Annotated in this window: 32 protein-coding genes; 19 read left to right on the top strand and 13 right to left on the bottom strand. The window is 59.0% G+C overall.

Features of this window, described 5'->3' with window-relative positions; all coding sequences use genetic code 11:
• Positions 1 to 82 precede the first annotated feature (82 nt).
• Both pdxT and pdxS read right to left on the bottom strand, forming a co-directional pair.
• Entirely contained in the window at positions 83 to 721 is a 639-nt protein-coding gene (gene pdxT, locus HMPREF3055_RS03270; protein WP_049346512.1) for a pyridoxal 5'-phosphate synthase glutaminase subunit PdxT, read from the bottom strand.
• Between the two features lie 107 nt (positions 722 to 828).
• Positions 829 to 1,734: a pyridoxal 5'-phosphate synthase lyase subunit PdxS gene (gene pdxS / locus HMPREF3055_RS03265; RefSeq protein WP_005507298.1), complete on the bottom strand. Its 906-nt coding sequence runs from the start codon at positions 1,732 to 1,734 to the stop codon at positions 829 to 831.
• Between the two features lie 435 nt (positions 1,735 to 2,169).
• Here pdxS and HMPREF3055_RS03260 point away from each other — a divergent pair, with 435 nt between their 5' ends.
• Positions 2,170 to 3,810, top strand: coding sequence for a Na+/H+ antiporter (locus HMPREF3055_RS03260; RefSeq protein ID WP_070737932.1), 1,641 nt, complete (start codon positions 2,170 to 2,172; stop codon positions 3,808 to 3,810).
• Positions 3,811 to 4,010: 200 nt separating this feature from the next.
• Positions 4,011 to 5,519 carry an MATE family efflux transporter gene (locus HMPREF3055_RS03255; protein ID WP_070737930.1) on the top strand — a complete coding sequence of 503 codons (1,509 nt, stop codon included), beginning with the start codon at positions 4,011 to 4,013 and terminating at the stop codon, positions 5,517 to 5,519.
• A gap of 103 nt (positions 5,520 to 5,622) precedes the next feature.
• Here HMPREF3055_RS03255 and nadE read toward each other — a convergent pair whose 3' ends face one another.
• The 6 genes from nadE to HMPREF3055_RS03230 all read right to left on the bottom strand — a co-directional run bounded on the left by nadE (position 5,623) and on the right by HMPREF3055_RS03230 (position 20,120).
• Positions 5,623 to 6,456 carry an ammonia-dependent NAD(+) synthetase gene (gene nadE, locus HMPREF3055_RS03250; protein ID WP_070737927.1) on the bottom strand — a complete coding sequence of 278 codons (834 nt, stop codon included), beginning with the start codon at positions 6,454 to 6,456 and terminating at the stop codon, positions 5,623 to 5,625.
• A 292-nt stretch (positions 6,457 to 6,748) separates the two neighbouring features.
• The gene (locus HMPREF3055_RS03245; protein WP_246826884.1) at positions 6,749 to 7,000 is read right to left on the bottom strand and encodes a recombinase; all 252 of its coding nucleotides are present in this window, start codon (positions 6,998 to 7,000) and stop codon (positions 6,749 to 6,751) included.
• A gap of 285 nt (positions 7,001 to 7,285) precedes the next feature.
• Positions 7,286 to 7,426, bottom strand: a complete 141-nt coding sequence (locus HMPREF3055_RS09265; RefSeq protein WP_168165832.1) for a hypothetical protein — start codon at positions 7,424 to 7,426, stop codon at positions 7,286 to 7,288.
• Positions 7,427 to 7,521: 95 nt separating this feature from the next.
• The gene (locus HMPREF3055_RS03240) at positions 7,522 to 11,562 is read right to left on the bottom strand and encodes a S8 family serine peptidase (RefSeq protein ID WP_070737924.1); all 4,041 of its coding nucleotides are present in this window, start codon (positions 11,560 to 11,562) and stop codon (positions 7,522 to 7,524) included.
• Between the two features lie 361 nt (positions 11,563 to 11,923).
• Complete coding sequence (locus HMPREF3055_RS03235) at positions 11,924 to 15,910, bottom strand: S8 family serine peptidase (protein WP_070737921.1); 3,987 nt, start codon at positions 15,908 to 15,910, stop codon at positions 11,924 to 11,926.
• Between the two features lie 262 nt (positions 15,911 to 16,172).
• A complete protein-coding gene (locus HMPREF3055_RS03230; protein ID WP_246826883.1) occupies positions 16,173 to 20,120 on the bottom strand; it encodes a S8 family serine peptidase in 3,948 nt (1,315 codons plus the stop codon).
• Positions 20,121 to 20,484: 364 nt separating this feature from the next.
• Here HMPREF3055_RS03230 and HMPREF3055_RS03225 point away from each other — a divergent pair, with 364 nt between their 5' ends.
• The 7 genes from HMPREF3055_RS03225 to HMPREF3055_RS09085 all read left to right on the top strand — a co-directional run bounded on the left by HMPREF3055_RS03225 (position 20,485) and on the right by HMPREF3055_RS09085 (position 28,529).
• Positions 20,485 to 21,192 carry a hypothetical protein gene (locus HMPREF3055_RS03225; RefSeq protein ID WP_152692146.1) on the top strand — a complete coding sequence of 236 codons (708 nt, stop codon included), beginning with the start codon at positions 20,485 to 20,487 and terminating at the stop codon, positions 21,190 to 21,192.
• Positions 21,189 to 21,839, top strand: a complete 651-nt coding sequence (locus tag HMPREF3055_RS03220; protein ID WP_070737914.1) for a hypothetical protein — start codon at positions 21,189 to 21,191, stop codon at positions 21,837 to 21,839. Before HMPREF3055_RS03225 ends, HMPREF3055_RS03220 begins: the two co-directional genes overlap by 4 nt.
• 99 nt (positions 21,840 to 21,938) lie before the next feature.
• The gene (locus HMPREF3055_RS03215) at positions 21,939 to 22,910 is read left to right on the top strand and encodes a hypothetical protein (RefSeq protein ID WP_070737911.1); all 972 of its coding nucleotides are present in this window, start codon (positions 21,939 to 21,941) and stop codon (positions 22,908 to 22,910) included.
• Positions 22,911 to 23,093: 183 nt separating this feature from the next.
• A complete protein-coding gene (locus tag HMPREF3055_RS03210) occupies positions 23,094 to 24,278 on the top strand; it encodes a pyruvate ferredoxin oxidoreductase (protein WP_070737908.1) in 1,185 nt (394 codons plus the stop codon).
• 276 nt (positions 24,279 to 24,554) lie between these two features.
• The gene (locus HMPREF3055_RS03205) at positions 24,555 to 25,025 is read left to right on the top strand and encodes a DUF4870 domain-containing protein (protein WP_070634260.1); all 471 of its coding nucleotides are present in this window, start codon (positions 24,555 to 24,557) and stop codon (positions 25,023 to 25,025) included.
• Between the two features lie 235 nt (positions 25,026 to 25,260).
• Entirely contained in the window at positions 25,261 to 26,553 is a 1,293-nt protein-coding gene (locus HMPREF3055_RS03200) for an adenylosuccinate synthase (protein ID WP_049338292.1), read from the top strand.
• Between the two features lie 374 nt (positions 26,554 to 26,927).
• Positions 26,928 to 28,529 carry a pectate lyase family protein gene (locus tag HMPREF3055_RS09085; protein WP_080973386.1) on the top strand — a complete coding sequence of 534 codons (1,602 nt, stop codon included), beginning with the start codon at positions 26,928 to 26,930 and terminating at the stop codon, positions 28,527 to 28,529.
• Positions 28,530 to 28,585: 56 nt separating this feature from the next.
• On the opposite strand, the gene HMPREF3055_RS03190 is transcribed toward HMPREF3055_RS09085, so the two are convergent.
• Positions 28,586 to 29,290 carry an S-layer homology domain-containing protein gene (locus HMPREF3055_RS03190; RefSeq protein ID WP_070675301.1) on the bottom strand — a complete coding sequence of 235 codons (705 nt, stop codon included), beginning with the start codon at positions 29,288 to 29,290 and terminating at the stop codon, positions 28,586 to 28,588.
• A gap of 261 nt (positions 29,291 to 29,551) precedes the next feature.
• Between HMPREF3055_RS03190 and HMPREF3055_RS03185 the strand changes: the two genes are divergently transcribed.
• Complete coding sequence (locus HMPREF3055_RS03185) at positions 29,552 to 30,589, top strand: magnesium and cobalt transport protein CorA (RefSeq protein WP_070737902.1); 1,038 nt, start codon at positions 29,552 to 29,554, stop codon at positions 30,587 to 30,589.
• A 37-nt stretch (positions 30,590 to 30,626) separates the two neighbouring features.
• Here the strand turns inward: HMPREF3055_RS03185 and HMPREF3055_RS03180 are convergent, their stop codons facing one another.
• The 3 genes from HMPREF3055_RS03180 to HMPREF3055_RS03170 form a co-directional block, all read right to left on the bottom strand.
• Positions 30,627 to 31,310: a hypothetical protein gene (locus tag HMPREF3055_RS03180; protein ID WP_049350446.1), complete on the bottom strand. Its 684-nt coding sequence runs from the start codon at positions 31,308 to 31,310 to the stop codon at positions 30,627 to 30,629.
• Between the two features lie 294 nt (positions 31,311 to 31,604).
• Positions 31,605 to 32,642 carry a FecCD family ABC transporter permease gene (locus HMPREF3055_RS03175; protein WP_083318006.1) on the bottom strand — a complete coding sequence of 346 codons (1,038 nt, stop codon included), beginning with the start codon at positions 32,640 to 32,642 and terminating at the stop codon, positions 31,605 to 31,607.
• Positions 32,643 to 32,667: 25 nt separating this feature from the next.
• Positions 32,668 to 33,957 (bottom strand): FecCD family ABC transporter permease, encoded by a 1,290-nt coding sequence (locus HMPREF3055_RS03170; RefSeq protein ID WP_070737900.1) that lies wholly within the window; start codon positions 33,955 to 33,957, stop codon positions 32,668 to 32,670.
• Between the two features lie 123 nt (positions 33,958 to 34,080).
• On the opposite strand from HMPREF3055_RS03170, the gene HMPREF3055_RS03165 reads away from it, so the two are divergent.
• The 3 genes from HMPREF3055_RS03165 (at position 34,081) to HMPREF3055_RS03155 (ending at position 37,243) form a co-directional block, all read left to right on the top strand.
• On the top strand, positions 34,081 to 35,100 hold the full coding sequence (locus tag HMPREF3055_RS03165; RefSeq protein ID WP_070737935.1) for an ABC transporter substrate-binding protein: 1,020 nt from the start codon (positions 34,081 to 34,083) through the stop codon (positions 35,098 to 35,100).
• A gap of 269 nt (positions 35,101 to 35,369) precedes the next feature.
• Positions 35,370 to 36,281 carry a YwqG family protein gene (locus HMPREF3055_RS03160; RefSeq protein WP_070737896.1) on the top strand — a complete coding sequence of 304 codons (912 nt, stop codon included), beginning with the start codon at positions 35,370 to 35,372 and terminating at the stop codon, positions 36,279 to 36,281.
• A 41-nt stretch (positions 36,282 to 36,322) separates the two neighbouring features.
• Positions 36,323 to 37,243 carry a YwqG family protein gene (locus HMPREF3055_RS03155; protein WP_070737893.1) on the top strand — a complete coding sequence of 307 codons (921 nt, stop codon included), beginning with the start codon at positions 36,323 to 36,325 and terminating at the stop codon, positions 37,241 to 37,243.
• Positions 37,244 to 37,334: 91 nt separating this feature from the next.
• On the opposite strand, the gene HMPREF3055_RS03150 is transcribed toward HMPREF3055_RS03155, so the two are convergent.
• Entirely contained in the window at positions 37,335 to 38,939 is a 1,605-nt protein-coding gene (locus HMPREF3055_RS03150) for an ATP-binding protein (protein ID WP_070615444.1), read from the bottom strand.
• Positions 38,940 to 39,357: 418 nt separating this feature from the next.
• On the opposite strand from HMPREF3055_RS03150, the gene HMPREF3055_RS03145 reads away from it, so the two are divergent.
• The 6 genes from HMPREF3055_RS03145 to HMPREF3055_RS03120 all read left to right on the top strand — a co-directional run.
• Positions 39,358 to 40,818 carry an O-acetylhomoserine aminocarboxypropyltransferase/cysteine synthase family protein gene (locus HMPREF3055_RS03145; protein ID WP_070634267.1) on the top strand — a complete coding sequence of 487 codons (1,461 nt, stop codon included), beginning with the start codon at positions 39,358 to 39,360 and terminating at the stop codon, positions 40,816 to 40,818.
• A complete protein-coding gene (locus HMPREF3055_RS03140) occupies positions 40,818 to 41,324 on the top strand; it encodes a CoA-binding protein (protein WP_005509183.1) in 507 nt (168 codons plus the stop codon). The genes HMPREF3055_RS03145 and HMPREF3055_RS03140 overlap by 1 nt, the downstream gene beginning before the upstream one ends.
• Before the next feature lie 296 nt (positions 41,325 to 41,620).
• Entirely contained in the window at positions 41,621 to 42,625 is a 1,005-nt protein-coding gene (locus HMPREF3055_RS03135) for an Abi family protein (RefSeq protein ID WP_070737890.1), read from the top strand.
• A gap of 483 nt (positions 42,626 to 43,108) precedes the next feature.
• Positions 43,109 to 44,260: a trans-sulfuration enzyme family protein gene (locus HMPREF3055_RS03130; RefSeq protein ID WP_049346545.1), complete on the top strand. Its 1,152-nt coding sequence runs from the start codon at positions 43,109 to 43,111 to the stop codon at positions 44,258 to 44,260.
• Between the two features lie 311 nt (positions 44,261 to 44,571).
• The gene (locus HMPREF3055_RS03125) at positions 44,572 to 45,732 is read left to right on the top strand and encodes a trans-sulfuration enzyme family protein (RefSeq protein WP_070737887.1); all 1,161 of its coding nucleotides are present in this window, start codon (positions 44,572 to 44,574) and stop codon (positions 45,730 to 45,732) included.
• 98 nt (positions 45,733 to 45,830) lie between these two features.
• Positions 45,831 to 46,499: transporter substrate-binding domain-containing protein (locus HMPREF3055_RS03120; RefSeq protein ID WP_070737884.1), on the top strand; the 669-nt coding region annotated here is incomplete at its 3' end.

Raw genomic sequence — 46,499 nt, 5'->3', positions numbered from 1 at the left:
ACAGTTGTGGCGGTGACCGAACAACGGTCATCGCCACAACTCTTTAAACGGTCATTACCGGGCTTATTTTTTGGGGGAGGGGCTACTTGCCCTTCACCTCGCGTGCCAGAGCCAGTAGCTCCTCATGCACCGTCGTATCGCCCGTAACCTCCGGGTGGAAAGAAATACCAATCAGGTTGCCCGAACGCACACCCACAATCTTCCCCTCATGACGAGCCGTCACCTGCACACCCTCACCAGTGCCAGTCACAATCGGCGCACGAATAAACGCCGTATCAATAACCACCTCATCACCGGCAGGGGTCAGCCACGGCAGACGCACCTCCGCAGAATCAACCTGCGAACCAAACGCATTACGACCCACGGAAACATCCAAAACACCCAGCGACTGCTGACCCGGCGCCGGATCATCAATACGCTCCGACAACATAATCAGGCCAGCACAGGTACCCAGAGTCGGCAGACCCGAAGAAATCGCCTCAATCAGCGGCTCACGCACACCAAAAATACGGGTCAAACGGTCAATCGTCGACGACTCACCACCCGGCAAAACCAACGCATCCAGACCCTCAAGCTGCTCACCAGTACGCACCCAACGCACCTGAGCGCCCAAAGACTCCAGCATCTCCGCATGCTCACTCACGCCGCCCTGCAACGCCAAAACACCAACCGTCAAACCCTCACCCGGCAAAACACCGGTAGGCTGAACCTTCTCAACCATCACCGCTCCCTTCACAAAAACAACAAAACAAGAAGGGGTGGGACCCGCCTCAGCGAACCCCACCCCCTCATCAAACACTCACCCCACAGACGGGGTGCGCGCACGAATTACCAGCCGCGCTCCGCCAGGCGGTGCGGTGCCGGAATGTCAGCAACGTTAATGCCGACCATAGCCTCACCCAGGCCGCGAGAAGCCTCAGCAACCTTCTCCGGGTCGTTGTAGAACGCGGTAGCCTTCACGATAGCCTTCGCACGAGCAACCGGGTCGCCCGACTTGAAAATACCGGAGCCAACGAACACGCCGTCAGCACCCAGCTGCATCATCATCGCAGCGTCAGCGGGGGTAGCCACACCACCAGCGGTGAACATCACCACGGGCAGCTTACCGGTCTGAGCAACCTCACGAACCAGCTCGTACGGTGCAGCCAGTTCCTTAGCCTTCACGTACAGCTCATCGGGCATGGTGTTGTACAGGCCCTGCAGCTCAGCAATCTGACGCTTAATGGTGCGGATGTGCTTGGTCGCCTCAGAGACGTCACCGGTGCCAGCCTCGCCCTTCGAACGGATCATAGCGGCACCCTCGGTGATACGGCGCAGAGCCTCACCCAGGTTGGTAGCACCGCACACGAAAGGCACCTTGAACTGGTGCTTATCAATGTGGTTCACGTAGTCAGCGGGGGAGAGAACCTCGGACTCGTCAATGTAGTCGACCTTCAGGGTCTCCAGGATCTGAGCTTCAACGAAGTGGCCGATGCGTGCCTTCGCCATGACCGGGATCGAAACAGCATCAATGATGCCCTCAATCATGTCCGGGTCAGACATACGAGCCACGCCGCCCTGCGCACGAATATCCGCGGGCACGCGCTCGAGAGCCATGACGGCAACAGCGCCAGCATCTTCAGCGATCTTAGCCTGTTCGGGGGTGACGACGTCCATGATGACGCCGCCCTTGAGCATGTCGGCCAGGCCGCGCTTAACAAGCGGGCTGCCGGTTACGGTGTTGTTATCAGTCATGACCTTATCTTCTCACGTTCTGAGTGTTCGCGCGCACTCACGGGGTCGGATTTTCTGTTCTCTGACACAGTACGACCCCAAGTTCACGTCAGAACGACACAAAACGTCATGAAAAGCGGTTAGAGTAGGGCGGTTCATGGGCTGAGCAGGCCCGGCTGAGCAGACCCGCCGGATGCACGCAGGTCGCCTCCCATAAACTCACATCCCGAGCGGCCATAAGGCAAGGTTTTGCTCAGGGTAAACATCCACCCACCCGCACTGAACAACGGTAAAATACAGAAGCTACGCCCGCACTCGTCCCCACGCGGAAGCCTCACGGCCCAGGGAACGAGCAAAACATTTTGGGCACCCTGGCACCCGCACACTCGCGGACATCAGCCGTCTATCAGACGCACACCATGAACCAGCCGCCACATCCAAAAGGAACACACCAAATTGCTTGAAGTCATCATTGCCCTATCGCTGGCGATTCTTCTGGGTAATATCCTCGCCCATAAAATACGGATAACCCCCGCCATTGTGCTGATATTCATTGGCCTGGCTATCGGCATTATGCCCGCCCACGAACTGCACGAAGTTCAGAGTATCGGCCTGCCGCCGCACGTCATCCTCGAAATCTTCCTGCCCATCATGCTCTTCTGGGAAGCCCGCAACACCTCATGGCGTGAAGCGCGCGCTCGTCTGCGCGGCATTCTGCTCTCGGGCACGGTGCTCGTAATTTTCACGGCGTTCGTTATCGCCTGGGTGCTTCACACATTTATGGGCGTCTACCTGTGGCATGTGGCGCTGATTATCGGTGTGGCGCTCGCCCCCACCGATGCTGTGGCCGTGGCAACGCTCAACGGCAAACTCCCCAAATCTTCCATCACCACCCTTAAAGCGGAAGCACTCATTAACGACGGCACCACCCTAGTTCTTTTCGCACTCGCCCTGCAGCTTGCGGGTGGTCATGAACTTACCCTGGGGACTGCATCCGGAATGTTCTTCTTCTCGTTCCTGATTGGAACTCTCGTTGGCCTGGCCGTCGGATGGGGTGTAGATAAGCTGCGTGCGCACATCGGCAACCCCATGAACTTCAGCGTGTTCATGTTTACCGTGCCGTTTATTGCTTTCTTCCTGGCTGAAGAGATCGAGCCTTTTGAGGGCATGAAAGGTTCCGGAGTGGTGGCTGTGGTGGTCGCCGCTTTCTACCTGACCTATCGCGGACCGGATACCATCAAACCCCAAAACCGTTTCTACGGTCTGCCCATCTGGTCGTTTGTCTCCTATGTCATGAACGGTGCGCTCTTCGTGCTCGTGGGTGTTCAGCTGCCCAGCGCCACAGCGCCTGTGGATGATGTTCTTCGTGAATACAACTATGCGTGGGCTTTGACGTTCGCCGTGATTGTGGTGGCATGGCTCGTTTCCATTGCGGTGCGTTTTATCTTCCTGCACATCTCGATTGGTATTATTCGTGCCCTTGACCGTTCAGAAAAGCAGAGGCAGCTGCGCACAACTTTCCGTGGTCGTGTAGTGAACACTTTTGCGGGACTGCGCGGCGGTGTTTCCCTCGCGGTGGCTCTCTCCGTGCCGACTGATGTTCCCGCGCGTGACTTTATTATCTTTGTTGTTGCGGGCGTGGTTCTGCTGTCGATGGTGGTTCAGGGGATGCTCCTGCCGCTCGTTATTAGGTGGGCGAAAATTCCGGTTGATACCACCGAAGAAGATGAGATTAATGAAGCAATCCGCACGATCATTGCCGAGTCCTTCGACTCTGTGGCTGAGATCGGCCAGGAAATTGGTGCACCACAGTGGATTATCGACCGCATTGCCGACGAACAGATGTACAACGCGAGTATACACCGCAACCTGCACACTGTTCGTAAAGACGGTGCGAATGCGCCGGAAGAAGCCCGCCGCATTATTGAAGCGGGCGACCTTGAGAAAGAGCTGCGCCTGCGGCATTTGGAGAAGCAACGCAGCGTGCTCAAGCGCCTGCGTAATGAGCGCATAATCGACACGAATGTGCTCCACGCGATTCAGGAAATCCTGGATATTGAGGAGGTTCGCGTGCTTGGTCCGGTTGAGCTCGAATAGCTCACACTCCTACATGCGATACGTATGAGGCGAGGCGCCCCTACCCCGAACAGCGGGGGAGGGGCGCCTCGTTACTTTTATGTCCAAACCTCTAGACCCACCCCTACGTGTAGACGGTACAATACACTAGCCCGTTTTTTGTGCGGACCACGCTTCTTACCGCGCACCGGACACAACACAGACTAGAACCACAGGAATCTATGGCACCTCAGCAGACTGAAAACAACGCGCCCAAAAACGGCGCACCCGCAGGACACGGCCCGCACGGTCCCCACGGCGCAAGCGAAGACCCCCAGAACATCTACCTGCTCAAAGACGCCCCCATCCTCAAGGCGCTCCTCTCCCTCGGCGTGCCCATGGCGCTCGGCCTCGCCATCACCAGCATCTACAACGTGGTGAACTCCTACTTCGTCGGCCACTACGGCGGCACCGAAGACCTCGCCGCCACCAGCTACGGCGTGCCCGTCTTCGGCGTCATCATGGCGATCGCAGGCCTGTTCGGCCTGGGTTCCTCAACCCTCGCCTCCCGCAAGCTCGGTGAAGGCCAGCCCGCCCACGAAATTCACCGCGTCACCTCCTTCGCCCTCTACTCGGCGCTCGGTGCCGGTATCGTCGCGGCGGCTATCGGCTTCATCCTCGCCGACCCGATTACCAGCATCATGGGTGCATCCGGCGGCTCCTACGAACCGACCCGCATCTACGTGCACCTCATGTTCCTCGGCGCGCCCCTCGCTATCGGTATGTTCACCCTCGAACAGCTCGTCCGATCCGAAGGCTACGCCAAGCAGTCCATGTACGGCATCATCGTCGGCACCGTCGTCACCTGCATCTTCGACGTGCTGTTCATCGCCATCATGGGCATGGGCGTCGCCGGTGCCGGTTGGGCGATGCTGCTGGCGAACGGCGCATCCATGCTGTACTACCTGCTGTTCCTGATGCGTCAGAGCGAGAACTTCTCCGCGAATATCCGCGACTTCTCCCTCGACCCCGCCATTATCAAGCCCGTGGTCGCGGTCGGTGCCGCTGAGCTCATTCAGAGCCTCAACCTGATCTTCGCCGCCCTGCTGCTGAACAACCTCGCCGCCTCCTACGGTGACGACACCGTCGCGGCGTTCGGCCTGGCAATGCGCCTGAACATGGTGCCCGAAATGCTGTGCATGGGCCTGTGTATGGGCGGTATCCCGCTGTACGCCTACGCGTACGGTGCCCGCAACGGCGCCCGCGTGAAGGAGGCGCTGCGCACCGCAACGATCCTGTCCGTGGCGACCTCCGCGATCATCACCATTCCGGTGCTGATTTTCCGCCGTGAACTGCTCGCCGTGGTTGGCGATGCAAGCCTCATCGACACCGGCGAAGAGGTCATGATCGCGCTCATGCTCGCCGCCGTGTTCAACGCGGTCAGCATCGTGTTTGTGTCTTGGTTCCAGGCGTCCGGTAAGGGCGGCCCGGCAATGCTGATGACCATCGGTATTGCGTTGCTGTTCTTCCCCGCCGTGTACTTCGGCAACATGTGGTTCGGCTTTAAGGGCCTGACCTGGGCGTTCCCCTTCACCCAGGTGCTCGCCTGCGCGCTGGGCCTGGTGCTGTTCCTTGCTACGGGCGGCTCGAAGGTACCGCCCGCTGAGCCTGAGGTAGAAGCTGAAGGTTCTGAGGAGTCTGACGCTCAGGCTGCCCAGATTTCTGGCGCACAGCCCGAGCAGAAGGCGTAGTCCTCGGTCTGCGAAAGCATAGTAAAAGCCCCGGACTCCCACCAAGGGAGTTCAGGGCTTTTACGTTAGTTCTTACGCCGGTTGAGGCGCTAGTGTTTTGACGCTAGTTCTTCCACCAGGAATCAAAAATCGTCACCGGAGTAGTGCGCTTATGGCGGCTACGCAGGTAAATCTGCTCCAGCTTCGCAGCTGCCGCCTCGTCGATTTCCTTACCCTCCAGGTAATCATCAATCTGCGGGTACGTCAGGCCCAGCTCATCCTCATCGGTACGGCCGGGCACGCCGTCCAGCAGGTCAGCCGTCGGCGGCTTAGCCCACAGACGCTCAGACGCACCCAAAACACGCAGTAGCAGCTGGTTCTGGCGCTTATTCAGGCCAGCCAGCGGCAGCAGGTCCGCGCCGCCGTCACCGAACTTCGTGAAGAAACCCGTAATGGACTCCGCCGCATGGTCGGTACCCACCACCAGGTAGCCGGGGCCGCCAGCAATCGCGTACTGGGCGATCATGCGGGCGCGCGCCTTCACATTACCCTTGTTGAAGTCGCTCATCTGTTCGCCGGTTGCGTCAGTGTAGGCGGTGTCGAAACCGTCGACAGCCTCCGCAATGTTGAAGGTCAGAGAGCGGGTGGGCTGGATGAAACGCAGCGCCTCCTGCGCGTCCTCTTCGTCGTGCTGCACACGGTAGGGCAGGCGCACCGCCACGAACTCGGTGGTGCGGCCACGCTCGTTGAGGCGGTCCACCGCCAGCTGGCAGAGGCGACCCGCCAGGGTGGAGTCGATACCGCCGCTGATGCCCAGTACCAGGCCGCGGCTTCCGGTGGCTTCCAGGTAGTCGCAGATGAACTGGATGCGGCGCTCCACTTCTTCGCGTGCCTGCTCTTCGGTCATGTTGGGCTTGACGCCCATTTCACGGATGATCTGTGCCTGTAATTCACGCATGACTTAAGTGTACGCTCCACCTTATAGCCCGTGCGGTGAACCGCCGAGGGAGGCGAGGTAGTGTTCCACACGGTGCGTTCAGACCCGCCCGCGCTAACTAGCCCACCTCGGGCAGGGTGAGGCAAGCAAATACCCCCGGCAGACGCGTACAGCATCCGCCGGGGGTATTTAGCTAGAATGAGAATGGCGTCAAAAAATAAATTACATCCCTAATAGTATTAAATCATTTTAGGTGTATTAATTTTTTCGACGATCTTCCTTGCGGGAGATTTTTTCGATTGACGCCTCTATATTATTTTTTTTTATAGTTAAGCCACCAAAGGCTAAACATCCCGCTAATAGTATTTTTGCCAATATCGACAATACTTGGAAGTCCTTGGTCTTTGAGGGATTTTTCAATCTCTTCATGTGAATAACCCTGTTCTTTCATGATTTCAACAAGGCTACTAGCTTCGGCGTGAGGCCCAGAAATCATTGGGTGGTGATCAATCTTGTTCTGTATGTCAACAAGCTCGTCGTAGAGGGCTTCTTTATTTTTTGCCATGAGTATCAACGCCCCAACGAAGATTGGAAAAAATATTAGACATAATTTCCTCCTAATAATAAATCGAAAAATTAACGGTGTGTTGTGTTTCATAGATTAGCAGATTTGGAGTGGATTAATCCAGGAAAAATACTGTTGAAAATATCACATATTGCACTACATTGAAATATGTTTGATTTTGTGCTTTTCTATGGTTTTCATAAAATATTTTCATAAAAATTTCTTGGGTTTATGTGGGTTTAAGGGCTTGTGGTGTTTACCGGGGGTATTTCTTTCGAAGGAATATCAGCGGCTTAGATGTTCAAAGACGCTCTCATAGCGATCAACGAAGTCCACCGCCGCGTTCAGAAGCTCCTCCTGGTCGAGGACATCCCGAGTAGCTGACAGCGTCTCATCCTCGCCGTTCTGAACCTGTAACTCACGCATAAGTTAAGTCTACGCCGCAGACATAACAGCCCACAGAAAAGGCCGTGCCGGGGCAGAAAACTCCACTCCGACACGGCCCTCACATCCGCATCCGACTAGCGGTTATTCAGTACACGCACGTTATAGCGGTGCAAGAACGCCGCCATCGCGCCACGCTCAATCGGCTGAACCGGACGGAACGAACCATCAGCCCAACCAGTCGTAATACGCTGCTCAGCCAACCACGAAATCTCACGATAGAACTGGCTACCGGCCGACACGTCACTAAACGGCGACGCCACCGGAGCAGAATACGCCGGTGAACCCGCAAAACGGTAGAAGAACGCCGCCATAGCATCACGATTCACCGCAGCATTCGGACGGAACGTACCATCCGACCAGCCGGTCGTAATACCGCGGGCACGCATCCACTCAATCTCCTTGAAGAACGGGTGATCACGCGGCACATCCTTAAAGCTCGGGGTGCTCGGCGCAGTGAACTGCGGCGAACCCGCCATACGGTAGAAGAACGCCGCCATCGCGCCGCGCTCCACCGAACCGTTCGGGCGGAACGTGCCGTCCGGGTAGCCGGTCGTAATACGACGCTGAGCCAGCCAGTTAATGTCGTTTGCAAACGGATAGTCCGCCGGAACATCCGTAAAGTGCGCGCTCGCGGCGGTAGCCTCAGAGTTCGACGAGACACGCAGAACCTGCGCACGCTCACCCGCAGCACCGTTCGTACCGGACAGGTCGCCGGTTGCATTGTGCATGTGCAGGAACAGTGCAGAAACGTTCTTCGCGTCGCCGTTACGGTGCGCCACCAGCTGAGCCTCCGGCGCGTCCACGAACAGGTTCGGCACGCCCGCCTCTTCGCCGCTGAACCACAGCTTCGGCGCCGCATAGTTGAACACCACCGAATCAGTCGTATCAACCACGGTCGTTGCGGAGAACGCGCTCGAAGTGGTCACCGAGTACGAAATCTCGGTGGATTCGGCGTTCGGGTCCAGGCCCAGAACGCTCAGCGGAACAGTCATCACCAGGGTGTTCGAATCCATGATGTTGGTGTCCGTATCACCCCAGGTGCCGTTCAGCGGGTACAGGGCGTTCTCAATTGCCTGCCACTTGCCGTTGCTGCGCTTAGAAACCTTCACCAGCGGGTAGTCCAGGCCCTTCTCACGCACCGTCTGCAGGCGGTAGTCGCTCGTGCCGTCCTTGTCGGTGTCAACGAACACGTAGTAGGTGCCGCGCGGGGTCACCTCCTGCCAGTTACCCCAGGTGGAAATACCGAAGGACAGGTGCGCCTGCGAGGTGTCCGCACCGGCAGCCTTCAACGCCGCCACGTTCGAGGTGGCACCCACATACTGCAGGTCCATGCGGGAATCCGAACCCACACCCAGCTTCGCGGTCGGGATGCGCGGGCTCGAAGCGCCCAGCTCAAAGGCACCCAGCAGGGAGCGGTAACCGCCCTGATCCACTGCGGTACCCTGCAGGGTCAGGGTCTGCTCGGTCGCGCCGGAACCCTCCGCATCGAAGGCGATATCGGAGCCAGCCACACGCATCGCGGAGACAGGCTTCGGTGCCACATGCAGCGGCATGCGCAGGGTCTTCACCGCAACCGAAGAGTCAGCATCGGTCAGGATCAGGCGGCCCGAAGCGCTCGCAATGTACTGGCGGGCACCCGAAATAGTGACCGCACCGGTCGAGTAGTTCACCGAATCCTGGGTCGGGTACATGGACGGGTCGCGAGTCTTCTCCAGCTTCGACGGGTCAATGCGCACCGTCACGGTGAACGTTGCGGTCTGACCGGCACCCACAGACACGGACTGCGGGTAGGAGAACTCCACACCCGGGATGCTCGTGCTGCCCTCATAGTTCAGGGTGTAGGTGTGCGCCACCGAGTCGGTGTTCTCAACGCTCACGCGGTGCTGCAGGGTCTGCACACCGGCGTTCGGGGTGTACTCGAGCACGCCGAAAGTGTCCGAAACCTGTTCGGGGCGTGCCGCGTTGAACAGCAGCACCTTGCCGGCTACAGCAGCCGGGGTGTTGATGCGGCCGGTACCCACACGGTCCACCGCGTAGGGGTTGCCCCAGGCGTCCTGCATGTGGTGGTCGGCGGTGTTCATGATGACGGTCTTCAGCATGCGCGGACCGTACTCCGGGTGCGCCTGCATGATCAGCGCCGCAACACCGGCAACAAAGGGCGTGGACATGGACGTACCGGTCTTCACGCTCGAACCGGTGCCGCTACCAACCTCGATAGAGGAAATGTTCGTGCCCGGTGCCGCAACGTCCGGCTTGGTGATGCCGTGCGAACCGTGCAGGCCACGCGCGGTGGAGGTGTTCGCCTGATCCAGCTTGCCGTTGGGCACGCGGATCGAGTCGCGCAGGTTCTCGCCGAGCTGCAGGGTCAGCTCACCCGAATCAATCTGCGCGGAAAGGCGCTCCACCTGGCTCTTTGCCAGGCGCACGCCCGGAATGGAGGAGTTACCGCCGATAGCGGTGTCACCGACCTCAGTGTTCGAGGTGAGCACCACGCCGGTCGCGCCCGCCGCCTGCAGGTTGTCGAAGCGTACCTTCGAACCGCAGGGGGCGGTGCCGTCAGCGTCCGCCCAGTCGATGAGAGCCCACTTGCCCTTCAGTGCTGCGGCTTCCTCTTCGGTGAACGCCTCGCAGGCGTAACGGTTGCGGGAGGCGGCACGCACCACGGTGCCGCGCAGCTGCTCCTCGGTCGCCTTCGAATAGTCGAAGCTCACCGAGTAGTCGCCGTAGGTGTCCGCCTCGTTCGCGGGGGCGAGAATCTTCACGCGGTCCACCAGCTGGGTCGAGCCGATGGAGTTCGCCACGGTCAGGCCGTAGGCGCTGGTGCCGGGGCCGCCCGAGTTGGAGTAGGTGTCGCCCACGGCGTTGTAGTTGTTGGCGTTACCCGCCGCAACCACGGAGAGGATGCCCTCGCGGTAGAGGGAGCCGACCGCGTAGTTCACGGTCTCATCGAACACGCCGAACTCGTTGCCGAGCGACAGGTTCGCGATGTCGGCGCGGTCCGAGAAGTCGCCGTCGTCGTTGGGGTCGAGCACACGGTCCAGGCCCTTGGGGACGAACGCGGTGGTACCCTTACAACCGAAAATGCGCAGGCCAATCAGCTGGGCGTCCGGCGCGGAGCCGGGGCCAATCTTCATGTTGTTGAGCTGCTCTTCGGTGAGCTTGGAGTAGTCGCCGTGGAAGGTGCTGCCGTCCGCGTTCACGCCGTAACCAGCCGCGGTGCCCGCCACGTGGCTACCGTGGCCGCCGCAGTCGAGCGGGTTGTTATCCGGGTGGGGCGTGGAGGTTTCCTTCTTACCGGAGTTGTAGTCGTCGCCGACCAGGTCGTAGCCGCCGAGGAACTTCTTCGGATCGTAGGAGCCCTCGGGAATCGTGTCGGAAGCCTTCGCCTTCTCGAAGGCTTCCTGCGTGCCGGGGCCACCCAAATCGGCGTGTGTGTAGTCGATACCGGTATCGAGCACGACAATCTTCACGCCCTTGCCGGTGTAGCCGGTGGAAGCGGGGTTCGCCGGGCTCTTCGCCCACACGGAGAGCGTGTCCGTATCAATGAGGGTGCCGCTGTTCTGCGGTGCCATGTCCTCAATGATGCTGATGCGTTCCACATCGTCGCGGTTCGCGAGCGCACGAATCTGCTCGACGTTACCGTAGAGCGCCACGCCGCGCATCGTGTTGTGGGTGGTGTACAGGACCTGCGCGCCGGATTCCTTCGCCGCGGAGGCGCCCTGCTGCTGCACGCTGGCGCGGATTGCCTGCACCTGTGCTTGCGCGTTGACGGGCGCCTGCGCGCGGGAGCGGACCGCGTCCGGCTGGGTCTGGGCGTACGCACCCTGACCCTTGAATCGGACGAACACGGCGCGTTCGCCGGTGGCGCCGTCCAGGCTGGGGGAGAGAACTTCGTTGTTGTTCTCGCCGGTGCCGGTGTTCTGGTGGGGTGCGTCCCGGTCTGTGCCGCGTACTACGCCCGGTGCCGCGTAGGCAGCGGTACCGAACGGCAGGGCGGTCAGCCCGAGGGTGAGCCCCAGGGTGAGTGCGCCGCAGCCGCGTGCCAGCTGCTTGAGGCGACCCGGCTGTGTGTGCCGGGTGGCTCGCGCGGGGGTAGCTTCAGGGAAGGTTGCCACTGAATGCTCCTTATTTAGTGATGGTGCGTTTCTTAGCGGTTTCTGCACCGAGGTTCTGCGCGGAGAGTTCTACGCCGAGGGGGTTCTGCACCGAGAGTGCTACGGTGCGTCTGCACTGTGTTTCCAGTGCGCCTCCAGTGTGTCCATGCGGCGTGAACGTCAAGGTTCATGCCGATGGTGAAGAAACCTTCACTTATTGTCTCAACGATTCTTTATATAACCTAGTCAGACTCGTATTACGGAACATTACGCGTAAATAACAAAGCACCCAACCACAGAAAAAGGGAGCCGCACCGCCGCAGATAAACTGCAACGGTACGGCTCCCTCGGTAGAACCTATAGGTTCTTAGATTCCGGAACCCTAAATTTCAGGGCTTTCCTTCAGCACACCCGTGCTGTAGCGGTACACGAACGCCGCCATAGCGTCGCGGTGCACCGGCTCCACGGGGCGGAACGAACCATCGGGCCAGCCGGTGGTCACGCCCTGCTCAGCCAGCCACGAAATCTCGCGGTAGAACTGCTTGTCGGTCGGAACGTCCGTGAAACGAGCCTGCGCGGGGGCAGTGTACTCGGGCGAACCCGCGTAACGGTAGAAGAACGCAGCCATCGCGTCACGGTTCACCGAACCCTCCGGACGGTAGGTACCATCGGGCCAGCCGGTCGTGATGCCCTGAGCCTTCATCCACTCAATCTCCTTGTAGTAGGGGTGGTTGAGCGGAACATCCGAGAAGCTCGGGGTGGACGGTGCGGTGTACTGCGGCGAGCCGCTCATACGGTAGAAGTACGCAGCCATGGTTGCGCGGTCCATGTTGTTCAGCGGGCGGAAGGTGCCGTCCTGGTAGCCGCGGTCAATCTGACGGGCAGCAATCCACGTGATTTCACGGTAGAACTGGTTATCCGCCGGAACGTCGGTGAAACGTGCATCGTGGATGGTACGCGCCACCTTCACGATCTGCGCACGGTCGCCAGCGGCAACACCGTTAGCGGTCTTACGGCCGCTCAGGTCACCGGTCGCGTTGTGCATGTGCAGGAACAGAGCCTGACGCTCCTTGTTGTTGTTCTTGCGGTGAACGGTCAGCTGACCGCCGTCACGGTCCACGAACAGGCCGGGCACGCCCGACTCCTCACCGGTGAACCAAACACCGGGGTTGAAGGGGGAGTACTCGATAGCCGAGGTGGTGTCCACGTAGGGGTTGCCATCGTTGTACCAGGTGTCGGTCTGCACCGTGTACTTGATGCTCTGAGCCTTCTCAGCGGTCAGGCCCAGGTCCTTCAGCGGTACACCCAGAATCATGGTGTTGGTGTCCATGATGTTGGTGTCGGTGTCGCCCCAGGCGCTGTTCAGCGGGTAGCGAGCCACCACGGTGGATGCGTTACCGGAGATGGACCAGACCTTCACCAGCGGGTAGTCCAGACCCTTCTCGCGGGTCACCTCCAGAACGTAATCTGCGGCGGAGTCGTTATTCGTATCAATCTGCACCTGTACCTGACGGCCCCAGTGCATGCTATCCCAGGTGCCCCAGGTCGAAATACCGAAGAACAGAGAACCATCGTTCGGGTTCTTGCCGGCAGCCTTCAACGCCGGAGCATCCGAGGATGCACCCACATACTGCAGGTCAACAGCCTGGTTCGACGGCAGCTTCAGCTGACCGGACGGAATACGGTCACTGACCGCACCCAGCTCAAACGCACCCAGCAGCGAACGGTAACCGCCCTGGTTCAGGGTCGTACCGCGCAGAGTCACCGTGGACTCCTTATCGGAGACGCCCTTGTAATCAATACGGGAGGCATCAACACGCATCTTCGAGACGGGCTTCGGTGCTACGTGAATCGACTGGCGGATTGCCTCGCGACCATTCTCAGAGAAAATCAGGCGACCAGAAGCGCTCGCAATGTACTGGCGCTTACCAGCAGCCAGAGTCTTACCGGTCGTCCAGTCCTGAGCGACCTGGTCGGCGCTCATCGCCGGGTCCATGGTCTTCTCCAGCTTGGACGGGTCAATACGCACGGTCACGGTTACGTTCTTACGCTCACCGGCACCCACGCTCACCTGCTGCGGGTAGGAGTACTCCACACCCGGGATGGTCGTGCTTGCCTCGTAGCTCAGGGTGTAGGTGTGAGCCTGCGAATCGGTGTTGTCCAGCACGATTTCACGCTGGACAGTCTGAATACCCGAATCGGGGGTGTACTCCAGCACGCCAAACGCGGTCGAAACACGCTCGGGGGTCTTCGCATCGTACGCGATAACCTTCGCGTCCACGGCGGCGCGAGCATTCACCATGCCCGTACCCACACGATCCACCGCGTACTGCGCACCCTGCTCATTCTTGATCGGGGTGGACGCGCCGTTCATCAGCGCAGCCTTAATCATCTGCGGGTTGTAATCCTGATGCGCCTGCATCACCAGAGCGGCAACACCGGCAACATGCGGGGTCGCCATGGAGGTACCGGTGAAGGAAACACCCTTATTACCCGTGCCCACAGCGGCAGAGACAATCTCAGTACCCGGTGCCGCAAGGTCAGGCTTAATGAAGCCATCAGAACCGTGCTGACCGCGAGCACTCGAGGAATTCAAATCAAAAGCGTGCGAGTGAGGACCGCGGCCCGAAGCCTTGTAATCCAGGTTCATCTCAACGGTCACCGGACCGGCAGCCAGAGCCTTCTCCAGGTCCTTCGTCGAAGAAGCAGTCAGACGCAGACCCGGAATGGTCGCATTACCACCAATGCCGATGGTGTAGCGCTCAGCCTTACCGGCCATCACCACGCCAACACCGCCGGCAGCCTGAACGTTATCGAAACGCACCTTCGAACCGCACGGGAACGTCAAATCATCCTGATCCCACTCGAAGTAAACCCACTTACCCTTCAAAGCCTTCGCCTCTTCAGCGGTGAAAGCCTCGCAAGCGTAACGGTTACGCTTCGGTGCGGCAACAACCTCGCCGCGCAGCTGATCAGCGGACGCCTTCGAATAATCGAAGTTCACCGAATAATCACCCTGCAACCACTCCAAACCAGTCTTCGTGGTCGCGCGGACACGGTCAATCGGCTGAGTGGAACCGTAAGCATTCGCCACAGACAGCGCCGCAGCCGCATTCGCGGGGCTACCCGAATCGGAGTAGGTGTCACCCACACCGTTGTAGTTATTGGCGTTACCGGCAGCAGCCACAGTGAACACACCCTGGCGCGCCATCGTATTAATCATGTACGACTCAGGGTCGTCAGCCGGGGCGAACTCGCCACCGAGCGACAGGTTCACAATGTCGGCGCGGTCAGAGAAATCACCGTCACCATTCGGGTCCATCACGGTATCGAGCGCCTTCATCACAACACTCGAATTGCCGTAGCAACCGAACACACGAATCGCCAAAATCTGAGCCTCAGGAGCAGTACCGGGGCCAATGGACATGCCCTTCAGCTGCTCCTCCGTCAGGTTCTTGTAATCGCCACGGTAAGTCGTACCGTTCGCCGTCACACCATAACCGGCGGCAGTACCCGCCACGTGCGTGCCGTGACCGCCAGAACCGAAACCATCCGGGCGGCAATCCAGCGGGTTATTATCCGGCTGCGGAGTCGACTTCTCAGCCACCGACGCATTGTAGTCATCACCGACCAAGTCAATGCCGCCAATGAACTTATTACGATCAATCAGACCCGAATCAGCGGACGGAAGCTCCGTCATCGCCTTAGCCTTCAGGTACGAATCCACCGTACCGGGGCCACCAAAATCAGCGTGCGTATAGTCAACACCAGAGTCAACAACCGCAATCTTCACGCCCTTACCCGTGTACCCCGTATTCTCACGAGTCCACGTGGCAAGAGTCTTCGTATCAATCTCGCTACCGGAGTTCATACGCTCCTTCGCGATAATCGGCGAAATACGCTCCACATCCGGGCGCTCCGCCAACGCACGAATCTGCGCAGCATCACCAGTAATCGCCGCACCACGCATCGCATTATGCGTGGTGTACATCAGCTTCGCGCCAGAAGCAGCCGCCACAGACTGAGCCTGCGACTGCACCTGAGCTGCAATAGCCTGCACCTGCGCCTGACGGTTCGCCGGCGCCTCCTTACGTGCCAGAACAGCCGCGGACTGGGTCTGCTCATACGCGCCCTTGCCCTTGAACTGCACATACACGGTGATTTGGCCTTCAGCCTTCTGCAGGCCCGGGCTGATACGCGAGGCAGCGTCACCGGATGCGCTCGCAGTGCTTCCTTCGACCTGCTGGGGGCTCTGAGCGTGAGCTGCAGAGAAAGTGGCGGGAACGCCGAGAGTAAGGGCAAGAGCCGCACTCAAACCGGTCGCACCGACAGCCTTCATTCTGCGGCGTGGCGCATGAGGCGTGGTCATGGAATCCTCCTTCGGATTTTCTATTTTTCGATAGTGCTGTGTGCTCTGTGGTTGTGTATCGGTGATACGCGGAGGCGGCCCCACCGGCAGACGACGAGTGAGTGCATCCGCCGGTGAAACCGCCACCAAAACTTGAGAGGTTCCGGGATTTTCAGGCCCCGGATCCTGCCGGTTCCGGGTGCCCCTCCCACCTCCATGTAGGGGTAGGAGGGGGCAGGAGGTGGGAGGGGACCCGAACCGTTCGCTACCGGTTAGCTACCGTCTAGCGGCCGGCCTGGTTAGCGACCTTCTCGGTGTAGCGGTAGATGAACGCCGCCATTGCGTCGCGCGCAATGGGGGTCACCGGGCGGTAGGTGCCGTCCGGCCAGCCGGTGCTGATGCCCTTCGAAGCCAGCCACGTGATTTCACGGTAGAACTGGTTATCGGTGGAAACATCGCTGAAGTGGCTGGTCGCGGGCAGATCCACGTGCGGGGAACCCGCTGCACGGTAGAAGAACGCAGCCATGGCGTCACGGTTCACCGGTGCGGAGGGGCGGAACGTGCCGTCCGAGTAGCCGGTGGTGATGCCCTGAGCCTTCATCCACTCAATCTCCTTGTAGAAGGGGTGCGTGGTGGGCACGTCCTTGAAGCTCGGAGTGGAGGGGGCAGTGAACTGCGGGGAACCCTGCATGCGGTAGAAGAACGCCGCCATTGCGCCACGTTCCACGGACTCCAGCGGGCGGTAGGTGCCGTCCGGGTAGCCGGTGGTGATGCCGCGCTGAGCCAACCAAGAGATCTCGGTGTAGAACTGGTCGCCGTTCTTCACATCGGTGAAGCGGGACGGAGTGATGTACTCGGTCTGCTGCTCCTTGATGTTCAGCACCTCGGCGCGGTTGCCCTTGGCGCCGTTGGTGCCGGAGAGGTCGCCGGTGCCGTTGTGCAGGTGCAGCAACAGCGCCTTGGCGGGGGTACCGGATTCGCCGAGCGCGGGGATTGCGTCAGCGGAGCGGTGCGCCGTCAGGGTGGTGCTGGAGGCATCCGGGTGGAGGCCAGCCACGGCGGAGGAGTCGCCGCTGAACCACAGCTTGGGGCTGAAGGGGCGGTACTTGATCCAACCGGTTTCGCTGACGTTACCCCACTCGTACTGGGTGGTTGCGCTGACTCGGTACTGGATGTCCGGGTTGTTTGCGCTGGTCAGGCCCAGGTCCTTGAGGGGTGCACTCATGATGAGGGTGTTGGTGTCCATCATGTTGGTGTCCACATCACCCCAGGCGCCGTTGAGCGGGTAGTAGCCGAGCTCGACGAGGTTGCCGTTCTTGTAGCCGTAGAGGCGAACCAGCGGGTAGTCCAGGCCCTTAGCGCGGTCGGTGACCAGCTTGTAGTCGGCGCGGTTGTTGCCGTCGGTGTCGATTTCTACGGTGAAGGTGTTCTCGTAGGAGACAACATCCCAGTTCGCCCAGGTGGAGATACCGAAGCGCAGGGTGCCGTCATCAGCGTTGCCGCCGGCTGCCTTCAGTGCGGGCGCATCCGAGGAAGCACCGACGTACTGCAGGTTCGCCTTAACGTTGCTGTTCAGCGACAGGGAGGTGGGAGCTACACGGTCCACGCTCGCACCGTACTCGAAAGCGCCAAGCAGGGAGCGGTAGCCGCCCTGGTTGACCTCGGTGCCGCGCAGCGAAATCTGGGACTTGGTCCAGCCGGTGTCTGCCTTCTGAGCCTCGTCGCTGGAGGGCTTCTGGGTGAAGGTGACGGTGTCTTCGGCAGCGTGCATGGTGCTCACGGGCTTGGGGGCTACGTGAACGGGCAGGCGCAGTGCCTTGGTGCCGTCTTCGGTGAGGACGAGTCGGCCGGATGCGCTGGCAATGTACTGACGGTACTGTTCGGGAACGATTTCGTTGCCGGTGTAGTAGTCAGTTGCGTTCTGGGTGGTGTCCATTGCTGCGTCGCGGGTCTTCTCCAGCTTGGACGGGTCGATGCGCACGGTGACTTCGAACTTCTTAGTTTCACCGGGTGCGAGGGTGACCGCGGAGGGGAAGGAGTATTCCACGCCGGGAATATTAGTGCTTTCAGCGTAGGACAGGGCGTAGGTGTGCGCCACGGAGTCGGTGTTCTCGACCGTCACCTCGCGGGTGAGGGTCTGAACGCCAGCATCCGGTGCGTACTCGAGCACGCCGAAGCTCAGGGACACGGTGCCGCTCTTGTCAGCGTTGTAGACGAGGGACTTCGACTGCACGGCAGCGAGGGTGTCGACTCGTCCGGCGCCCACACGGTCCACCGCGTATGCGGCACCGGATTCGGTGCGCACATCGTGGGTTGCGGTGTTCATGAGGGCGGACTTGACCTGTGCGGGGGTGTAGGTCGGGTGGCTCTGCATGACCAGGGCAGCGGAGCCGGTCACGTAGGGTGCCGCCATGGAGGTGCCGCTGAAGGTCACGGAGTTGTTACCGGTTGCCACCGCCGCGGAGGTGATGTACGAGCCGGGTGCCGCAATGTCGGGCTTGGTGTAGCCGTAGCTGCCGTGGAAGCCGCGGGCACTCATGGGGTTCAGCTGATCCAGCTTGTCGGTGTCCACGCGCAGGGAGGACTTCAGCTCGTTGCCGAGGCGCACGGTCAGGGGCTTACCTGCCGCTTCTGCTGCGGTGATCTGTGCACGCAGGTCCTTAGCGGCGGATGCTGCCAGGCGGAAACCGGGCAGGGTGTCGTTACCGGCAATACCCAGGCCGGGTTCTTCGTCGTTGCCTGCAAGCAGCACGCCCTTGGCGCCTGCCGCCTCCAGGTTGTCGAAGCGCACCTTGGAGCCGCAGGCGAGTTCACCGTCATCTTTAGCCCAGTCGATGAGCACCCACTTGCCCTTTACAGCTGCCGCTTCGGTGGCGCTGAGGGCGTTGCAGGCGTAGCGGTTGTTCTCGGAGATTGCGGTGAGTTCACCGGTGAATTCCTTGGTGCCCGCCTGTGCCCAGGGGTAGGAGACGCTGTAGTCGCCGCGTACCTTGCGGGTGGTGCCGGTGGCGGGGTCGGTCAGCTCTGCCGCATCGACGGCGCGGGTGGAGCCGTAGGCGTTCGCTACGGTGATTGCGCTGGCTGCGGTGGCGGGGTGACCGGAGTTGGAGTAGGTGTCGCCGCGCAGGCTGTAGTCGTTGGCGTTACCCGCGGAGATCACGGAGAGCACGCCGGCGCGGGTGAGCGCGTCAACGGCGTAGGCTTCGGGGTCGTCCTGCGGGGAGAATTCGCCGCCGAGGGACATGTTGACCACGTTCACGCGGTCGGAGAAGTCGCCGTCACCGTTGGGGTCAAGAGTGCGGTCGAGCGCCTCGATAACGACGTTGGTGCTACCGCTGCAGCCGAAGACGCGGAAGGCGTAGATTTCAGCGTCGGGGGCGACGCCGGGGCCAATCTTCATGGTCTTGAGCTGCTCTGCGGTGAGCTTGCTGTAGTCGCCGGTGAAGGTGGTGCCATCGGCGTTCACGCCGTAGCCTGCCGCGGTGCCCGCCACGTGGGTGCCGTGGCCGCCGGTGGTGCAGTCGAGCGGGTTGCCGTCGGGAACAGCGGTGTTGCTGCCGTCGTAGGCGTCACCAACGAGGTCGTAGCCGCCAGCAACCTTGGTGCGGTTGATGAGTCCGGAGTCTGCGGAGGGCAGCTCGGTGAGTTTGGATGCCTTCTCGTAGTCTTCGAGCTTGCCGCTACCGCCGAAGTCGGTGTGGGTGTAGTCGATGCCGGAGTCGATGACGGCGATCTTCACGCCCTTGCCGGTGTATCCGCCCGCGCCAGCGGGGTTGGTGGTGCCGGTCCAGGTGGCGAGGGAGCCTGCGTCAATGGCGGCGCCCGCGTTCTGGCGGTACTTGGGCAGGATGGGCGAGATCTTCTCTACGTCGGAGCGGTTGGCGAGTGCCTTGATGGACTCGGCGTCACCGCGCACTGCCACGCCGCGTACTGCGTTGTGGGTGGTGTAGAGGACCTGCGCGCCGGACTGGCTGCTGACCTGCTGTGCCTGGCTCTGCACCTGGGAGGCGATTGCCTGCACCTGCGAGCTGGTGTTGACGGGTGCCTGCGTGCCGGCGCGTACGCCTGCGGGCTGGGTCTGTTCAAAGGCGCCCTTACCCTTGAAGCGGACGAAGGCGGTGACGGTGCCGCTGGCGTTCTTCATGCTTTCGCTGAGTACCTGCTTGACGGCGTCGGGGTCTTCCGCGGCGTGGGCGGTGGTGCCCAGGGCTGCGAGGGGGCTCAGTGCCATGCTGAGGGTGAGTAGCCCGCTGCCGATTCGGCGTCGATGCGACCGGCCGCGGGGGGTTGGGGAGGCGGTGTGTGTCACGGTGCTCCTTTGCTTGGCTCCCGGAGTGTTTCTGGGAGGCTTGTGGTGTTGTTCTGGTGGGTTCCAGCTGAACTTGAACACACTAGATGTGAACTAGGATACACCTCAAAATGGCTTGTGAAGCGTTTATTACTCCTAAATGCATCAAATTGTGGACATGTTCGACCCTTTTCTTTTTCACGTTTTTCATTTGCATTTGGGCTCAGGTTCTTTTCAGGTTCGGTTGTTACTGTAAAACCATCTATTGAACATCTATCAAAAATGATGGGATAGGGAGGGTCGAACCATGGTCAAACGACGCATTTCCCCGAAAGAGTCTGTCATGCACAGCTCCCACCTGCTGGCAGCCGGCAGCGCGCTGGAGGTCGAACCGGTCCCGCAGTACGGTCGACCGGGCCCCCTCCTAATTCCCATGAAACTGCTCAACGACCCCTCCGGTCATCAGGGGCAGATGAGCGCGGTCGCCATTCAGCAGCACCTCCCCGACGGGATAGGCCCGCAACGGAAAATCGTCGAGAAAATCTTGGCTGGCCCGGAACACCCGGTGGGCTATGTTCCGCTGAGTGAACAGCTGAAAAACGTGCGGTACACCAGGGCGATTTGGCCTTGTCTGGAGTCCTTGGTTGTGGTTCTCCTGGTGATTCTGCTGAACCCGTTTACGCTCGCTTCTTTGCTCTTTAATTCCCGTGCTACAGACACTGAATTCCTCGAAACAATCGTTCTCTTCCTGGTATTTTCTGGGGGCGTTATAGTTCTCTGGCTTATCCCTATTCTTTGGGCGGGTTTGCTGATCTCTGTGGTGAGTAAAGCAGTACGAAAGATTAGTGCTGCGTTGCGTGAGGGTACGACCTATGAGGATTTCTGGTTTTTCCTCGTGTATAACCGCCCTGTCGACAAGGGCTCCATGTACCGGTACGAGCTGGATGAAGAACCCAATCAGAAAATTATTGGCCCAAAAACACATGCCGCATTGAGCTCTCAGGAGTCGTCATGACCACTAATAACAACCAGCCCATCGAGGACCAGCTGGAGTTCTCGGATGAGCCGGTTCTGCTGATGTCACCGAAGGTCATCCACGGTCGCCCCCGCCCGAGGCTGCGGTGCATCGACAGGGGAGAGGTGCAGGGCATCCTGACCGAGGGCACGTCATCTGCCTGGAAAGTTGGCAAGGTGGTGGGCTATGTTCCCATGGAGAAGTCGCGCGAAACCTTCGATGCGAAGGGCTTCTTCACTGATTGGGACGGCTTCACCTTGTATGTGCTGGGACCGGTACTGCGGATGGCGTTCTGGTCGTCTCTTTTTATCGCGCTGGTGAGTCCGGTGCTCCTCTCCCAGAGCCATATAGAAATCAGTGAAGGCATGGAGCTGGTGCTGATGAATATCTTCGCGCCGTTCTTTTACTTTCCGCCGCTGATTCTGGTTGGGGTCGTTGTAGGAATCTGGTTGCTGTTTCTCAGTGCAGGAAAGTTTCTGAAGGCCGTTGAGGATGCCGTCGAGTCGATGCGCCTGTTCATCGGGCAGCACAAGATTCAGCACGATCTTGAGTTCCGGCAGGTGTACGAGTGCACCCCGCTTGACGGTGGTTCAGCCACGGCGTTGCTACACCGCATCTTTGAATCGCGCGATGAGGAGGAATCATGACCGCCGATAGTAGCTGGGGGATAGCCCCCGCGCACTGAACACACAGTGTAGATAACACAACAGACACATAACAGCAGACAAGCATTGGAGGAGACCACCGTGGCGGAGCATAGCGAAGCACCGAAAAACCCTCAGAACCCAACCGAGAAGAGCGATAGCAGGTATCAGCCCCTGTGGGATATGGGGCAGCCCGCCCCCGATTACTCGGCTTTGCTGCTTCATGGAACGCTGGTTGCCGCGCCGACCGGGGAGATTCCCGAGCCGGTGAAGGAGGTCCTGGCGATACAGAAGGCTCGTTCTGCATCCGCGCCTGCCGATATGGTTACACCCGCCCTGACAGCGCCCAGTCCCGCTGTGCCCGATTCTGCAGCGCCCGCTCTGTCGGTTTCTGCTCCCGCACCCTCTGCGCAGGCTGCAAACTTTTTCCCGTCGGCGACAGGGCACCCGGTGCTGAACCGACCGCTGTACGGTCGCCCGGGCCCTACGATGCGCCGCATGTCCCCCATGGGCACGGATGCTGGCGCATCTGCACACCGGCAGGTGCCGACCGCTTTTCCTGCCTGGATGGATGAGAAAGTAGTCGGTACTCCGCGACCTATCGGGTATATCTCAGCAACCCCACTTGCGGGCAAGGTGCGCGGATCAGACCTGTGGAAGAAGGCCTGGCCTGAGCTCATTGCCCTCTTCTTCGTGGGTGTGGTGTTTAATCCCCTGACTTATCTTCTGTTGGCTACCGTTACAGGGGACCCTCAGATCGGTGGGTATGTCTTCTACTACTTCTTGATGCTTTCTCTGCTGACGATGGGTCTTCCCATGTTCTTGTGGGCTGGTGCGCTGATTTTTGCGCTACTCCGAGTGAGCCGAAAGTACCGGGCACTGAAGTGGGAGGCTATGCCGCTTGGGTCGTTCTGGTTCTACCTGGTGTATGACCGCCTGCCTAGGGATGCCGAGGAGATGCAGGGAATCCTGGGCGCGGCGTCTTCGATGTCTTCCGTGGTGCCAGCCCCTCAGCCGCCGAGTGCCCCGAGCCCTACCTCAAGCCCTGTTCCAAACTCAGCGGATGCATCGTAGCCGACTTTCCGTGGGTCCCTGGGCTCCAGTGGTGCTGAACCCCCGGCAGTGTTAACACGTGCATGTTTGCGCTTGTCGGGGGCTTTTTCTCAGCTTTTATCAGGCAGGTTTCAAGGGACTGCCCAGCGCACGCTGGTACGGTGGTGCCACTAGGAGTATGTCTGGTAAACAAAGGAGATGACCATGGCAGACCGCCCCGCTGTAAAGAATGAAGCCGCAAAGAGGAAAACTGCAAAGAAGGACGAGGCGTACCAGCCCCTCTGGGACACCGACCAGTCCGTCCCGGAATACATGACGCTACTCATGGGCGAGCAGACGCAGAAAAATGAAGACGCTGAGCTATATGAAGAATCCGACGACGAAGAGCTAGAACACCCCGACCCCGATTATGAATACGTCTACCCGGGTGCCCCCAAGCGCTACGACTCCGCGCGGAAAGACTCAGAAGACGAACCCGAAGACTCTCATGACACCGACAAAATCGACGAGCCGGAAGACACCTCAGAAGATACCTCAGAAGACACCCCGGAAGATACTCACGAATCTCGCAAGGACGACGAGGCGAACCACCCGGTAGCGCTCGCCTCCACTGAACAGGCTCAGCAAGAGCAGGCTCAGGCAACGCACGCCTACGGCGAGTACGTTCGGCTGGAACACCTCGGTCTGCAACCGGGCGCTATTCTGCCGGTCATCCCCGACCCGCTCTTCGGCACCCCCGACTCAAAACTCATCGAAATGCGCCTACTGGACCGCTCCCACGACGAGTCCGCACCCATGCAGGCGTGCGCTGCCCACCTGAACCCGGTCAAGGTTGAGGAGAACCCCATATCGCGGGCAGCAATGATCCAGCCGGTAGGCTACGTTCCCATCAATAATCCGTTTGCTGGCTCCAACATTGAAGAGATCGAGAGTCAGCGCACATTCTGGAAGACCGTGCTTATTGTCCTGCTGATACTGAACCCGTTTGTGCTGGTTCCTCTGGTGAGTATGTTCGATAGTAGTGCTGGCATGTCGATGCTGCTCTTCTTCATCACTATCGGCGTGGGATCGTTGTTTGTGGTGCCGATCCTATGGATTGTGGGTATTGTTCAGGCGGTGAAGCGTAAGAATCAGCTGAGGGAACTCCTCCAGAAAATAGAGACGGCACATGCCGAGTTCTGGTACTACCTCGTGTACAACCGCCTGCCGGACGGCTACACGGGCGTCAATGGCTTCACGAAGGAAGAAGAGGATTCTTTCTCGGTGTACGAGTTTCTGAAAAAGCAAGAACACGCAAAGCTACACGAGGCCGCCGCACAGCGCGAGGCTGCCGCACTACATAAGCCCGCCGCGCATCCTGCGCTCGCTGATGAAGAGAAACAGGACTAACCTCGGCCAGCCCACACCGTATAACGACCTGCCCCTCCACGTACATAACACCGCGTGGAGGGGCAGGGGCGTCTTTTTGTGTCATATTCGGGTTTCTTCGTCTGTTGTCCGGCGAGGGTTAATATTCCATTTACTTTGCCTTGATAGGGTGAAACCATCACGAGCGTTGCGACCAAGTAGAGCGAGGCGGGCACCCTCCGAGAACGGCGAGTTAGCCTGCCGCCGCACCTCAACGATTAGCTGTATCCACTCATCGATAGATTAAGGAAAAGAACGATGTCCCAGAACCCGAACCCTGAACAGTACAACCAGTACTCCCAGCAGGCACCCTCCTACTCGCAGGCGCCGGGTCAGCAGCCCAACGGTTACGTAGTCTCCTCCAAGGACGACCAGAACATGGCGATGCTCGCGCACCTGGCTTCTGCAATTCTGTCTCTGCTGTCCTTCGCATCCGCAAGTATTCTCGCGCCGCTGGTCATGTGGTTCATCTACAAGGACAAGCCCGGTTACTCCTTCACTAAGGAAGCATCCCGCCGCGCGTTCAACTTCAACTTCTCCCTGTGGGTCATCAGCATGGCTTCCTGGCTGCTGATTATTCTGACCTTCGGCATCCTGGGCATCATCCTGTGGGTCGTCCCGATGGTTGTGGCTATCCTGATGGTTATCTTCCACAGCCTGGCTGCTATGGCCGCAAACCGCGGTGAGCAGTACACCTACCCGATGACCTTCATCGAGATCATCAAGTAGTCTTCATCAGCTCATACCGGTAGCGCCCCCGTCCGAATATCGGATGGGGGCGTCGCCGTGCCCCGTGAGGCTCACCGGCACCGGATCCGGAACGCCTACCGCCCCGTCACACGGGACTTAAAGGGACGGGCACGGTATCATTAGAAGAGGTATGCCTACCCGGATCATGAGGCGGTAGGTCGCCGCCGCGCCGTGAAATCCGGTGCGTATCTTCAAGGCTTTCAAGGAGCACAAAATGTCAGCTGTCGTGATTGTGGGCGCCCAGTGGGGCGATGAGGGTAAGGGTAAGGCAACCGACCTGCTCGGCCCCCGCGTAGACTACGTGGTCAAGCCCAACGGCGGTAACAACGCCGGTCACACCGTGGTGGTGAACGGCCAGAAGTTTGAGCTGAAGCTACTGCCCGCGGGTATTCTGAGTGATAACGCCGTCCCCGTGATTGGTAACGGCGTGGTTGTTAACCCCGAGGCTCTTTTCGCTGAGATTGACGGCCTTGAGGCCCGCGGCGCTGACACCTCCCGCCTGAAGATTTCCGCTAACGCACACCTGGTCGCACCCTACCACCAGACCATGGACAAGGTGACCGAGCGTTTCCTCGGCAAGCGCGCTATCGGCACCACCGGCCGCGGTATCGGCCCCGCCTACATGGATAAGGTTGGCCGCCTCGGCGTGCGTGTTCAGGACATCCTGGACGAGTCGATTCTGCGTCAGAAGGTTGAAGGCGCACTGCGCCAGAAGAACGAACTGCTGGTGAAGGTCTACAACCGCCGCCACGTTGAGGTTGACGAGATCGTCGAGTACTTCATGTCTTACGCCGAGCGTCTGAAGCCGATGATTGTGGACACCACCCAGCTGCTGAACAAGGCACTGGACGAGGGTAAGACCCTGCTGATGGAGGGCGGCCAGGCAACCTTCCTGGACGTTGACCACGGCACCTACCCGTTCGTGACCTCTTCCAACCCGACCTCCGGCGGTGCGTGCGTCGGTTCGGGTGTGGGCCCGACCCGCATCTCCCGCGTAATCGGTATTCAGAAGGCGTACACCACCCGCGTGGGTGCTGGCCCCTTCCCGACCGAGCTGTTCGATGAGATGGGCGAGTTCCTGCGCACTACCGGCGGCGAGTTCGGCGTGAACACCGGCCGCCCGCGTCGTTGCGGCTGGTACGACGCCGTGCTGGCGCGTCAGGCTGTGCGCATCAACGGTTTCACCGACCTGTTCATCACCAAGCTGGACGTGCTGACCGGCCTGGATAAGATCCCGGTCTGCGTGGCTTACGATGTTGACGGTGTGCGCCACGACGAGATGCCGATGACTCAGACCGAGTTCCACCACGCTAAGCCGATTTTCGAGTACTACGACGGCTGGACCGAGAACATTTCGGATGCGAAGAGCCTGGATGAGCTGCCCGAGAATGCCCGCAAGTACGTGCTGAAGCTGGAAGAGATTTCTGGCTGCCGTATTTCCGCGATTGGTGTGGGCCCGGACCGCGACCAGACCATTGTGGTTCGCGACCTCATCAACGAAGACTAAAAACTGACGAGAAGGACCCCTGGTGAGGCTTTGAATGCCTCATCGGGGGTCCTTTTAGCTGCGATAATTTGTAACATACTGTCTTATTTAGGGCACTATTTTGAATTAGTGTCATTCTGACGTTGATAAATGCTTATAGTAATGAGTAGACTTTTCTGTAGTCAGGGTTAAATAATTATCTAATATGAGGTTTATCTTTAAATGAATAAATCCAAAAACCATAAATATGGATAAAATTTATTTCGCGTGAGTGATAAGATTAAATCATCCAAGATATACCGCATCGGTATACAGGATTTAAGTGCTAATGCGTCATAAAATACTTATGCGCTGGATGCATTTAATATTCTCACTCAACACGATTGGAGACAGCGATGTCTGCATTATCGCGCCGCTCAATGATTGCTGGCGCCGCATTGTCAGTTCCGTTTGCCTCAGCAATGGTATATGCTGATGCGCATGCTGATGAAGTTCAAGGTGGAATTACTCCGCAAAATCACACGAAAAACTACATTAATCTCCTGAGTAATCCGCAGGTGAAAGCTGATGGGTCTCAAGATTGTACTCAGGCCATTAATGATGCAGTAAGGACTTTGGCTTCAGCTGGAGGTGGAGCTCTAGAAATTCCTGCTGGAAAGTACAGGGTCAGTGCTCCTTTTATTCAGCTACTTGACCGGGTTGAAATCTTTGGGCATGGTAAGGCCACACAGATTATTGCTCATCCTGGCGGTGACCTAGTGCAGAAGGACGAAGACGAAGCGGAGTGTGTTGGTGTTTTCCACGTTGGATCTTACCTTGTTGCTGGACCGGAAAAGCCAAAGCCAGGTGATAAGGGGGCCAATCAGTGGTTCTCTGAGGCCCCTATGCGTTTTGGGGTTCGTGATTTAGTTATTCGTACGAATGCTGATAATGTCCGTCTAAATCGGGATGACCCTTATAGTCGGGCTCGGCACACTCCCATTATGAAGGGTGTGGCGGGAGTTATTTTGCATACGTACTATGCAAATAAAAACTATCGGCCTGAGCCTGAAGCAGTTGCAACACTAGAGAACCTTGAAATCTGGGATACAGATATGGGAGTTGCTATTTTGGGTCTCCATGACCGTGCGATGAAGGTCCATGACATTCGCGTGCGTATGACATGGAGGCAGGGATTCCTTGTGGGTAAACCTATTGGTCATAAGGCAATTAATGTGGATGGTATCGGTGCAGCTGATAATAAGTTCAGTATGTTGGATGTATCCGATGCCAACAAGTGTGGCAGGAATTATGCCGGCATTGAGGTCTACGCTTCGCAGTGTAAGTTTTCACAGTCAACGAGTTGGTATAACCACCGGTATTCGTCTGGAGAATCGCTGTATCAGTCGCGCCAGGAGGGGAAGCCACATTACGCATATGCAGGTAAGGCTGGTGCAGGCTGGTATGTTGCGGCAAGTCGTAATATGTTTATCGGATGCACTGCTCAAGAAAATGGGGGTCATGGCTGGGTAAGTGATTTTGAGCGTAATATCTTTGATGGTTGCATTGGCGAATCGTCCAGCTACTTCGATACAGTTCATGGTCAAGCTCAAAATAATCAAGCAGCCAATTGGTACATTAGCAATTGGTCGCATGAATGTAAGTTCATCGCTCCACGTTCCGATAATCCTCATAAGGTAGGTGATGGTGCTGTAAAAGCGGAGAAAGATGTACGTGCTGCACGGTGGGGCTTCTACTTTGAGCAAAATTGTAGGGATATTGTGGTAGTTGGTGGTGATGCCTACGATGAGCATCGTAAGAAGCATCCAGATAATTACTCATGGAAAGTTCACTTTGGCCCGTGGCGTGCAGGGTATATGGATGTCACGATTAATAACTTTGTTATGCGGTATGGAATGTATGACATTGAAGAAGAATCCAAGAAAAACCGGAAATATTTTGACAAAAATTCTAATTACAGTCGCGGTATTTATGAATCTAATTCTGTGGAATTTTAAATAAAAATTTGGGGCTCTATATCAATATCAGTATTGATATAGAGCCCCAAAATATTCTATAAGATTCCCATCAAATCCAATCTGTAGAGGGTATATAGAATATCTGAAAAAGTAACTTCATCATTATCGATATACCCACAGCTCATGTTTGGTGAACCATACCAGCTACGTGCCTTGTGCATGTCGCTATTTTCTTTAACGCAATGTGCGTATTCTTCGGGGATGGGGGTAAGGTTGACCGTCGGCTTACCGTGCATTCGATAAAGGAAAATGAGCGCAGTATCAATGTATGCGGTGGCGTCGTAATGGAACTTTCCGTCTCCCCATCCGCTGCTGATACCTTCACGAGTAGCCCAGATAGCAATAGGGTAGTGCGGGTCATTGACCGAGATATCGCTGTACGGTGAAGTAGCAGGAAGGTCCTTAACCACGGGCCTGCCCTTCACATGGTACAGAAACTCAAGAAGCTGCCCACGAGTCATCGCAGGCTGGGGAGCATTCTTATTCTTCTGAAGATAAAGACGGCGGCCGTGAGTAATAAGTCCAGTGCACTCCGCCCAAGCGATCACCTTATCCTGATAATCACCCGGGGTATTGTACTCAGACTCATTAATGCAGGTGACTTCCAGTTCATCACCCGGAAAAGGAGAAAAAGTCTTAGGGTGTAATTGCGCCGCAGAAGCAGGCGCCACCGCAGACAACAAGAGAGAGGCAGCGGCAAAAGTACACGCCGCCCCCTTCACAAACGGTTTCAACAGCATCGTTGACTCCTCAAAAGAAAATAGTGGTTGGTTCTAAGACAATCACAGTCTTATTAACTAGAAGTTTAGACTTTATTAGTTCTCAAGGGAAGGTTGAAACTCTATAACCCCCAGATATCTTAAAAAGAAAATCCAAGACTCACCACAACACCCCAGCCCCCAGCGCCTCCGAACCTGCACATGTGACCAGGCGGGGCGTGTGCCGTATGCTGGAAAGAGCGCCCACACACGTGGCGCCAAAGCGTTCAGAGGAGGAGAACGATGACCTACATTACCGGAGCCATCTACCCCAGCGGCGACCGCATCCGCGTAGGCACACCCGAAGAAGAAACCCTCAACGCCTACCAGCAGCCCAACACCGCCGTAGCCCTCGGATACGCCAACGCCAACATCCACGAACTACACGCCCTGCAAGAAACCTTCAACCTGCACGAACTCGCCATCGAAGACGCCGGACGAGGCCACCAGCGCGCCAAACTAGAACGATACGGCGACTCCCTCTTCACCGTCATCCGCCCCGCCATCTACCTAGACAAAGAAGAAGAAGTGCGCCTCAGCGAACTGCACCTCTTCACCGGCCCCCGCTACACCCTCGCACTCGTCCGCGACGAACAACGCAGCAACCAGCGCATCAACGACCAGTTCAACCTGCTCTACGCCACCCCCGACGCATCCCCCGCCCGACTGCTGCACCGCATCCTCGACAGCACCGTCGACGGGTACGCACCCGTGCTCGATGGCCTCGAAAACGACAGCGACGAAATCGAAGACATCCTCTTCTCCCACAGCGAGCGGCGCGACGCCAACTCCCTCGCACGGCGCATCTACGAACTGCTCAACCAGGTCATCGACTTCCAGCGTGCCTGCCGACCCCTCGAATCCATGATCGGCCGCATCATCGAAGGGATGCGCACCGGCGCGCTCGACCCCTCACCCTACCCGGGCGTATCCGACGAAGAAAAGAACGAAGAAGCGGTCGAGCTCGCCCGGCAGTTCCGCAACGTGCTCGACCACGTAACCCAAACAAAAGAACGCCTCGAAGACCTTCGCAGCTCCCTCGAAAACGCACTGCGCGTACACGACACCCTGCTCGGTCAGCAGCAGAACGACGACACCAAGAGAATCTCCGCCTACGCGGCGCTACTCATGGTGCCCACCATCGTTGGCTCCGTGTACGGCATGAACTTTGAGGTCATGCCTGAACTCAAATGGGAGTTCGGCTACCCCGCCGCGCTGCTACTCATGGTGGGTTCCTGCCTGCTTCTCTACTGGTTCTTCAAGAAGAATAAATGGCTCTGATATGCGCGTATGCCGCATAAGGCATACACGATATACCTTATGCGGCGCGGTCGTACTGGGCACGCATTGCGCGGCGGCAATCACGACGCTCACGCTTGAACTTCTTACACACAGCCTCCGAATCGGCAAACATGTAGAAGTCCTCCGGCTCAGCCGACAGACCCAAAGTCGACAGCTCAACCAGCGACAGCATCGCGTAGAACATCTCGCGGCGCAGCTCAAAATTGCAGGCACCCGGAGCGGACTCCACCGCAAACACGCCGCCGGTGCACTCCAGCGCGCGCATCGCCCAGTGCTGAGTCCACAGGTCACCATTGACCGGGCTCACGCCCAGACGAGTCAACGCCAAGCCGGTACCCTGCACACGCTCAAAGCGCAGGCACATCTCCAGGTCCTTCTCCAGGGGGAACACGAACAGCAGAGCGTTCTGTGCCGCCGCACGCAGCTCAGTCAAGTTCGCCTCGTAACCGGAAGCACCCTGAGTCAGGTGACGCATCACGCGGCCCATCGTCGAAGACGCCGGCGCGGTGCGGAAGCACGAACCGTCAGCTACCAGCTGCTCCAGAACGCCGCGGAGCTCCTCCACGTTGAAACGCTCCATACGGACGATGGTGCCCGCCTGCATCAGCAGGTTGAACTCTGCATCACGGCACAGCTGCTCATCGGCGGTGCAGGAAATCTCTGCGTTTGCGTACTGGCTCTCGTGAGTGGTGTTGTCCATGACCGTTCCTTCCGTAGATGCTGAATCAACCTAGCGGCAACACCGCAGGAGACGGTGTGCCCGGTCGGAAGGATCGTCCCTTCCAACACCTACACTCTATGAGCGACCCCTGACACGATAAGCAGTTTTTAATCTACCCCGGGGTAAAACTGGGAAAATTCTGAAAAATTCTGAAACCACCCGTGAAACCCAGCGAAGCCGCCCGTGAAACCTAGCGAAACCCCGTGAAACAGAGAAAACCGGGTGCCCCCAGTTGGGAACACCCGGTCACTCATACGGAATAAGACGGCGCAACTAGCGCTGACGGTGCAGCAACCACAGCATGTACACGCCACCCAACGCGCCCGTCACCAGACCCACCGGAATCTGGAACGGCGCCAACGCACGAGCCGACACAAAATCAGCCAGCACCAAAATCACCGAACCCAACAGCGCCGAATGCCACATCGCCATACCCGGAGTGTTCCACAGGCGGCGCGCAATCTGCGGGGCAACCAGCGCCAAGAAACCAATTGGGCCCGCAACAGAAATCGCCACAGCCACCAGGAGCACGGCAGCCGCCACCAGCAGGTTCACGGTCCTCTTCACCGGCAGGCCCAAACCCGCCGCCAAATCGTCGCCGAGCTCCAAGACGCGCAGGCGATGCGTCAGCATCAGCACCAGCGGAATCGCCACCAGCAGCAGCACCGCCTGCACCGACACCTGATTCCACGACAGCGCATTTAGCGAACCGTGTTGCCAGGTCTTCGCCGCCTCCGCCTTCTCCAAATCACCGCGTGTGATTAGGTAATCGTTCACTGAACTGAGCATCGCACTCACCGCAATACCGATTAGCACCATCTTCTGACCCATCGTCGCGCCACCGCGCGCACCCGCCAGAAGCATCACCACAGCCGCCGTCGCAAAACCGCCAATAATAGCGCCCATGCCCATACCCACGCCGGTAGAACTCAACGACCCAATCAGCACCACAGACAGGGCACCGGTCGCCGAACCCACCGTGAAGCCGATAATATCCGGCGAACCCAGAGCATTACGCGAAACTGACTGAAAAATAGCGCCCGACAAGCCCAAAGCCGCACCAACCACCACGGCGGCAAGCATACGCGGCAGACGCTGATTCAACACCAGCTGACGCTCAATCTCCGTGCCCTCACCCTGAAAAATCAGGCGAAACACCTGATCAGGGCTCATCTGATAACTACCAAACACCAGGGAGGCGACCGCCGCCACCATAAGCACCGCCACCACCAGCAGGGTACGCGGAATAGGGGTGCGGTAACGCCCCGGGATACGCACAGACCCGGCTACAGAACGAGACACAACGCTCACAATAAAACCTCTCAGAAACCGGGACCTACGAACCAAACGCGCCAGATGAACCAGACGAACCACGCGCAACAGGGCGCTGAGCACGATGCGGACCGTGCTCCGACACATGAGCTGGACCCGATTCATCGTGCGCCTGCGCCTTCGCACCCATGCGGCCCTTCTTCGCACCGCGCGCACCCGTACTCAATCGCAGCACCAGAACCATTAGCACCGGGGCACCAATAAAGGCGGTCACAATACCCACCTCAAGCTCACTGGGCATGACCAGAACGCGACCCAAAATATCGGAGGCAAGTACCAGCACCGGGCCGTACACCAGCGACAGCGGCAGCACACGCGCAATATCGGAACCCACCAGCAGACGCACCACATGCGGCACGACCAGGCCCACAAAACCAATCGGGCCCGCAACCGCAGTCGCCGCACCACACAGCGCCATAATCGCAATAATCGTCGCGCCACGGACCATTGTCACCGGCACACCCAGGCCGGCTGCCGCATCCTCACCGAGTGCCAGGGCACGCAGAGGACCGATCAGCATAAACGACAGCACCAAACCCAACGCAACAAAGGGCAGCGCAGACAGCACCTGCTCAAAGGTGCGGTTCTCCAGCGAACCCACCACCCAGAAACGGTGCGAATCAAAAGCCTTCGAATTAAACATCGTGATAATGCCGGTAATCGTGCCCAGGCAAGCGTTCACCGCCACACCCGTCAGCACCAGACGCGCCGTCGAATCCAGGTTCTGCTTAGAATCCACCAGACCCATGACGAACACCAGCGCCGCCGCTAGACCCGAACCCAGTAGAGCCAGCCACAGCTGAACGAACGGGGAGGACACCCCAAAAACGCCCACACCCACCACTACGGAGGCGGCAGCACCCGAGTTCACACCCAGCAGACCCGGCTCAGCCAGCGGGTTACGGCTCAACGCCTGCATGAGCACACCCGACACCGCCAACGCGGCACCCACCAGCAACGCCGCGGCGGTACGCGGGGCACGCTTCGCCCAAATCAGCTTCGACTCAATAGTGTTCGCCTCCGGGTGGAGGAAACCGTCAATGGAGCGATCCAGGGGGAACATGCGCGAACCCACCGCAAACGACAGGGCGCAAAGCAGCACCAGCAGAACGCCGCCAATAATGAGCGCAACCGCCAGACGCGAGATAGACTTGCCGCCCTGACCGCCCGAGGAGGCGCCAGATACGGCGTCCGAAGAAGCGGAGAGGGCACGAATTTTCGCCAGGGAAGCAGCGCTGACGGTGGAGCCTTCGCTGACGGCGGGTCCGGAAGAGGTGGTGGTCTGTGGTGTCATAGGCTTTGGAGGTGGTGGGGGAGCGGTGCGCTCCCGTGCGGACGGAGGATGCTTAACGTATCAATAGATGAGTATTAAGTATCGCATATGCATATATGAGGTTATCCTAATAATATGGCAAATATGACGAACAAGATCACCCGCCGCTCCTTCGGCGCACTCGCACTCGGTTCCTTCGGTGCCCTTGCCCTGGCGGCTTGCGGCTCCTCCAATACTTCCGGCTCTTCCTCCGCGTCTGCTTCTGCGACCGGTAAGAAGGTTGCACCCTCCGCCCTGCCCTCCGGCATGGGCACCACCACCGTTGACGGCGAATTCCCCCGCACCGTCAAGCACTTCCGCGGTGAAACCACCATCAAATCCGCACCCTCCAAGGTCGTGATTCTCTCCACCGGTCAGCTCGACGGCGTGCTCTCCCTGGGCATCGTACCCGTCGGCGCGGCAACCGCCGGTGACGCCGACCTAGTCCCCACCTACCTGAAGACCAAGTTCTCCAATAAGTCCGCAGAGCTCGACAAGATTGCCAAGGTCGGCAAGCGCACCGACCCGGACGTTGAGGCCATCGCAAACCTCAAGCCCGACCTGATCCTCATCAACAACACCAACAAGAAGGGCGAGCTGTACGAGTCCCTCGCGAAAATCGCGCCGACCGTGGTCACCGAGGGCACCGGCATCAACTGGAAGCAGGACTTCCTGCTGATTGCCGCCGCGCTGGGCACCACCGAGAAGGCTGAGAAGCTCATGGAGGAGTACACCTCCAAGGCGAAGTCGGTCGGTCAGAAGGCTGGCAGCGAGAAGACTTTCTCCTTCCTGTACACTTCCGCTGACCGCACCCGCATCTTCGCGAAGTCCTCGTTCGTGGGCTCCATCTGCGCGGATGCGTCCCTGGCACGTCCCGCAGCTGCGCAGGTTGAGAAGACCTCCATCGACTTGAGCTCCGAGCAGCTCGACCAGGCTGACGGCGACTACCTGTTCTACGGTGTGCAGGGCGGCGATGAATCCAAGCTGACCGGTGAGGCACTGTGGAGCACCCTCAAGGCTGTCACCGAGAAGCACGCGCACAGCGTGGATTCTGACATGTTCTTCCTGAACGCTGGCCCGGCTGCCGCGCTTGGTGTTCTGGAGACCATCGAGAAGGCTCTCTAAAGGTTCTAGCCTCTCGTAGAGATTCGCCGGGAAGCCCCGCATTCTTACCTCTCATGCCCGCGCATGAGGGCGAGGAGGCGGGGCTTTCTGCACGCTTGGCATCTGCTTTCGCACCTGATTGTCGCCGCCGGATGCACTCGTGACCGGAATTGGTGCGCGCCCGCCGGAAATAGGGTCTAATGGGGGTAGAAGGCGCCGCGGTACCGTTGCCTCACGCCTTCACACGGAACATTTCACACCGATTAATTCACCGACGAAACGAGTACATCATGCCGATGAATAACCCCTCCGAAGAGACCCTGGCGCAGGCACGCAGCGTCATTGACGCGCTCAACGAGCGTGGCGCGCGTAAGCAGGCGATTCGACTGAAGGTAAGCAGCCCGGACGCGCCGCTGCCGCAGACCGCCTCCAAGTTTGGTGGCCGCCCGTACTTGCCCGCTGGCGAGTCTGCGCCGACCAATGAGAAGGGCGAACCGCTGGGCATGATCGCGCAGATTAACTGCGCCGACCTGCCCGAAAACGATATTTACCCGGCGACCGGCATGCTGCAGTTCTGGATCGACCCGAACGACGAAGAATGCATGTGGGGGTACGACTACGAGAACCCGCTTTCGCAGAAGAATCACCGTGTTGTCTACTACGAGACGCTGGATGAACCGAACCCGGATGTGCAGTTCCCGGTTCCATTCCCGATCATCGACTGGGGTGATTACGGCTGGCCTTTGGGACCTGAGGGCATGGATGTTTCTGAGGCAACCACCGAGTACGCACTTGCCTTCGAGACCTGGGAACAGAGCTTCCTGGACGGTGGCCTCGAAATCTACGACCAGTTCGCTGACGCCTGGGACGAGATGTACCCGGACCAGAAGCTTCCCGAGAACCCGAACGCACGCGATAACGCCTCCTACAACCTGCTGGAGCCCTTCGAATCGGATGAGAGGGATTACTCGTATATTGGCGGCTACCCTTCGTTCGCGCAGGGTGACCCGCGCGATGAGTTTGAGGAGCTGCGCGGCCACTCGGTGAACCTGCTGACTATCGAGTCGGAGTGGGGCGAGGATGCTGAGGAGGGCGTGTACGTGATGTGGGGTGACGCTGGTGCGGCGAACTGGCTGATTACCCCGGAGGCGCTTGCCGCCCGCGATTTCTCGCAGGTCGTCTTTGAGTGGGCTTGCGGCTAAAGACTGCGCTACTTTCACATCATCAATGAGGAGATTCTAAGATGCTCGACAACAAACCGTTCAAGGACATTGAAAAGCAGGTGAAGCACGTTATCGACCTGCTCAACCAGGAGGGAGCTCGCAAGAAGGCTATCGCTCTGAAGCCCTTCGTACCCGATGAGCCGCTGCCGCAGACCGCATCCAAGTTTGGCGGCCGCCCGTACCTGCCCGCCGGCGAGTCCGCACCGACCAATGAGGCGGGCGAACCGCTGGGCATGATTGCGCAGATTAACTGCGCTGACCTGCCCGAGAATGACATTTACCCGGCAACCGGTATGTTGCAGTTCTGGATTAACCCCAACGACGAAGAGTGCATGTGGGGTTACGACTACGAGAACCCGCTCTCTCAGAAGAATCACCGCGTCGTCTACTACGAGACGTTGGGCGAACCGAACCCGGACGCCCCGTTCCCGAACGTGGACTGGGACGAGGGCGGCTGGCCCATCGGCGGTTTCGACTGTGAGAGCGGCCCGCTCGAGATTGAGTACGGCATGACCTTTGAGGTGCGCGAGCAGGGTGTAACCGCCTCCGGCTACGACTACTACGACGTTTTTGGCGCGAAGTGGGATGAAACCTACCCGGAGGAGAAGCTACCCGAGGCGCACGAGAACCCGTACAGGAACCAGCCGCGCCGCGAGGCCATCTACGAGCTGACGGAGCCTTTCGAATCGGATGAAGAGTACTCCCACATGGGCGGATACCCGTACTTCGTGCAGAACGACCCGCGCGATGAGTTTAAGGAGCTGCGCGGCCACACGGTGAATCTGCTGACTATCGTCTCTGAGTCGGAGAATGAGGAGAACGAAGACGAGGAGATTGAAATCATGTGGGGTGACGCCGGTTCTGGAAACTGGCTGATTACTCCGGAGGCGCTTGCTGCCCGCGACTTCTCGCAGGTCGTCTTTGAATGGGCTTGCGGCTAAGAAGGTCTTAGCTGAATAGCCGCAGGGGAGGGAAATAGAGAATAACCGCTCTATTTCCCTCCCCTTTTGCGTGCCCGTACTACGGCGATGCTTAGGCAGCGCGATACTTACGGTTTTTGCTACGTGGCGGAGCTGTAGCGACAATCAGCTTTGCCTCCACAAGACGGCGCAGGTCATTCGTAATGGACGTACGTGAAGCGCCCCGACCCCAATGTTCCTGGATGTACGCGATGGAAGCCGCCTCGCCCTGCGCACGCAGGCCGCGCACAATACCGGCCTGGCGTTCGCTGAGGCCGTCAAGCGACGCGTCGGTGCCCGAAGGTTTGGTGGTGGTGCCGTCTGAATGTGTGCCCTTGGAGCGGGCAACTCGCTGGGGCTGATCTTCAGGTGCGGTCTTCTGCTCCTTGAAAGACACACCCTGCGGAGGCTGCATCAGAGTGACCTGCACGTAAAGCAAACGGTCAGCAAACTGGGGAGCGGGCAGGCCCGCCTCCTTCAATGCGCGCAGAACCGTGGGAATACCGGAAGCCCTATTCTCTGCAATCAAGCGCCCCGTCCCCGGGTCGGGTAGGTCAGTCAGAATGCTCGCCAAGTAGCTGTTGCGGGTTGAAGAAACACCGGGCTGACCAAAATCTCGGATAGTCACGGCACCGTAAATACCGCCCGGGCTACGCACCACCAAGCGGTTGGTGTAGAGCTCAACCTGCACCTGCGAGCCGCGCGCACCCGGCGAGTAATCGCGGTGCATGAGGGCGTTAACCAAGAGCTCACGGATAGCCTCCAGCGGATACTCGTAGCGCTCAACCCGCCCGATACCGCTGCTGTTGAGACCCTCCATCGTGGACGTTTTGCGCATATTGCGAACCAAAACGCCCATCGCTTCATCCAGCATGGAGGGGATAGGCCCGGTACAGCTGTGATTGTCTAGAAAACGTCGACCATCCTCGGTGACCTCACCCAGTTCTTCACCCGGAAGAACAACAACGCTCATCATCAGCTGCGGGAAGAACGCCTGCGGGTATGAGCCCATGGCGAGAAGCGCCCCAAGAGTGGGCACTTCTCGACCCTCAGAATCGATGCGGAGAATGCGCGCCTGCAGAAGAACCTCACGGTCAGAAAGCGCGGCAAAAACGCGAGGCTGTTCCTCGCGGAGGCGCGCGACGTAGGCGCTGACGAGGGTGGGGGAGAGGTCCTTGAAGCTTGCCTCGCTGACAAGTTCTTCGTCGTAGCGGGGCTGGCTGCGGTTCTCTAGGATGCGGTCAATCTCGTACTTGGTGAGGCGAATATCCGCCTCACCAACACGCTGGTAGGAGCCGTTGTACATGCCGTGTGCTTCGATGTAGTAGGGCTTCTGCGTCGGGTCGCCGGGGAGTACGTCGATGCGCACGATACGGTGCTGCTCGTCTGCCGCCTCAATTTGAATATCTACCGGGGGTCGAGGCGTGATCTTGGAACGGATTGCCTCAACGGATGCGTCGTGGACTGCCTGTGCGTTGAAACCTTCAACCGGTTGCAGACCTTCTGCCGGGTCGGTCAGGCCAAGAAGAATGGTGCCACCGTCGCCGTTAGCGAAGGCGCTAACGGTTTCAAGAACGGACTTGGGGAACCCGCCAGCTGCAGCTTTGACTTCTACTCGCCCGTTTTCAGCCTGGCTACGGCGTAGGTTTTCGATGAGTTCGGCGGTGTTTGTTTCCATGCATGCTCCCGATGGCTACTTCTTGGTGAACGTTATAGCAACGTCATAACAGCATCATAACAATTTCTGTTATGAAGTTGTTATCATCCTGCGATGATGTTGTTATGATGGGATATTTTCCTCGCGTCTTGAACCTTGAAAACCCCGAAATTACAGGCTAAAACCGGGTATTTTGCCGGCGCTGATTGAGCGTGCATCATAACAGCCGTCATAACAACTTCTGTTATGACGGCTGATATGACGCCCCGCTAAGACCCGTACGGCAGTCCCCGCTCACCAAAAACCGCCCGTCATAATCCGCAATAAACGACATATAGGTACCCGCACTTGGTGCACCCCGCCGCCGGTGGCACAGTATAAAGTCGAGCCACTATCGACTCCCCGCACACAGGCGGGCAGATACACCAGGAGCAAACCAATGGCTGAACACACTTTCGGCTTCCGCACCCGCGCACTACACGCGGGCGGCACCCCCGACGCTGAACACGGTGCCCGCGCGGTCCCCATCTACCAGACTTCCTCCTTCGTCTTCAAAGACGCTGACGACGCCGCGAACCTCTTCTCTCTGCAGAAGTACGGCAACATCTACTCGCGCCTGTCCAACCCGACCGTCGCCGCGCTGGAGGAGCGCATCGCCTCCCTCGAAGGCGGCATCGGTGCGGTAGCGACCGCATCCGGCATGGCTGCCGAGTTCATCACCTTCGCGGCTCTGTGCCAGCAGGGCGACCACATTGTGGCATCTTCCCAGCTGTACGGCGGCACCGTCACCCAGCTGGACGTGTCTCTGCGCCGCTTCGGCATTGAGACCACCTTCGTGCCCGGCACCGACCCCGCCGACTACAAGGCGGCCCTGACCGAGAACACCAAGGCGATCTACACCGAGATCGTGGCGAACCCCTCCGGTGAGGTTGCCGACCTGGAAGGCCTCGCAGAGGTCGCCCACGAGGCGGGCATCCCCCTGGTCGTGGACGCAACCCTGTCCACCCCCTACCTGATCCGCCCCATCGAGCACGGCGCGGACATCGTCATTCACTCGGTCACCAAGTTCCTGGGAGGTCACGGCACCACCCTCGGCGGTATCGTCGTCGAGTCCGGTCGTTTCAACTGGGGTAACGGCAACTTCTCGTCCATGACCGAGCCGGTTCCCTCCTACAACGGCGTGTCCTGGTGGGGTAACTTCGGTGAGTTCGGTTTCCTGACTAAGCTGCGTTCTGAGCAGCTGCGTGACTTCGGTCCGTCGCTGAGCCCGCAGTCCGCGTTCAACCTGCTGCAGGGTGTTGAGACCCTGCCGCAGCGCATGGATGCGCACCTCGCCAACGCTAAGCAGGTCGTCAACTGGCTGGTTGAGGACGAGCGTATCGCCTACGTGAACTACGCTGGCCTGGAAGACCACCCGCACTACGAGCGTGCGAAGAAGCTGCTGCCGCTGGGTGTTGGTTCCGTGTTCTCCTTCGGTGTGAAGGCGACCGAGAAGGCTTCCGGCCGTCTGGTTGGTGGCGAGTTCATTGGTGCGCTGCAGCTGGCAAGCCACCTGGCGAACATTGGTGACGCCCGCACCCTGGTTCTGCACCCGGGTTCGACCACTCACCAGCAGCTGACCGCTGAGCAGCTTAAAGCTGGCGGTGTCGGTGAGGACCTGATCCGTATCTCGGTGGGTCTGGAAGACGTCGAAGACATCATTTGGGACCTGGACCAGGCGCTGACTTACGCGACTGGCCTGAACCACGCCGGTGAGCGTGTGGGCGAGTCCAGTGCAGACAAGATTGTGGAGGCTGAGGAGGCGGTTGCCGCCGCTAAGGCCGCCGAGGACGCTGCCGCCGCTGAGGCTGCTGCTGGCGCATCCTGCTCCCTGCCTACTACCACTCAGGAGGAGAAGTAATGACTGAGAAGCGTACCTGGGTGGGTCCTTCCGCCCCTGAGCGTCTGAACATTCTGCGTAATACCCGCACCATCGCGATTGTGGGTATGAGCGATAAGATTTCGCGTGCCTCCTACTTCGTGGCGACGTACCTGCAGTCGGCGTCGCCGTACAAGCTATACTTTGTGAACCCGATTCTGGCGGCAAAGGGCAAGCTTGTGCTGGGTCAGCCGGTGTACCCGTCGCTGCAGGACCTGCCGGAGGTTCCGGATCTGGTGGAGATTTTCCGCCGTAATGAGGACCTGCCGGGCGTGGTTCAGGAGGCTGTGGACCTGGGCGCGAAGACCGTCTGGATGCAGCTGGGCTCCTGGAGCGAGGAGGCTGCCGCGATTGGTGAGGCTGCCGGCCTGAACGTGGTGATGGATAAGTGCGTGAAGATTGAGCACGCGCGTTTCCACGGTGGCCTGCACCTGGCTGGTTTCAATACGGGCGTGATTTCTTCGAAGCGTCAGGTGCTGTCGAAGTAGCCTGTGCTGTATAAGCCGCGGCTGTGGCTTGTAATTACAAAAATTAGGCGCTTGCAAGCGTTTGAACGGAAGGGGCGTACCCGGGGTGATTCCCGGGTGCGCCCCTCCTTCTTTGATGCTGACGCAGTGATATAAGCAACCATAAGATGACCAGGGAAAATGCCCAGATTCCTTGAGAGCGTGTAGCTCCAATGTTATTGTTGTAGTAACAGTCCCCCCTCCGCCTCTGATTCAAGCGCATCTCGAGGGGGTCCTTTTTTATGTTCGGTTCTACGGCGAGCCGAGTAAGGAGAGCAGTGGTTTTGCCCAAGGAATCGTGCGTATTTCTGCCTTCAATAGAGGACCAGAGGAAATACCTTATTGCCAAGGGTTACTTTCCTCAGGGAACGACCCTGAGCGATGATGACCGAGATATGCTTGCATGCTCTAATTTCCACTACCTTCTGGGATACTTTCGTAATTACAACAAATACAAGAGCGAAGGGCTTCTACCCGAAAACCCAGGCATCTCGGATGTTTTAGATATTGTGCGCATGGATGTGGAGGTCTCTTCCCTCCTGTACGGGTACATGAGGCAGAGCGAACAAGCGATTCGAGCTGCATGGGTGGACGTATTCTGCGCTTATCGTAGCCCCCATGAGTACCTCAACCCGAATGCATATATCTGCATGAATCAGGACAGGTCAGTAGATGCGCTCATCAAAGATATGATGCGGCATATCCTGCGATACCGTGAACCGTATGTTCGTGAGCGTGTTGAGGAGTGGTGGAAATCCTGCGCTAAAAGTTCCTCTAAAAACCCCTCTGAAAACTTGGACGACTGGGAAGACGTTGAGGAGCTTCGAGAGATGATGCAGAAAGAGCTTCCCCTGTGGTCTGTTGTTGATTCGTTTTCTTTGGGACTTCTCTCTCATGCAGTGGTCCAAAGTTATGCATCAGAAACCTCTGCTGACTCTGGAGATCCTGAAAAGATGTTGCTCTACAAAAAGACAGCAGAGCGTATGGGGGTGAACCATAAGCACTTTGAGGGCCGTCTTAGGTCTCTGACCACTCTGAGAAACCGCGTAGCTCATGGTTCTCGCCTCTGGATGATGCCGACGACCGACACCCCTGCAAAGCCTAAAATTTTTGCCAAGGACCTTCGCAATGCGGACCCGAAGGGTATGTTGGTCAGCTTCGCTAACGTCGCCCTTTTGCAGGGAAACACCCGTCGTCAGAGGGAGGCGTGGAAAGCGATAAAAGCTTTAGTGGAGCAGAATGAGAGCTACTGCGTTGGCGTAGGTTCGCAGAAAATCTTCTAAAACAGCGACAGTCCTGCAGCTACCTCGCATTATGATGCTGGCGTTCTCATGGGGCTAAGAGAGAGGCGTACCCGGGGTGATTCCCGGGTCCGCCCCTCCTTCTATGCCCGGTGTAATACCCGTGTAATGCCCGGCAGGGCATCCGGCGCGTTTAGGCGAGATTGAGGGCGCAACATCGCCCCTAGTGGAGGGCAGTTCAGCTTTAAGGTAAACCTACCCTTATGTTCTGGGGTGCTGAGCCGGTATCCTAGTGTGGAGCCCGGCGGCCGGTACTCAGCACACACGCGTACCGACCGCCGGGTCTTTTCACGCGCGAAATATGACGAAATATATGTCTAAAATGTCGAAATATAACGCCGTTTTTTAGTCATAAAAAGTCACTCGGTCACAGAAAAGAAAAAACTAGTCAGCTCCCAAAAAGAGTTCTAAGCTAGCAATATATTTATCCCCCGCATTTTATGCATAACCTTAGCCGAGGACAGCATGACCGGATTTACGACGAAGGCAATTCACACTACGGACCGCGACAACCCGTACGGCTCCATCCTGCCTCCGATCTACACGACCACCACCTACGCCCAGCCCTGTGACGGCACCGAAGGCCCCTACGACTACCAGCGCGGCGGCAACCCCACCCGCGCGGCCCTCGAAACCACGCTCGCAACCCTCGAAGGCGCCAAGCACGCCTTCGCCTACCCCTCCGGAATGGGTGCCACCGCTGCCGCCCTCGGTATCCTCAAGGAAGGCGAGACCCTGCTGCTGGGCATGCCCTCCTACGGCGGCACCTACCGCTTCGCGACCATCGAGCTGCCCGCCCGCGGCGTCAAGACCCGCTTCATCGGCGACTTCACGGCCCTCACCGACGAGGACTTCGCCGACAACGTGACCATGGTGTTCCTGGAGAGCCCCTCCAACCCGCTATTGCGCGTGAGTGACATCGCCGCCATCGCCGAGATAGCGCACCGCAACGGCGCAATCGTGGTCGTCGACAACACCTTCATGACCCCGCTGCTGCAGAAGCCCCTCGACCTGGGCGCAGACATCAGCGTGCAGTCCGCCACCAAGTACCTGGGCGGTCACGCCGACCTACTCGGAGGCGTCGCCGCAACCAACGATGACGCGCTCGCCGAGCGCCTCTGGCACCTGCAGATGATTACCGGCGCAATGCTTTCGCCCACCGACTCCTACCGCCTGCTGCAGGAGGTCAAGACCCTCAAGCTGCGCCTGACTCAGCAGCAGAAGAACACCATCGAGGTCATCAACTACCTGGAGGCGCACCCCGCCGTGAAGCGCGTGCTCTACGCGGGTTCGCACAGCGAGTATGAGGCGCAGGTGCACGCCCGCCAGGCGAACGGCCTGGGCGCGCTCATCTCCATGGAGCTGGTGGACGGCGCAGACCTGCCCGCCTTCCTCGAAGCCCTGAAGATTTTCACCCACGCGGTGAGCCTGGGCGGTATCGAGTCGCTGGTGGTTCGTCCCGCGCTCATGGTGCAGGCCGCCTACACGCAGGCGCACCGCGACGAATACGGCGTGAGCGACAACCTCATCCGCCTGGCCATTGGCATCGAGGAGATTGAGGACATTATCGAGGATTTGGAGCGCGGCCTGACCGCGGCCCTGGCGCATCAGGCATAGTCCCTGAACATGAGGCACCGCACGACCGTATCGCGTGATTCGAGGTGCCCCAAATACGCGGTGTAATGTCACCCATAATAATTACTCAAAATACCCGGATTAACGTATTTCTTTCAACGTAAAAGAATGTTTTTAATGCGGGTATTTTGTGTACCCTCACCGCATTTTTATATGACGTTGCGTGAACATATTAACCCCCGTGAAGTTTAGCTAGAACGGCATAAAAAATGCGGGTAGGGTAAATCTCAGATACACGACGACACACACAGCTACACCCGCGTTCGGGGTAGCCCGAACAGAGGAGAACCACCATGAGCCAACAGAACCAGCTCGAACCGACCGGTTTCACGACCCGCACCATCCACGCCGTGCACGATGCCCGCTACGATGCGTCCGTGCCGCCGGTCTACCTGGCGAGCACTTTCGGTACCGCAGGTGAGGACACCACCTACATGTACCAGCGCGGCGCGAACCCCACCCGCGATAACCTGCAGGCGACCCTCGCCGCGCTCGAAGGGGCTGAGCACGCCTACGCGTACCCCTCCGGCATGGCGGCCACCGCGGCGGCCCTCGGCGTTCTGGAGGCGGGCGACACCCTGCTGCTGGGCATGCCGACCTACGGCGGCACCTACCGCTTCGCGACCACCGAGCTGACTAAACGTGCTGTGAAGACCCGCTTTATCAGCGACTTCACGGCCCTGAGCGATGAGGACTTCACCCCGGACGTGAAGGTCGTCTTCCTTGAGACCCCCACGAACCCTACCTTGCAGGTCACCGATATTGACGCGGTTGCGGAGCTGGCGCATCGCCACGGCGCCCTACTGATCGTGGACAATACCTTCATGACGCCCTACCTGCAGCGTCCCCTGGAACTCGGCGCTGACATCACCGTGCAATCTGCCACCAAATTCCTGGCCGGCCACGCCGACCTGCTCGCCGGCGTCGCGGCCACGAACGACCCCGACCTGGCCATTCTGCTGCACCGCGGTCAGCTCGTCAGCGGCGCGCTGCTGCCCCCGATTGACTCCTACCGCCTGCTGCAGGACGTGAAGACCCTGGCCCTGCGCCTGGAACGCCAGCAGCAGAACGCCCGCGAGCTTATCGAGTTCCTCTCCGAGCGTCCCGAGGTCGAGAAGATTTTCTACGCCGGCAACTCCTCCGAGGAACAGGCGGAGGTGCAGTCCCGCCAGGCCCGCGGCATCGGCTCCGTCTTTTCGCTGCTGCTCAAGGACGGCGGCGACGCGCAGGCCTTCGCCCGTTCCCTGCCCATCTTCGTGAACGCCGTGAGCCTGGGTGGCATCGAATCGCTCGTGAGCCTGCCCGCGCACACCACGCACGGCGCCTACGCCCAGGAGCACCGCGACGAGTTCGGCGTGGATGACCGCCTCGTGCGCCTGGCAATCGGCATTGAGGATGTTCAGGACCTCATCGCGGCCCTGGAGATTGGTCTGAAGGCCGCCTTCGCCGGCTAGGTTCGTGCCGCCGGTTCATACCGCTGGCGAACGTCGCCGATCCATACCGCAGATTTCAACTTTCACACCACACATCAACGTAGATTAAGGAACCAAGAATGACCGTTCTCAACACCTCCGCCGTGCTGAACCGACGCTCCCTGCTACTGGGCGCGGCCCTCGCCGGAACCACCGGCCTGCTCGCCGCCTGCTCCGGCGGTAACAGCTCCAGCTCGGGCTCCGCACAGAGCTCCTCCAACCTGCTGGAGTCCATCAAGTCCGCGGGCAAAATCCGCATCGGTGTGGAGGGTACCTACCGCCCCTACACCTACCACGACGCCTCCGGTAAGCTCGCCGGCTTCGAGTACGACATCGCCGAGACCCTCGCCAAGGACCTGGGCGTGACTGCCGAGTACATCGAAACCCCCTGGGACTCGCTTATCGCCGGCGTGGACGCGGGCCGCTACGACATCGTGCTCAATAACGTGGCACCCACCGAGGAACGTAAGAAGAAGTACGATTTCTCCGTGCCCTACGCGCACTCCCGTGCCCGCGTGGGCGTGAAGAAGGACTCGAGCCTGAAGAACGCCTCCGAAATCTCCGGCCATAGCGCCGCCCAGAGCGCCACCAGCAACTACCGCAAGCTCGTGGAGGAACGCGGCGCCACCATCATCGAAGTCACCGGCTTTGACGAGGCTATCGAGCAGGTGCTCACCGGCCGCGCTGAGCTGACCGCCAACGACTCCGTGTCCTTTGCCGAGTACTTCAAGGAGCACCCGGACGCCAAC

Origin of the sequence: Rothia sp. HMSC061C12, assembly GCF_001815755.1 — a bacterium.
Lineage (GTDB): Bacteria > Actinomycetota > Actinomycetes > Actinomycetales > Micrococcaceae > Rothia > Rothia mucilaginosa.
Note: the sequence above shows the minus strand (reverse complement) of the source record. Positions and strands in the feature narration are given on the sequence as shown.

Coding starts and splice junctions, on each gene's coding strand:
- HMPREF3055_RS03130 (WP_049346545.1), top strand. CDS start 43,109: ATGACCGGATTTACGACGAAGGCAATTCACACTACGGACCGCGACAAC.
- HMPREF3055_RS03140 (WP_005509183.1), top strand. CDS start 40,818: ATGACTGAGAAGCGTACCTGGGTGGGTCCTTCCGCCCCTGAGCGTCTG.
- HMPREF3055_RS03160 (WP_070737896.1), top strand. CDS start 35,370: ATGCCGATGAATAACCCCTCCGAAGAGACCCTGGCGCAGGCACGCAGC.
- pdxT (WP_049346512.1), bottom strand. CDS start 721: ATGGTTGAGAAGGTTCAGCCTACCGGTGTTTTGCCGGGTGAGGGTTTG.
- HMPREF3055_RS03170 (WP_070737900.1), bottom strand. CDS start 33,957: ATGACACCACAGACCACCACCTCTTCCGGACCCGCCGTCAGCGAAGGC.
- nadE (WP_070737927.1), bottom strand. CDS start 6,456: ATGCGTGAATTACAGGCACAGATCATCCGTGAAATGGGCGTCAAGCCC.
- HMPREF3055_RS03185 (WP_070737902.1), top strand. CDS start 29,552: ATGACCTACATTACCGGAGCCATCTACCCCAGCGGCGACCGCATCCGC.
- HMPREF3055_RS03245 (WP_246826884.1), bottom strand. CDS start 7,000: ATGGCAAAAAATAAAGAAGCCCTCTACGACGAGCTTGTTGACATACAG.
- HMPREF3055_RS03210 (WP_070737908.1), top strand. CDS start 23,094: ATGGCAGACCGCCCCGCTGTAAAGAATGAAGCCGCAAAGAGGAAAACT.
- HMPREF3055_RS03230 (WP_246826883.1), bottom strand. CDS start 20,120: ATGGCACTGAGCCCCCTCGCAGCCCTGGGCACCACCGCCCACGCCGCG.
- HMPREF3055_RS03235 (WP_070737921.1), bottom strand. CDS start 15,910: ATGACCACGCCTCATGCGCCACGCCGCAGAATGAAGGCTGTCGGTGCG.
- HMPREF3055_RS03225 (WP_152692146.1), top strand. CDS start 20,485: ATGGTCAAACGACGCATTTCCCCGAAAGAGTCTGTCATGCACAGCTCC.
- HMPREF3055_RS03155 (WP_070737893.1), top strand. CDS start 36,323: ATGCTCGACAACAAACCGTTCAAGGACATTGAAAAGCAGGTGAAGCAC.
- HMPREF3055_RS03145 (WP_070634267.1), top strand. CDS start 39,358: ATGGCTGAACACACTTTCGGCTTCCGCACCCGCGCACTACACGCGGGC.
- HMPREF3055_RS03205 (WP_070634260.1), top strand. CDS start 24,555: ATGTCCCAGAACCCGAACCCTGAACAGTACAACCAGTACTCCCAGCAG.
- HMPREF3055_RS03190 (WP_070675301.1), bottom strand. CDS start 29,290: ATGCTGTTGAAACCGTTTGTGAAGGGGGCGGCGTGTACTTTTGCCGCT.
- HMPREF3055_RS09265 (WP_168165832.1), bottom strand. CDS start 7,426: ATGCGTGAGTTACAGGTTCAGAACGGCGAGGATGAGACGCTGTCAGCT.
- HMPREF3055_RS03255 (WP_070737930.1), top strand. CDS start 4,011: ATGGCACCTCAGCAGACTGAAAACAACGCGCCCAAAAACGGCGCACCC.
- HMPREF3055_RS03125 (WP_070737887.1), top strand. CDS start 44,572: ATGAGCCAACAGAACCAGCTCGAACCGACCGGTTTCACGACCCGCACC.
- HMPREF3055_RS03165 (WP_070737935.1), top strand. CDS start 34,081: ATGACGAACAAGATCACCCGCCGCTCCTTCGGCGCACTCGCACTCGGT.
- pdxS (WP_005507298.1), bottom strand. CDS start 1,734: ATGACTGATAACAACACCGTAACCGGCAGCCCGCTTGTTAAGCGCGGC.
- HMPREF3055_RS03200 (WP_049338292.1), top strand. CDS start 25,261: ATGTCAGCTGTCGTGATTGTGGGCGCCCAGTGGGGCGATGAGGGTAAG.
- HMPREF3055_RS03180 (WP_049350446.1), bottom strand. CDS start 31,310: ATGGACAACACCACTCACGAGAGCCAGTACGCAAACGCAGAGATTTCC.
- HMPREF3055_RS09085 (WP_080973386.1), top strand. CDS start 26,928: ATGTCTGCATTATCGCGCCGCTCAATGATTGCTGGCGCCGCATTGTCA.
- HMPREF3055_RS03150 (WP_070615444.1), bottom strand. CDS start 38,939: ATGGAAACAAACACCGCCGAACTCATCGAAAACCTACGCCGTAGCCAG.
- HMPREF3055_RS03220 (WP_070737914.1), top strand. CDS start 21,189: ATGACCACTAATAACAACCAGCCCATCGAGGACCAGCTGGAGTTCTCG.